The organism is Chryseobacterium ginsenosidimutans, from assembly GCF_039536845.1.
Classification (GTDB): domain Bacteria; phylum Bacteroidota; class Bacteroidia; order Flavobacteriales; family Weeksellaceae; genus Chryseobacterium; species Chryseobacterium ginsenosidimutans_B.
The window spans coordinates 114149-171819 of the sequence record NZ_BAAAZJ010000016.1 but is presented as its reverse complement, the minus strand read 5'-3'; the positions used below and the strand labels follow the sequence as shown (position 1 = coordinate 171819).

At 33.3% G+C, this 57671-nt stretch carries 51 protein-coding genes and 1 other RNA gene (2 of these 52 running past the window's edge); 38 read left to right on the top strand and 14 right to left on the bottom strand.

Going from position 1 to position 57671, the window contains the following annotated elements; genetic code table 11:
* Positions 1-383: the 3' portion of a GNAT family N-acetyltransferase gene (locus tag ABD745_RS20280; protein ID WP_344834498.1), read on the top strand. It extends 112 nt beyond the left edge of the window; the window shows 383 of its 495 coding nt (coding positions 113-495); its start codon lies off the left edge, out of view; its stop codon occupies positions 381-383.
* 109 nt (positions 384-492) lie between these two features.
* A complete protein-coding gene (locus ABD745_RS20275; protein WP_344834497.1) occupies positions 493-777 on the top strand; it encodes a hypothetical protein in 285 nt (94 codons plus the stop codon).
* 56 nt (positions 778-833) lie between these two features.
* On the opposite strand, the gene ABD745_RS20270 is transcribed toward ABD745_RS20275, so the two are convergent.
* Entirely contained in the window at positions 834-1148 is a 315-nt protein-coding gene (locus ABD745_RS20270; RefSeq protein WP_344834494.1) for a DUF4286 family protein, read from the bottom strand.
* A gap of 148 nt (positions 1149-1296) precedes the next feature.
* Here ABD745_RS20270 and gyrA point away from each other — a divergent pair, with 148 nt between their 5' ends.
* From gyrA to ABD745_RS20240, 6 genes are all read left to right on the top strand, one after another.
* Positions 1297-3891 (top strand): DNA gyrase subunit A, encoded by a 2595-nt coding sequence (gyrA, locus tag ABD745_RS20265; protein ID WP_344834490.1) that lies wholly within the window; start codon positions 1297-1299, stop codon positions 3889-3891.
* 29 nt (positions 3892-3920) lie between these two features.
* Positions 3921-4949 (top strand): tetratricopeptide repeat protein, encoded by a 1029-nt coding sequence (locus ABD745_RS20260; RefSeq protein WP_344834487.1) that lies wholly within the window; start codon positions 3921-3923, stop codon positions 4947-4949.
* Between the two features lie 326 nt (positions 4950-5275).
* Positions 5276-6112 carry a 1,4-dihydroxy-2-naphthoyl-CoA synthase gene (locus ABD745_RS20255; RefSeq protein WP_344834484.1) on the top strand — a complete coding sequence of 279 codons (837 nt, stop codon included), beginning with the start codon at positions 5276-5278 and terminating at the stop codon, positions 6110-6112.
* Positions 6113-6187: 75 nt separating this feature from the next.
* The gene (gene menA / locus ABD745_RS20250) at positions 6188-7117 is read left to right on the top strand and encodes a 1,4-dihydroxy-2-naphthoate octaprenyltransferase (protein WP_344834480.1); all 930 of its coding nucleotides are present in this window, start codon (positions 6188-6190) and stop codon (positions 7115-7117) included.
* 10 nt (positions 7118-7127) lie between these two features.
* On the top strand, positions 7128-7574 hold the full coding sequence (locus ABD745_RS20245; protein WP_344834476.1) for an SRPBCC family protein: 447 nt from the start codon (positions 7128-7130) through the stop codon (positions 7572-7574).
* A 131-nt stretch (positions 7575-7705) separates the two neighbouring features.
* A complete protein-coding gene (locus ABD745_RS20240) occupies positions 7706-8392 on the top strand; it encodes a metal-dependent hydrolase (protein ID WP_344834473.1) in 687 nt (228 codons plus the stop codon).
* A 106-nt stretch (positions 8393-8498) separates the two neighbouring features.
* Here the strand turns inward: ABD745_RS20240 and ffs are convergent.
* Positions 8499-8596, bottom strand: an RNA gene (ffs, locus tag ABD745_RS20235) — signal recognition particle sRNA small type.
* Positions 8597-8728: 132 nt separating this feature from the next.
* Here ffs and ABD745_RS20230 point away from each other — a divergent pair.
* The 11 genes from ABD745_RS20230 to ABD745_RS20180 all read left to right on the top strand — a co-directional run bounded on the left by ABD745_RS20230 (position 8729) and on the right by ABD745_RS20180 (position 18239).
* Positions 8729-9328, top strand: coding sequence for a DUF4199 family protein (locus ABD745_RS20230; protein WP_047401914.1), 600 nt, complete (start codon positions 8729-8731; stop codon positions 9326-9328).
* Positions 9329-9344: 16 nt separating this feature from the next.
* Positions 9345-10295 carry a glycosyltransferase family 2 protein gene (locus tag ABD745_RS20225; RefSeq protein WP_344834471.1) on the top strand — a complete coding sequence of 317 codons (951 nt, stop codon included), beginning with the start codon at positions 9345-9347 and terminating at the stop codon, positions 10293-10295.
* Between the two features lie 3 nt (positions 10296-10298).
* A complete protein-coding gene (locus tag ABD745_RS20220; RefSeq protein ID WP_344834469.1) occupies positions 10299-11027 on the top strand; it encodes a DUF3667 domain-containing protein in 729 nt (242 codons plus the stop codon).
* Positions 11028-11034: 7 nt separating this feature from the next.
* Positions 11035-11736 (top strand): GIN domain-containing protein, encoded by a 702-nt coding sequence (locus ABD745_RS20215; RefSeq protein ID WP_344834467.1) that lies wholly within the window; start codon positions 11035-11037, stop codon positions 11734-11736.
* Positions 11737-12348, top strand: coding sequence for a hypothetical protein (locus tag ABD745_RS20210; RefSeq protein ID WP_344834464.1), 612 nt, complete (start codon positions 11737-11739; stop codon positions 12346-12348).
* 16 nt (positions 12349-12364) lie between these two features.
* Complete coding sequence (locus tag ABD745_RS20205; protein WP_344834461.1) at positions 12365-14080, top strand: phospho-sugar mutase; 1716 nt, start codon at positions 12365-12367, stop codon at positions 14078-14080.
* A 98-nt stretch (positions 14081-14178) separates the two neighbouring features.
* Complete coding sequence (locus ABD745_RS20200; protein WP_344834459.1) at positions 14179-15432, top strand: pyridoxal phosphate-dependent aminotransferase; 1254 nt, start codon at positions 14179-14181, stop codon at positions 15430-15432.
* A 121-nt stretch (positions 15433-15553) separates the two neighbouring features.
* Complete coding sequence (locus ABD745_RS20195; RefSeq protein WP_344834456.1) at positions 15554-16144, top strand: hypothetical protein; 591 nt, start codon at positions 15554-15556, stop codon at positions 16142-16144.
* Positions 16145-16178: 34 nt separating this feature from the next.
* Positions 16179-16907, top strand: a complete 729-nt coding sequence (gene kdsB / locus ABD745_RS20190) for a 3-deoxy-manno-octulosonate cytidylyltransferase (protein ID WP_344834453.1) — start codon at positions 16179-16181, stop codon at positions 16905-16907.
* A gap of 69 nt (positions 16908-16976) precedes the next feature.
* Complete coding sequence (locus ABD745_RS20185) at positions 16977-17639, top strand: histidine kinase (protein WP_344834451.1); 663 nt, start codon at positions 16977-16979, stop codon at positions 17637-17639.
* 21 nt (positions 17640-17660) lie between these two features.
* On the top strand, positions 17661-18239 hold the full coding sequence (locus ABD745_RS20180) for a redoxin family protein (RefSeq protein ID WP_047401921.1): 579 nt from the start codon (positions 17661-17663) through the stop codon (positions 18237-18239).
* 138 nt (positions 18240-18377) lie between these two features.
* Here the strand turns inward: ABD745_RS20180 and ABD745_RS20175 are convergent, their stop codons facing one another.
* Positions 18378-19034, bottom strand: coding sequence for an NAD(P)H-binding protein (locus ABD745_RS20175; protein ID WP_344834446.1), 657 nt, complete (start codon positions 19032-19034; stop codon positions 18378-18380).
* Between the two features lie 101 nt (positions 19035-19135).
* On the opposite strand from ABD745_RS20175, the gene ABD745_RS20170 reads away from it, so the two are divergent.
* From ABD745_RS20170 to ABD745_RS20155, 4 genes are all read left to right on the top strand, one after another.
* Positions 19136-19489 carry an MmcQ/YjbR family DNA-binding protein gene (locus ABD745_RS20170; RefSeq protein WP_344834444.1) on the top strand — a complete coding sequence of 118 codons (354 nt, stop codon included), beginning with the start codon at positions 19136-19138 and terminating at the stop codon, positions 19487-19489.
* Between the two features lie 18 nt (positions 19490-19507).
* Positions 19508-23260 (top strand): transglutaminase domain-containing protein, encoded by a 3753-nt coding sequence (locus tag ABD745_RS20165; RefSeq protein WP_344834441.1) that lies wholly within the window; start codon positions 19508-19510, stop codon positions 23258-23260.
* A 344-nt stretch (positions 23261-23604) separates the two neighbouring features.
* Positions 23605-23865: a bacteriocin-like protein gene (locus ABD745_RS20160; RefSeq protein ID WP_344834439.1), complete on the top strand. Its 261-nt coding sequence runs from the start codon at positions 23605-23607 to the stop codon at positions 23863-23865.
* Positions 23866-23927: 62 nt separating this feature from the next.
* Positions 23928-24794, top strand: coding sequence for a GLPGLI family protein (locus tag ABD745_RS20155; RefSeq protein WP_344834437.1), 867 nt, complete (start codon positions 23928-23930; stop codon positions 24792-24794).
* A 32-nt stretch (positions 24795-24826) separates the two neighbouring features.
* Here ABD745_RS20155 and ABD745_RS20150 read toward each other — a convergent pair whose 3' ends face one another.
* Complete coding sequence (locus ABD745_RS20150; protein ID WP_344834435.1) at positions 24827-25747, bottom strand: bifunctional riboflavin kinase/FAD synthetase; 921 nt, start codon at positions 25745-25747, stop codon at positions 24827-24829.
* A gap of 288 nt (positions 25748-26035) precedes the next feature.
* Here ABD745_RS20150 and atpD point away from each other — a divergent pair, with 288 nt between their 5' ends.
* The 3 genes from atpD (at position 26036) to ABD745_RS20135 (ending at position 28817) form a co-directional block, all read left to right on the top strand.
* Positions 26036-27544, top strand: a complete 1509-nt coding sequence (atpD, locus tag ABD745_RS20145) for a F0F1 ATP synthase subunit beta (protein WP_344834433.1) — start codon at positions 26036-26038, stop codon at positions 27542-27544.
* A 90-nt stretch (positions 27545-27634) separates the two neighbouring features.
* A complete protein-coding gene (locus tag ABD745_RS20140; protein WP_344834430.1) occupies positions 27635-27916 on the top strand; it encodes a FoF1 ATP synthase subunit delta/epsilon in 282 nt (93 codons plus the stop codon).
* A gap of 79 nt (positions 27917-27995) precedes the next feature.
* Positions 27996-28817 carry a hypothetical protein gene (locus ABD745_RS20135; RefSeq protein WP_344834428.1) on the top strand — a complete coding sequence of 274 codons (822 nt, stop codon included), beginning with the start codon at positions 27996-27998 and terminating at the stop codon, positions 28815-28817.
* 195 nt (positions 28818-29012) lie between these two features.
* Here the strand turns inward: ABD745_RS20135 and ABD745_RS20130 are convergent, their stop codons facing one another.
* The 3 genes from ABD745_RS20130 to ABD745_RS20120 all read right to left on the bottom strand — a co-directional run bounded on the left by ABD745_RS20130 (position 29013) and on the right by ABD745_RS20120 (position 33688).
* Entirely contained in the window at positions 29013-31202 is a 2190-nt protein-coding gene (locus ABD745_RS20130; RefSeq protein WP_344834425.1) for a B12-binding domain-containing radical SAM protein, read from the bottom strand.
* Positions 31203-31314: 112 nt separating this feature from the next.
* Complete coding sequence (locus tag ABD745_RS20125) at positions 31315-32577, bottom strand: aminotransferase class I/II-fold pyridoxal phosphate-dependent enzyme (protein ID WP_344834423.1); 1263 nt, start codon at positions 32575-32577, stop codon at positions 31315-31317.
* A gap of 73 nt (positions 32578-32650) precedes the next feature.
* A complete protein-coding gene (locus tag ABD745_RS20120; protein ID WP_344834421.1) occupies positions 32651-33688 on the bottom strand; it encodes a PLP-dependent cysteine synthase family protein in 1038 nt (345 codons plus the stop codon).
* A 222-nt stretch (positions 33689-33910) separates the two neighbouring features.
* Between ABD745_RS20120 and ABD745_RS20115 the strand changes: the two genes are divergently transcribed.
* The 8 genes from ABD745_RS20115 to ABD745_RS20080 all read left to right on the top strand — a co-directional run bounded on the left by ABD745_RS20115 (position 33911) and on the right by ABD745_RS20080 (position 47043).
* Positions 33911-37396, top strand: coding sequence for a glycosyltransferase family 117 protein (locus tag ABD745_RS20115; protein ID WP_344834419.1), 3486 nt, complete (start codon positions 33911-33913; stop codon positions 37394-37396).
* Positions 37397-37489: 93 nt separating this feature from the next.
* Positions 37490-38980 (top strand): hypothetical protein, encoded by a 1491-nt coding sequence (locus ABD745_RS20110; RefSeq protein ID WP_344834417.1) that lies wholly within the window; start codon positions 37490-37492, stop codon positions 38978-38980.
* Between the two features lie 71 nt (positions 38981-39051).
* Entirely contained in the window at positions 39052-39576 is a 525-nt protein-coding gene (locus ABD745_RS20105; RefSeq protein ID WP_344834414.1) for a DUF1697 domain-containing protein, read from the top strand.
* A 179-nt stretch (positions 39577-39755) separates the two neighbouring features.
* Positions 39756-40565, top strand: coding sequence for a 3-deoxy-8-phosphooctulonate synthase (gene kdsA / locus ABD745_RS20100; RefSeq protein WP_344834411.1), 810 nt, complete (start codon positions 39756-39758; stop codon positions 40563-40565).
* Positions 40566-40790: 225 nt separating this feature from the next.
* Positions 40791-43037, top strand: coding sequence for a TonB-dependent receptor plug domain-containing protein (locus tag ABD745_RS20095; RefSeq protein WP_344834408.1), 2247 nt, complete (start codon positions 40791-40793; stop codon positions 43035-43037).
* 181 nt (positions 43038-43218) lie between these two features.
* Positions 43219-43596 (top strand): HYC_CC_PP family protein, encoded by a 378-nt coding sequence (locus ABD745_RS20090; RefSeq protein ID WP_344834404.1) that lies wholly within the window; start codon positions 43219-43221, stop codon positions 43594-43596.
* Between the two features lie 112 nt (positions 43597-43708).
* Complete coding sequence (locus tag ABD745_RS20085) at positions 43709-44182, top strand: DUF3347 domain-containing protein (RefSeq protein WP_344834401.1); 474 nt, start codon at positions 43709-43711, stop codon at positions 44180-44182.
* A gap of 101 nt (positions 44183-44283) precedes the next feature.
* A complete protein-coding gene (locus tag ABD745_RS20080) occupies positions 44284-47043 on the top strand; it encodes a multicopper oxidase domain-containing protein (RefSeq protein WP_344834399.1) in 2760 nt (919 codons plus the stop codon).
* Positions 47044-47092: 49 nt separating this feature from the next.
* Here ABD745_RS20080 and ABD745_RS20075 read toward each other — a convergent pair whose 3' ends face one another.
* The 7 genes from ABD745_RS20075 to ABD745_RS20045 all read right to left on the bottom strand — a co-directional run bounded on the left by ABD745_RS20075 (position 47093) and on the right by ABD745_RS20045 (position 54036).
* Positions 47093-47890 (bottom strand): hypothetical protein, encoded by a 798-nt coding sequence (locus ABD745_RS20075; RefSeq protein ID WP_344834396.1) that lies wholly within the window; start codon positions 47888-47890, stop codon positions 47093-47095.
* 11 nt (positions 47891-47901) lie between these two features.
* Positions 47902-48699 (bottom strand): hypothetical protein, encoded by a 798-nt coding sequence (locus ABD745_RS20070; protein WP_344834393.1) that lies wholly within the window; start codon positions 48697-48699, stop codon positions 47902-47904.
* A gap of 8 nt (positions 48700-48707) precedes the next feature.
* Positions 48708-49463, bottom strand: coding sequence for a hypothetical protein (locus tag ABD745_RS20065; protein ID WP_344834391.1), 756 nt, complete (start codon positions 49461-49463; stop codon positions 48708-48710).
* 380 nt (positions 49464-49843) lie between these two features.
* Positions 49844-50962 carry an FAD-dependent monooxygenase gene (locus tag ABD745_RS20060; protein WP_344834388.1) on the bottom strand — a complete coding sequence of 373 codons (1119 nt, stop codon included), beginning with the start codon at positions 50960-50962 and terminating at the stop codon, positions 49844-49846.
* Complete coding sequence (locus tag ABD745_RS20055; protein ID WP_344834386.1) at positions 50962-51552, bottom strand: hypothetical protein; 591 nt, start codon at positions 51550-51552, stop codon at positions 50962-50964. Before ABD745_RS20055 ends, ABD745_RS20060 begins: the two co-directional genes overlap by 1 nt.
* 538 nt (positions 51553-52090) lie before the next feature.
* Positions 52091-52957 carry a sigma-70 family RNA polymerase sigma factor gene (locus ABD745_RS20050; protein WP_027385416.1) on the bottom strand — a complete coding sequence of 289 codons (867 nt, stop codon included), beginning with the start codon at positions 52955-52957 and terminating at the stop codon, positions 52091-52093.
* A 287-nt stretch (positions 52958-53244) separates the two neighbouring features.
* Positions 53245-54036 carry a S1/P1 nuclease gene (locus ABD745_RS20045; protein ID WP_344834384.1) on the bottom strand — a complete coding sequence of 264 codons (792 nt, stop codon included), beginning with the start codon at positions 54034-54036 and terminating at the stop codon, positions 53245-53247.
* Between the two features lie 292 nt (positions 54037-54328).
* Here ABD745_RS20045 and ABD745_RS20040 point away from each other — a divergent pair, with 292 nt between their 5' ends.
* The 4 genes from ABD745_RS20040 to ABD745_RS20025 all read left to right on the top strand — a co-directional run.
* On the top strand, positions 54329-55270 hold the full coding sequence (locus tag ABD745_RS20040; protein ID WP_047401947.1) for a type VI secretion system baseplate subunit TssG: 942 nt from the start codon (positions 54329-54331) through the stop codon (positions 55268-55270).
* Between the two features lie 56 nt (positions 55271-55326).
* Positions 55327-56241 (top strand): TssN family type VI secretion system protein, encoded by a 915-nt coding sequence (locus tag ABD745_RS20035; protein ID WP_344834380.1) that lies wholly within the window; start codon positions 55327-55329, stop codon positions 56239-56241.
* A 12-nt stretch (positions 56242-56253) separates the two neighbouring features.
* Entirely contained in the window at positions 56254-57393 is a 1140-nt protein-coding gene (locus tag ABD745_RS20030; protein ID WP_344834377.1) for a hypothetical protein, read from the top strand.
* A 168-nt stretch (positions 57394-57561) separates the two neighbouring features.
* Positions 57562-57671 carry the 5' portion of an aminotransferase class V-fold PLP-dependent enzyme gene (locus tag ABD745_RS20025; protein WP_344834374.1) on the top strand. It continues 1069 nt past the right edge of the window, so 110 of the gene's 1179 nt are visible here — the first part of the coding sequence; its start codon is at positions 57562-57564; the stop codon falls past the right edge of the window.

The window sequence follows — 57671 nt, the reverse complement described above, 5'->3', positions numbered from 1 at the left end:
CCGAAGCCTGGAATATGGAGTTTTTGAACGATTGCAGATGGGTTTTGGAAAATGAAACCAATGAAGTTGTCGGTTGGTGTGCTTTGAGACCGGTAAGTAAAAAAGAGTGTTTCAAAGGAGTTGCAGAAGTAAGTATTTATTTTGATAATAATTATCAAGGGAAAGGTTTGGGTTCAGTTTTGCTTAAAAAGATGATTTTGGATAGTGAAAGCCACGGATTTTGGACTTTACAGGCAAATATCTTCCCAGAAAATGAAGCTTCAATAAAATTTCATCAGAAAAATGGTTTCCGAATAGTAGGGACAAGAAAAAAAATCGGAAAACTTAATGGAGAATGGAAAGATCTTATCATGTTCGAAAAAAGAAGTGAAATCGTCCTCTAAATCTTAAAAAGTATTAAATTTTCTTAAAAATTATATAGAATCTAATAATAAAGCTTTATTGGCACTGGTATTGTAAGTTTCTGTAATGTAATTTGAAAATAATTTACTTATGAAGATGTTAACTAAAATAATAGGATTTTTCTTAATCGTTTTTTCCTTTGCTTATTACGATGCAGCTCCGCTCCAGAGAGGTCATGGTCACGGCCATGGTCATGGCTCGTCGAAACATTATTATGGCGGTCCGCGCAGACCCTATTACAGAAAGGTTGTGTATCACAGACCTCCGGGACATTATTACAAAAGGCATTATTACAGACCTGTAAGACACAGATACTATTCTCAAAGACCTCACCGTGTTTATTATAGCAGACCGGTAGTGGTTGTAAGATTGTAAATAAAAAGCACTGAAATTATCAGTGCTTTTTTATTTTAACTAATTGCCTTGAATCTTTATAGTCTCGATTTTTTAGGATTCAGGAAAGTATTAAAAATCATTACTTCCTGTCCAAATTTTTTCTCGACTATTTCTGCAATATTTAACATTTCGCTTTTAATAAAATCTTCACGAACATCATCATTGTCAAAAATTAGAAGAAGATTATAGTTTTTTCCGTCTTCAATATAATCACTGTGAACCTCAGAAAGAATATATTTATCTACATCCAGCAGGTTTTCTGTCATTAAAACCAAGGTTTCGTCCATATAATTTTCCCATTCTTCCAGATTATCTTTCGTACAGTGGAAAGTTATACTTAATACGCTCATATTTTATGAATTTTTAAGATTTTTTGGATAAATTCTACAGCAAAAATCGACAAATTTTTCGTAAATTAGCACGTTAATAAAAAAACGAAATACATAATTTTCAGACATACAGCTAAGGGTCTGACAATCATTATAATAAAATTTGTTTATGCAAAAAGAAGGAGAAAGATTGATTCCTATCAACATTGTTGATGAAATGAAATCATCTTATATCGATTATTCGATGTCCGTTATTGTTTCTAGAGCATTACCGGATGTAAGAGATGGCTTGAAACCCGTTCATAGAAGAGTGCTTTACGGTATGTATGGATTAGGGGTTTTTTCTAATAGAAAATATTTAAAATCTGCCAGAATCGTTGGGGATGTTTTGGGTAAGTATCACCCGCATGGAGACTCCTCTGTATATGATGCGATGGTGAGAATGGCTCAAGACTGGAGCTTACGTTATCCTCAGGTAGACGGTCAGGGGAACTTTGGTTCCATGGATGGTGACCCGCCTGCAGCAATGCGTTACACTGAAGCAAGACTGAAAAAAATCTCTGATGAGGTTCTTTCAGACTTAGACAAAGAAACGGTAGATTTCCAGAATAACTTCGATGATAGTTTGACTGAACCGACAGTAATGCCTTCAAAAATTCCAAACCTATTGGTAAACGGAACTTCAGGTATTGCGGTAGGTATGGCAACAAATATGGCTCCTCATAATTTAACGGAGGCTGTAAATGCTATTTGTGCTTATATTGACAACAGAGAGATTACAATTGACGAATTAATGCAGCACATCATTGCTCCGGATTTCCCGACAGGAGGGATTATCTACGGTTATGATGGGGTAAGGGATGCTTTCCATACAGGGAGAGGTAGAGTAGTTCTTAGAGCTAAAGTTGCCTTCGAGGAAATCGGAAACAGAAATGCAATTATCGTCAACGAAATTCCGTATCAGGTTAATAAAGCTGAAATGATTGCAAGGACAGCTGAACTTGTAAAGGATGAGAAAATTCCAGGAATTTATGAGATCAGAGACGAGTCGGATAGAAGAGGTCTTCGTATTGTTTATGAATTAAAAAATGATGCGATTCCTAATGTTGTATTAAACTTATTATATAAATATACTTCACTTCAGACATCTTTTAGTGTTAATAATATTGCTTTGGTACATGGTAGACCGGAACAATTGAATTTAAAGGATATCATTCACCATTTCGTAGAGCACAGACATGAAGTAATTGTAAGAAGAACTCAATATGAGCTTAGAAAAGCGAAGGAAAGAGCTCATATCTTAGAAGGTTTCATGAAAGTGATCGGAACACAGGATTCTCTGGATAGAGCAATCTCAATCATCCGTCACTCTGCAAATCCACAGGCTGCGAAAGAAGGCTTAATTGAAGCGTTCGAACTTTCCGACATTCAGGCTCAGGCGATTCTTGACTTACGTCTTGCTCGTTTAACAGGAATGGAGCTTGATAAAATCCGCGATGAATATGATACAATCATGAAAGAAATTGCTGATTTGGAGGATATTTTGGCTAATGAAGTAAGAAGATTCCAGATCATTAAGGACGAATTAATTGAAGTAAGAGAAAAATACGGTGACGAAAGAAGAACAGAAATCGATTATTCTGGTGGAGAAATGTCTATTGAAGACATCATTCCAAATGAATCGGTAGTTCTTACGATTTCTCACGCAGGATATGTAAAAAGAACTTTGCTTTCGGAATACAAAATCCAAAGTAGAGGCGGTGTAGGAAATAAAGCAGCGACAACAAGAGATTCAGACTTCTTGGAGTATATTGTTTCTGCGACCAATCACCAATATATGTTATTCTTCACAGAAAAAGGAAGATGTTATTGGTTAAGAGTATTTGAAATTCCTGAAGGTTCTAAAACGGCAAAAGGAAGAGCGGTACAGAACTTAATTAACATCGAACCGGACGATAAGATTAAAGCATACATCAGAACCAATAACTTAAAAGATTCTGAATACGTCAATCAAATGAGTGTGGTGATGGTTACTAAAAACGGTACGATCAAGAAAACTTCATTGGAAGCGTATTCAAGACCAAGAGTAAATGGTGTTAATGCTATCGAAATTAGAGATAATGACCAATTGTTAGGTGCTTACTTAACAAACGGAACTTCTCAGATCATGATCGCTACCAAAAACGGTAAATGTATCCGTTTCCCTGAAGAAAAAGTAAGAGAAGTAGGTAGAGGTTCTATCGGAGTTCGTGGTATCAGTATGGAAGATAATGACGAAGCAATTGGTATGATTGTTGTCAATGATCTTGAAAATGAAACCGTTCTTGTGGTATCTGAAAAAGGATATGGGAAGAGAACAGCTGTTTTAGACTACAGAGAAACCAACAGAGGAGGAAAAGGAGTTATCACTTTAAATATTACCGAAAAAACAGGAAATCTTATTGCTATTCAAAACGTGACAGATGAAGATGGATTGATGATTATCAACAAATCCGGTGTTGCAATTCGTATGAATATGGATGAGATGAGAGTGATGGGTAGAAATACTCAAGGGGTAAGAATGATTAACCTTAAGAAAAATGACGAAATTGCAGCCATTGCAAAAGTAGAAATGGATAGAGATGTAGTTGAGGAGGATTCTGAAGAAGATGTAGAAGGAGCAGAAATTGCAGCTGATAACCAGGAAAACAATACAGAAACAACACCTCAGATAGAAGACCAAGATTCTACAGAGGAAACTGAGAATTCTGATTCGGAAGAATAATATTGTACAATTAATATAAAATAGTGATTATGAAAAAGCTAATTTTGGGTATGGCTATCGTTGCTTCGGCTTTTGTTTTCGGGCAGAAGGAAGATGCAAACGCTAAGCTGCAAGAAGCTAACAAAGTTGCAATGGATGCATATAATGCAAAAAATTATGCAGTTGCAGCTCCTAAGTTTATGGAAGTTTACAACTTACTGAAAACAAGCGGACAGGACAATAAAGTATATATGTATTACTCAGGTCTTAATTATGCTTTGGCAAATGACATTCCTCAGGCTACAAAAATATATACAGATTTGATCAATTCTGGTTACACTGGTGTTGAAACAAATTATACAGCAAAAGATAATAAAACAGGTCAGGTTGTAAACTATGACAAAGGAACTTGGGAATTGCTGAAAAAAACAGCATCTAAAGATTATTCAGATTTCAAAACTGAGCAGTCTCCAAGCGTAGAATCGGATTTGTATGAAACTTTGTCGACTTTATTGTTGAATGCTAAGAAAAATGACGAAGCTTTAGCAATTATCGAAAAAGGATTGGCTAAATTCCCAAATAGTGCTAAACTAAAAGAATATCAGGGATCTGCATTGTACGCAACTGGAAATACGGACAAATTCATGACGAATTTGAAAGAGCAGTTAGCTAAAAACCCTAACGATGCTACAAACTGGTATAATTTAGGAGTTCTTCAGTCTAAAAATCCTGCAACTGAAGCTGATGCAATTGTTTCACTTCAGAAAGCGGTCGAATTAAAGCCCGATTTCGCGAATGCTTATCAAAACTTGGTTTATGTAGTAATTGGAGATGATGAAAAAGCTGTTGCTGATATCAATGCATTAAGAAAAACCAAGCCGGATGACGCTACAAAATTAATTGAAGCTAGAAAAGAAAGATTCAACAAGGCTATACCTTATGCGGAAAAATGGTATCAGGCTATGCCGACAGATATCAATGCTATTCAGACGTTGAAGGACATCTACAACACGACTAAAAATACAGCAAAATATAATGAAATGAAAGCTAAAGAAGCTGAACTTAAGCCTAAACAATAATTTCATTTAAAATAATAAAAAAACCGGAGCGCTTTGTTTCGGTTTTTTTATTTCATAATGTCATTCAGAACGAAGTGAAGAATATGTTTTTTATAAATCACTAAAACATAAATTTAGAAATAAGCTTAGTTCATTTTCAGCATACAAACCTACAATTTGGCTTTAGTCAAGGCTTAAGCTAAACTTAACTTCTTAATAACTCTTAATCGTTCAAAGTAAAATAAATCTTAGACTGAAAATATCAGCGGTTTTTCCAACGATTAACATTAAAAATCAACATTAGAATTCTCTGTAATTCCTTATCTTTGGGAAAAATTTTTACAAAAATGATTGAGTGGAAAACCGCCAAAGAATACGAAGATATTACATACAAAAAATGTAATGGTGTAGCGAGAATTGCTTTCAACAGACCGGAAATTCGTAACGCTTTCAGACCCAAAACTACTTCAGAGTTATATGATGCTTTTTACGATGCCTCAGAAGATCCTTCGATAGGTGTTGTTTTACTTTCCGGGGAAGGGCCAAGTCCTAAAGACGGAGGTTGGGCTTTCTGCAGTGGAGGTGATCAGAAAGCGAGAGGACATCAGGGTTATGTAGGTGAAGATGGAAGACACCGTTTGAATATTTTGGAAGTTCAGCGTTTGATTCGTTTTATGCCGAAGGTTGTAATCGCGGTTGTTCCGGGTTGGGCAGTTGGTGGAGGTCACTCTCTTCATGTTGTTTGTGATTTGACTTTAGCAAGTAAAGAGCATGCAATTTTCAAACAAACCGATGCCGATGTTACAAGTTTTGACGGTGGTTACGGTTCTGCATATCTGGCAAAAATGGTCGGACAGAAAAAAGCTCGTGAAATTTTCTTTTTAGGTAGAAATTATTCTGCTCAGGAAGCATTGGATATGGGAATGGTAAATGCCGTTATTCCTCACGCGGAATTAGAAGATACTGCTTACGAATGGGCACAGGAAATTTTAGCAAAATCTCCGATGTCTATCAGAATGCTGAAATTCGCAATGAACTTAACTGACGACGGAATGGTTGGTCAGCAGGTTTTTGCAGGAGAAGCAACACGTCTGGCTTATATGACGGAAGAAGCTCAGGAAGGAAGAAATGCTTTCTTAGAAAAAAGAAAACCGGATTTCGGAAAAGATAAATGGATATCATAATTAGTTGCTAGTTTATGGTTGTTGGTTGATAGAATTTACCAACAACTATAAACCATCAACCATCAACTAAATAATATGAAAGATTGGATAAAAGCCGCAAGGCTACGAACTTTACCGCTTTCTTTAAGCGGAATTATAATGGGAGCTTTCATTGCAAAATGGAGGCTTTATGGTGAAGGTGGAATTTGGGACTGGAAAATCTTTGCATTGGCATTGGTTGTGACTTTGTTGTATCAGGTTCTTTCAAATTATGCGAATGATTACGGAGATGGAATAAAAGGAACAGATGCAAAAAGAGCGACAGAAGCGGAAGCAAGAGCAGTTGCATCCGGAAAAATTACAGCAAAACAAATGAGAAACGCGGTAATTCTTTTCTCGATTTTATCTTTTGCTGCTACGATTGCACTTTTGTACGTTGCTTTCATTCCAAAATATATGAATGAATTTTATATTTTCATCGGGTTGGGAGTGGCAAGTATTTTAGCGGCAATTGGGTATACAGTTGGTAAAAAACCTTACGGATATATGGGATTGGGAGACCTTTTCGTATTTATCTTTTTCGGGTTGGTTTCGGTTTGCGGAAGCTATTTCTTATTTACAAAATCGTTCAGCTGGGATATGCTTTTGCCCGGAACAGCGATTGGAATGATGAGTATGGCTGTTTTGAATCTTAACAATATGAGAGACATAGAAAGCGATAAATTATCAGGTAAAAACAGTTTTGCATTGAGAATCGGCTTCAAAAATGCAATGATTTACGAAATGGTTTTATTACAGCTTCCGTTAATTTTAATCCTAATGTTTTTAGGAGTAAACGGATTCTTTCAGACTCAAAATTATTATGTCTTCATCGTGATGATTTTATTGCTTCCATTAATGAAATTGAGAAGAAAAATTATGGCTGTAAAAAATCCAAAAGAATTAGATCCATTTTTAAAGCAAGTAGGAATCATGACTTTCGTAATGGCAGTTCTTACTGCTTTTGGACTTAACTTTTTTCATTAAAATATAAATTATGAATTCTAATATTTACGTTGAAGCCCAAATGCTTATCCGAAAGCCAATTGAAGATGTTTTTGAAGCATTTATCAACCCGGAGGTGACAACTAATTTCTGGTTTACAAAATCAACCGGAAAATTAGAAGAAAGCAAAATAATAACTTGGGAATGGGAAATGTATGGAGCAAAAACGGATGTTAAAGTTCTGCAAGTTATTCAAAACCAGCTGATAAAAACAGAGTGGGGCGAACCTTCAACGAATGTAGACTACGAATTCAAAGAAATGGAAAAAGGAACTTTGGTTGTCATTAAAAGTTACGGATATTCTCAAACCGGGGAAGATCTTTTGAAAATTATTAATGATAACACAGGAGGTTTCACAACAGTTCTTGATGGCTGTAAAGCATATCTTGAGCATGGAATTAATTTGAGATTAATTGAGGATAAATTTCCACAAAAATAAAAAAAATGCTTCGACTCCGCTCAGCATGGCACTGTTAAAACTTCATGTATAAAACAGTTGGTATTAGCAATGTCATGCTGAGCAGAGTCGAAGCATCTCCATTAAATAAAAATCAAAAAAATAAATTAAAAATGAAAATACAATACTTAGGACAAAACTGTTTTTTGTTCACATATAAAGACAAAACGATTTTATGCGACCCTTTCTACAACTATAAAAAAGCAGAATCAGGGTTTGATATTTCAGCTCAGAAAATCGATTATATTTTATTGACTCACGCACACGGAGATCACATTGCAGACGTAGAAGAAGTGTTACAGTTTCACCCGGAAGCTACAATTATTGCGGTTCCTGAAATTTGTGCATACTTCAAAACGGCAAAAAATAAAGACGATGTGAACTTAGGAGGGTCGGCAAAAATCGACGATCTTAAAATTTCCATGGTTCCGGCTCACCATACAAGTTCTTTTCCTGACGGAAGCTATGGAGGTGTACCTGTAGGATATATTTTCAGACTTCCTGAAGGTAAAAATGTTTATTTGGCAGGTGATACAGGGGTAATGGCAGATATGGAGCTATTTCCAAGATTATACGGGAATTTAAACCTTTCAATCCTTCCGATTGGCAGTCACTACACGATGTGTCCTAGAAAAGCAGCTTTTGCAGCAGCAGAATTGTTGAAAACTCCGAAAGTTATCGGATGTCATTTTGATACTTTCCCTGCGATTGAAATTAATCATGAAAGTGCATTGAAGCATTTTGCAGATAAAAATGTAGAGCTTGTTTTACCGAAATTGGGAGAGGAGTTCGAATTTTAAATAAAATTTAGAAAGGTAATTTGAAAATTAGAATAGAAATATTGGAAAGTTTAGACATAAAAAAAGATAATCTTCAAATTACCTCTCTTCAACTTAAACCAATAAAAAATGGCAAGCTACCTAAATCACACCGCTACGACCAATTACCTTTGCTGCGTTCCCACCCTGGAGGATTCTCAGGAGCTGGTTGTTTAGGACTTGCCGTTGCAAAGGTAGGAATAAATTATAAACTTCAAAATATTATTAAAGAAAATTAGCTGAAAAAATCCAATGATAAAGCTAAACAGCTGAAATTTAACGGAATAATTTTTCAACTTTTTTCAAAAAAAATTAAATATGACTAAAAGTCCATCAACATTAGGAATTATACTTTTTATCGCTACAATGATCATTTTTTTTGTAGTGTACACTTTTTTCTCGGGGATCAATTATTTTGATATTTCACTGAAAGCCAATGCTTTTGTGCTGCCGCTTATTTATGCAGGTGCTGCATTTTGGTCAGTAAAAACATTCTGGAACAACCATAAAGAGGTAAGTTTCAAGCAGGCATTCAAAAGATCTTTCGTTCCCATGTTTATCGGAGGAATTCTTTCAATTTTCAGTATTTATGCATTTTTAAATTTTGCTGATACAGATGCAAAAAAATTGTTGAATTACCAATATGTAACGAGACAAAAAGCCGAAATGGATAAAGAATACGTTTCTGCAAGAAAGATTTTAAAACATCAGAAAGATATTGACGAACTTGATAAAAAATACAGAGAAAGACTTCCAAGTTTTTCTCCGGAGGCTGTAAAAGGAAAAGATATGCTTACGGCAAGTCATTTTTCAGGATATTTTGCGGCAATTCTTATATTTTACGTAATTTTGTCGGTGTTTTTCGGAGCGTTTTTCAGAACGAAAACGATGTATCAGGAAACAGAAAATCAAGAATAATTTTTATTAAAATTAAATGAATTTATCTATAGTTATTCCGTTATTGAACGAAGAAGACTCTCTGGAAGAGCTTTTTTCAAGGATTGATAGTGTTTGTAAATCAAACAGTTTATCATACGAAATCTGGTTTGTAGATGACGGAAGTACAGATTTATCGTGGAGTATTATTGAGAATTTGAAAGTTCAGAATCCTCAGATTCACGGTATTAAATTTTCCAAAAATTACGGAAAATCTCAGGCGCTTCATGCCGCTTTTGAAAGAACAAGCGGAGATGTAATTATCACAATGGATGCTGATTTACAGGATTTTCCGGAAGAAATTCCGGAATTGTACAATATGGTAGTTCAGGATAATTACGACATTGTTTCCGGCTGGAAAAAGAAGCGTTTTGATAATGTTATGACGAAGAATGTTCCGTCAAAATTATTCAATGCTGCGGCAAGAAAAGTTTCGGGAGTTGAGCTTCACGATTTTAATTGTGGATTAAAAGCATACAAAAAACAAGTTGTAAAAACGATCGATGTATATGGAGACATGCACCGTTACATTCCGGTTTTGGCTGCCAATGCAGGTTTCAGAAGAATTACCGAGAAAGAAGTAAAACATCAGGCAAGACCTTACGGAACTTCAAAATTCGGAACAGAAAGATTTATCAGAGGTTTCCTGGATTTGGTAACACTTTGGTTTGTAAGTCGTTTTGGCGGAAGACCAATGCACTTTTTCGGAGCTGTAGGAACGATCATGTTTATTTTAGGTTTTCTTTCTGCACTTTGGCTGGGAGTTTCAAAATTAATTGATGTTGCCAGAGGAATTTACGGACATTTAATTACCAATAATCCTTGGTTTTTCATTGCTTTAACCATGATGATTATGGGAACTTTGCTTTTCGTAGCAGGATTTTTGGGAGAAATGATTATCAGAACGAACAGAGAACATAAGAATTATAATATTGACGAAGTGATTTAATAAATGAATAAAAAAAGTTGTTTGAACTGCGGTCATTCAGTCTCCGACGAGTTTTGTGCTCATTGCGGACAGAAAGCCGACACAGCAAGAATAACTCCACATTCACTTATTAAAAATGATATTTTGGGATCTATTTGGCATGTTGAAGCCAGATTTTTCCAGACTTTAAAAGATATTTTGTTCAGACCCGGAAGAACGGCGATGGATTATATTTCAGGAAAAAGAATCAGATACAACAATTTTATATCGTTGTTACTGATTCTTTTTGGTTTTAATGTGTTGGGATTGCATTTTTACGAAAAATTTGCACCTCCGGAAACATTAGCCGATGATTTTCAGATCAGAGATTTTTTCTCAAAATATTCCAAAACGATATTGTTTGTCATTATTCCGATGCTGGCTGTTAACGCTTATTTTCTTTTTAAAAGAATAAAATTAAATATTGCCGAGCATTTTATCATCGGAACAGTGAGTCTTTTAGGAATTTTAATCATATTTTTGCTAAGTGATATTGCAAGTTTAATAGGTTTATGGAAGCCTGTTTCAAAGATTTTCAATATTTTTGATAAAATTATCTTCGGTCTTTCTATTCTCTTCCCCGCAGTCACTTATTGGAATGCTTTTAAAAATTCATACTCAAAACCAGGTTTACTTTGGAGAGTATTGATTCTTTATGTTTTGATGGGAGTAGAAAGTCTTACGATAATTGTAGCTTTATATACAATATTTTAAATTAAATATGAAAAATATATTTTACACATTCATTTTGTTAGCAGTGGTTTCCTGCGGAAAAGTTTCTCCGGAAGGAGCTATTGAAAGGAAAGATGTAGATGTTTCAGAATTTGTGAATCTTGATCTGGAAGGGAAATTTCGTGTGTTTTATGCGAGAGGAACAAAAAACTTTGTAGAAATAGAAACATACCCGAATATTGCTGATAATCTTGATGTTGATGTGAACGATAAAACACTTTCTATCAAAGAAAAAAGAAGAACAAAAGGAGTAGATTTCTATAATGTAACGATCTATTCTAAATATAATCTTGAGAAAGTTTCAATTTCCGATTCTGTGGAAATGAATATTTCGAGTGAAATTAAGACCGATAATTTTAAGCTTAATTTAAAAAATTACGCTACTTTTATGGGTTCGGTAAACACAAGAAGAGCAGAAGTTGAAATGCTGAACCGAAGCAGGGCCAACTTTTTAGGTCAAACTAAAGATGCAGTGATAAAGATCTCTGATACAGCAAGTTTGATCGCTCCTTACTGGAAAATTGAAAATCTGAATATTGATTCTAAAAACGGAAATTACGCAGAAGTAAATGTAAAAGATTCATTAAAAGGAAATGTGCAGAATACAGCGAAATTTATTTATTATAATGACCCGATAAGAGCATTTAAAATAGATAAAACGACAAAAGTCGAGAACAAAAAACTGGATTAATTGGAAGAGAAAAAATACATAGCTAGTGATATTCAAAGTATTGAAGGAATGGAGCATGTAAGGCTTCGTCCTCAGCTTTATTTTGAAGATTGTTTTAAAGAAAACAATTTAAACTCTCTTGTATTTGGAACTCTTTGTCATGCTATTGACGAATATTTTGATGATAATTGCACTGAAATTATTATTAATGCTGAAAAGAATTCATTACGTGTAAAATATAATGCAGGAATGTCTTTGGAAAAATCTTGGGATTTAACTAAAGCTGAATGCATCATGACAAAAATAGGAGCTTGTAGCAACGAGAAAAAACATTTGGAAGTAGGAGATGAATTCTGCCGTGTTGGAATGACAACAATCAATGCTGTCTCGGAAAAATGTGAATTAAAAACAATTTGGAATAAACAAAAAGGTCATTTTATTTTCGAAAAAGGATATACGGTTTTTAAAGAAATTTCTGAAACTGAAATTTCCGAAAACTCTACAATAATCAGCTTTGAAATTAGCAAAGAACTTTTTGGAGATTCTATTTTTGAATTAAATGATCTGCAGTTAAAATTAAATTCATTAAGAGAAAGACTGCCAAACTTAAAATTAGAACTTTACAAACTATAAAGAACAAAATACAAATATGTCAACATTAGAAAAAGCAAAACTTTGGTTAAGTGATACATTCGATAAAGAAACAAGAGACGCTGTTCAACTTTTAATAGACAGCAATTCACCTGATCTGGAAGACTCTTTTTACCGAGAGCTGGAATTCGGAACAGGAGGGATGCGTGGAATTATGGGTGTAGGAACCAATCGTTTAAATAAATATACGTTAGGTCAAGCAACACAGGGACTTGCGAATTATATGTTAAAGCAATTTCAAGGTGAAGAAATCAGCGTTGCGATTGCTTATGACGTAAGACACAACTCAAGAGAATTTGGAAAATTAGTTGCGGATGTTTTAACGGCAAACGGAATTAAAGTGTTACTTTTCAAAGATCACAGACCAACTCCTGAATTGTCTTTTACAGTTCGTGACAAAAAATGTAACGGAGGAATTGTATTAACGGCTTCTCACAACCCACCGGAATACAACGGTTATAAAGTATATTGGAATGACGGAGCGCAGATTGTTCCGCCACATGATGAAGCGATTATCAATGAAGTATATTCTGTAAAATTTGATGAAATTAAATTCAACGGAAATGATGATCTGATCGAATGGATCGGAGAAGAGCAGGATGAAGTTTACATTGATGCATGTATCGAAAATTCTACCTATCAGAATGATGGAAAAGAAAATTTAAATATTGTTTTCACATCAATCCACGGAACGACATATACAACAGTTCCTCAAGCTTTGAGAAAAGCTGGTTTTAAGAAAATAGATTTAGTTAAGGAGCAAATGATTCCCAGTGGAAATTTCCCGACAGTAGATTCTCCAAACCCTGAAGAACCCGCAGCTTTGGAAATGGCGATGGATCTTGCAAAAATTACCAATGCAGACATCGTTATCGGAACAGATCCGGATGGTGACAGATTAGGAATTGCAGTAAGAAATTTAGATGGTGAAATTCAGTTATTAAATGGAAATCAGTGTAATACAATCTTAACGTATTATATTTTAAATGAATGGAGAAAACAGGGAAAAATCACCGGAAAAGAATTTATCGGTTCTACAATCGTAACTTCTGATATTTTCTTTGATATTGCTCAGAAATTCGGTGTTCAATGCAAAGCTGGATTAACAGGGTTCAAATGGATCGGAAAAATGATTCGTGATGTTGAAGGAAAAGAGAAATTTATTTGCGGCGGTGAAGAAAGTTTCGGATTTATGACGGGAGATTTCGTTCGTGATAAAGATTCTTGCGGAAGTATTGTTTTGGCATGTGAAATTGCAGCTTGGTGTAAAGCTAACGGAAGAACAATGTACCAATACCTTATCGAAATTTATCAGGAAACCGGTATGTATTACGAAGGTTTGGTGAATTTGGTACGAAAAGGTAAAGACGGAGCAGAAGAAATACAAAATATGATGAAGAATTTCCGTGAAAATCCTCCAAAAGAATTGGCTGGTTCATTGGTTGAAGAAGTAAAAGATTTCAAAGAACAGACAAATTTTGTAGTTTCTAAAAATGAAAAATTAGTAATGAACGACATTCCAAAATCGAACGTATTGATTTATTACACTCAGGACGGAACAAAAGTTTGTGTAAGACCTTCAGGAACAGAACCGAAAATTAAATTTTATATTTCAGTAAAAGATTCAATTACTTCTGAAGCAGATTTCAGAGACAAGTTAAAATCCTTGGAAGAGAAAATTAATCAGGTAAAAAACGATTTACAACTAACGTAAATGGGAATTAGGAATTAGAATTTTTCACATGCAGAAACTAAATCCTAAAACCTAATTCCTAGAACCTTAAAATAAATATAATTCTAAATAAAAATAAAGTGAAAGTTTCAAAATTAGCGGCGAACCTGATCGGTTCTGAAATTGTAAAAATTGGTAATGAAGTAAATGATTTAAAGGCAAAAGGAGCGGAGATTGCTAATCTTACGATTGGTGATTTAAATTCTAATATTTATCCGATTCCTGCAAAATTGAAGGAGGAAATTCAGAAAGCTTATCAGAATAATCTGACAAATTATCCGCCTGCAAATGGACTTTTATCTTTAAGAAAAGAAGTTTCTAAAGATTTAAAAACAAGATGGAATCTTGATTATTCGCCTAACGATATTTTGATCACAGCTGGTTCAAGACCATTGATTTATGCGGTTTATAAAACAATCGTTGATGAAGGAGATAAAGTAGTTTATCCGATACCGTCTTGGAACAACAACCACTATGCTTACCTTACTTCGGCTGATGCTGTAGAAGTGAAAACAACTCAGGAAAACAATTTCCTTCCGACTGCAGATGATTTAAGACCTCATTTGTCAGGAGCGGTTTTGGTTGCGCTTTGTTCGCCATTAAATCCGACTGGAACAATGTTTACAAAAGAGCAGCTTTCGGAAATCTGCGAATTGATCTTAGAAGAAAACAAGAAAAGAGGAGAGAGCGAAAAACCGTTATATTTAATGTACGATCAGATCTATTCTAACCTTACTTTTGGTGCAGAACACGTTGATCCTGTATCTCTTTTCCCAGAAATGAGAGAATATACGATTTATATTGATGGTATCTCAAAATGTCTTGCTGCAACAGGGGTTCGTGTAGGTTGGGGATTCGGTCCTTCTCATATTTTAGATAAAATGAAGGCTCTTTTAACGCATGTTGGAGCTTGGGCACCAAAACCTGAGCAGGAAGCGACTGCAAAATATTTTGAAAATCCTGAAGACGTAAATTCTTTCGTAGAAGATTTCAAAGGGAAATTGGAGGATAGCTTAAAAGTTCTTCACAGTGGAATTCAGGATTTAAAAGGAAAAGGTCTTGCTGTTGACAGTATTGAGCCGATGGGAGCGCTTTATTTGACAATCAAATTAGATTATATCGGAAAAACAAAACCAGACGGTACAGTTATCGGAAATTCTTCCGATTTGGTATTCTATTTAATCAATGAAGCCGGAGTTGCTTTGGTTCCTTTCTCTGCTTTCGGAGAAGAAAAATCTGAACCTTGGTTCAGAGCTTCTGTCGGAGGTTTAGCTACTGAAGAAATTTCTGCAATGATGCCGAAATTAGAAACAGCTTTGAATAATTTAAAATAATTTTTAAAATATAGATGCTTCGACTTCGCTCAGCATGACATCTCTATAAGTATACTGTTAAACAGTTAGTATTAGGATTGTCATGCTGAGCTTGTCGAAGCATTTTTAATTAGATTTTAAAATGAAACTTTCCGGAAAGTCTTTTCTCGAAACAAAATTGTTGAGTTATTCAACATTAGGAATTATCATTTTAGTAATCGTAAGTGTTTGGCTTTCAGGAACTGGCTCTCATCGTTCTTTATTTCGGAATTCAATTGTCTCAACTTCAATTTTAGCTGTTATTTTTTTCCTGTTTATAAGTCTGGGATTATATTATGGTTTAAAATTAAAAGATAATGTGGGACATATTTTAACTAAAGAAAGAATCAAAAAATATTCAGATAATCCCCTTCAAATGGAAGGTTTTGACTTTGATGGTCCTGCATTGGGAGATGGAATTGGAGGTATTATCCTTTCCATTATTTTGTGGATATTGGTTTCTATTGTCCTTGTTTTTCTTTTATATTTTCTGGGAATTTTCTTTTGGGCAACAATTTTGTTTTTCACAGCAATGCTATATTGGATTTTTTTCCGAGCTTTACGTTTAGTATTTAAAAATTCGAGACATTGTAAAGGACAATTGCTAAGAAGTTTAGGTTTCGGATTTTTTTATTCATTTCTGTATATCTCTTGGATTTATGGAATCATCTTTTTGGTTACTTATTTAGGTTAAAAAAAATTCATAATTAAAATTTATAATTAATAAAATGAAAATCATCGCAGTCATTCCTGCACGTTACGAAGCAAGCCGTTTTCCGGCAAAATTAATGCAGATGTTGGGAGAAAAAACGGTTATTACAACAACATATCAGAATGTTGTGGAAACAGGTTTATTTGATGAAGTTTTTGTAGCGACAGATTCACAAATTATTTTTGATGAAATTGTAAAAAATGGCGGAAAAGCTGTTATGACCGATCAACATGAAACAGGCAGCGACCGAATTGCAGAAGCTGTGCAAAATATTGATTGCGATATTGTTATCAATGTTCAGGGTGATGAGCCGTTCTTAAAATTAGAGCCTTTAAAACAATTAATTGAAGTTTTTCATAACGATGAAAATCAGGAAATTTCTTTAGCATCATTAAAAATAAAACTCACTGACAAAGAGGAAATTGAAAACCCGAATAATGTAAAAGTTATTACTGATAATAATGGTTTTGCATTATATTTCAGCCGTTCTGTGATTCCTTTTCACAGGGAAATTTCTTACGATGTAAGTTATTTTAAACACATTGGCGTTTATGCTTTCAGAAAACATGCTTTGATTCAGTTTTCAAAATTAGAAATGAAACCTTTGGAAATTTCAGAAAAAATAGAATGTATCCGCTATCTTGAATATGGTATGAAAATCAAGCTGATAGAAACCAATTTCATCGGAGTAGGAATCGATACGCCGGAAGATCTGGAGAAAGCCAGAAAATTACTATCTAATTAATTGGTAAATTGTTAAACTAATACATTGGTAAATTAATAAAGCCTTATATTTGAATTATAAATTGAATTAATGAAGAAATTACTTTTAGTATTCGTCCTGATATTTTCGCAATTGTCTTTTGCTCAGACAGCAAAGGAAATTATAGATAAAAATATTGAATTATCCGGAGGATTAACGAATTGGAAATTATTAAATTCAGTACTGCTTCAAGGGAAAGTAATCTTGGGAATTAAAGATGAATATCCTATTAAAATATACCAGCAGCGCCCGAATCTTACGAAAACAATTATTACAATTAATGGAAAAGATACAGCCATTGAGGGGTACAACGGAACGAAAGGATATGCAATGAACTATGCAACAAATAAAGTTCAGGAATATGCAGAATATGTTCCCGAAAGCTTCGATAACGATTTTATTGATTGGGAAAATAAAGGTTTTGAGGCAAAATATTTAGGTAAAGAAAAAATAGGAGATATTTACTGCCATAAAGTGGAATTAACGAAAAACGTAAATAAGAACATTTATTATTTCGATACAAAAAGCTTTATGCTTTTAAAAGAAGTGAAAAAAGATGAAGCTTTAACTTATTCTGATTATAAAAAAGTAGGGAATTTTTCAATGCCCTTCAGAATTGAATCTTCAAGCCCAAAGAAAGACGGAGATTATGTAATGCTGATTAACAGGATTGATGTGAATAAAGTGTTTCCTGCCAATACTTTTAAATTTTAATTAATAAAATAAAATTTAGTTATGAAAAAATTGTTTTTAGTGCTGCTTTCTTTTGTAGCATTTTTCAATAGCTGCGCTCAGAAAAAGAGCGATGCGTCTAAAGCGAAAACCAAAGAACTTATGGGAAAATCAATATATGATTTCAAAGTTGATGCCTTGGAAGAAGGAAAACAAATCAATTTTGCAGATTTCAAAGGAAAGAAAATCCTTATTGTAAATACAGCTTCAGAATGTGGATTCACTCCGCAATATGCTGATCTTGAGAAAGTTTACGAGCAATACAAAGATAAATTGGTTGTGGTAGGTTTTCCAGCCAACAATTTCGGAGGACAGGAACCTGGAACAAATACTGAAATCGGTGCTTTTTGTCAAAAAAATTATGGTGTAACATTTCCTTTAGCTTCTAAAGTTTCTGTAAAAGGTGATGATACGGCTCCAATCTTTAAATATTTAACTGAAAAAGACTTAAACGGAGTAAAAAATACAACCATCCTTTGGAATTTCACAAAATTCTTAATCGATGAAAACGGAAAATTAATCGATTCTTTTGTAAGTACTACAAAACCTACAGATGAAGCGATTACAAAGTATTTGAAGTAAAATATTTAAATAATATATAATATAATAAAATTCAACTCCGCTCAGCAAGACCGTTTTAGTGTCAAGTTGAGCGGAGTTGAACTTTATAAAAATTTGTAAGATTTAGAAATAATCGACGATTATTTATTCACGTGAAAATCATTCATTTGTTTTCTCCGCAAAACAAAAAATATTCCCCAGTTTTATATTAGAATATCCATTGCTTTTTATTTTCGAAGAATTAATCATTGCTTTGGCTAAAATATCTGTTGGTAAAGGTTTTTGGCTTTCTAATAATCCGATTTTATTGGCGAATTTTATAATTCTGCTTCCTAAAACCTCTCCGGTTCTGTCAGAATCTTTTCTTTCCAGCATTCCGGGGTTGAAAATGGTAATTTTATTGAAATGTAACTGTTTTACAGCTTCTTCCAGCTCTCCTTTCATTTTAGAATAAAAAATTCTCGATTTTGGATCGGCTCCGTAAGCGGAAACCAGAATGTAATCATCAACATTATTTTCTTTGGCGGCTTTTGCAAAGTGGTATTGATAATCGTAGTCAACTTTCCTTTGGGCTTCCTTACTCCCCGCAGTTTTTAAAGTCGTCCCAAGACAGGAAAAAACAACATCTCCTTTCACCAGATTTTTCCACTCTTCAGGATTTTCAAAATCTACAACATGAGTTTTTAACTTATCATTTTGAATATCAACAGGCTTTCTTACAAAAATATCAACTTCTTCAAAATCTTTATCATTGAGTAACTGATTGACCAAATCCTTTCCTGTGGCACCTGTAGCACCGATTATTAGAGCTTTCATATTAAAATTAGGTTTTGGATTAAATAATTTAATGATTTGTCTTTTAAATTTACAAAATTTTAATAATATTGATGTTTTAATTTTCAAACTAATTAATTTACATGGACACAAATGAAATTCTGGATTATTGCCTTGCCAAAAAAGGAGTTACCGAAACTTTCCCTTTTGATAATGAAACCCTTGTTCTGAAAGTTGGCGACAAAATGTTTCTCCTGATTCCATTGGAAAAACAGCCGCTTCAGATCAATGTAAAAACAGATCCGGAATGGAGCGCCGAGCTTCGAGAGCGATATCCACAGATAACAGGAGCTTTTCATATGAACAAAACCCATTGGAATTCCGTTTTGGTAGACGGCTTGAAAAGAGATCTTATCTTACAGCTTATCGATCAGTCTTATGATCTGGTTTTTAAATCTTTGACCAGGAAAATTCAAAATACAATTATTAATCCTTAATAAAACGAAACTAAAAACATGAGGAAAGTATTAATTTCTGCTGTCTATTTTTTGTCAGTCGGTGCATTTGCGCAATCGAAAGAACAGGCTAAAACCTGGGATCTTTTACTGAATAACAAAAGGGTAGAGGCAAGGACATTTTATGATAAAAATTTAAAAGAAAATAAAACAAAAGACTTTGAAAATCTTTTTCTTGATGCAATGATCGATGAAGAAATGGGTGAAATGATCTTTGACGATACATTTGTTAAAAATTTTGCTGATCTCAAGTTAGATGACTCCTATTTGTATCCGATCTTCAAAAAGGCTTTTATTTTAGCAGACTATGAAACTTCAGGATTTGATGATAATTCGTACAAAAAAATAGATTTTTTAGCGCAGGATCCTGCTTACGGTCAGAATATTTCTGTTATTGAGTATAAATCTACAATGGAGAGGATTAGAAATAATCCTAAAAGCGCAGATGAATATTTAGCAAAAATCAATAGAATCGATAAATGGCAGTTTGCAGGAGTCTTTGAAAACCTTAACGGAAGCGGGCTTTACAACGAATACGAACCTGAAAATCATGCTAATAACGACAAGCTTTTCAATGCCAACAGTTTTGGAAATGTAGGTTGGTACAACAGAAAATTCCCTTCAAATGACGGTTTTGAATTTTTCATGAACGAAGCAGAATATGGAAGAGGAATCATGTACGCTCAAAGTTTTGTTGAAAATCCTGCAGAGCGAAAAATTCTACTTGAGGTTGATACCAATACGGAATTCAGATTATTTTTAAATGATACTGAAATTTTATCAAGCACAAGTGATGGTTATTCTAATCTTGGAGCTCATGTAGTGGAAATTAATTTGCCAAAAGGAATGAACAGGCTTCTGGTGAAGATCGATATGAAGGATTCTAAAAATGCCTTCATGGTAGTTCCTTTTGATACGAATTTTCAAAAAATATCTGATTTAAAATATTTTGATACTTATAAAGATTATCAGAAAAGCTCTGTGGCTCAGTTGCAGCCAAAAGAATTACCGCTGAAATTTGAAAAAATATTAAAAGAAAAACTGGTTCAAAATCCTAACAGTTTCTTTTATAAATATTTATTGGCGGCAGGTTATCTCAATAATTATCAGAATGATCAGGCAAAGGAAATTATTGACGATATGCTGAAAAATTATCCTAAAGCTTCTTTGGTTCAGGGGCTTTTGACAGCTTATTACACCAATCTTGACGATAAAGAAAAGATCAACGAAGTTTTTAAAAATATAGAAATCAATGATTCCGAATATTTTCTTGTCCCTCTTCTGAAAATGATGGATGGTGAAAAATTTCAAAGTATGTCTATTCCTGAGCTTGAAAAGTACAGGGATATTTTAAATAAAACGAAAGCTAAAGCGATCGGTGGTTTTTTCGATGTCGTTATTTCCATGAGAAACAGAGACATGGAAAAAGCAAAAGTGCATATCGCGAACCTTAAGAAAAGTTTTGCCAATAACGAAAAGTTTTTCACGATTTTCACAACTTTGGAAGATATAGACAAGAAAGACCAGAGTTCAACGATTAAAAAATTTGAAGAAGTTTTTGCTCAGAAAAGCAGTCCGGATATAATGACGGCTCTTTACAGTTTGTATCAAAAGTCAAACAGAGTAGAAGATCAAAAGAAAATTCTTAAAAAGTATTCGGAATTATATCCTTCTATGAATTCTTTCAGAACTCAATATCTTGATCTTTTGGATGATAATGTTCAGAATCCCGAATACGGAACGGAGCTTGAAAATGCATTGGCAAATTTCCCTTATTCATATTCATTATTAGCTGCGAAAGCTGAATATCTGGCAAAACTGAACAAAAAAAATGAAGCTGTACAGTTTGCAAAACTTTCGCTTTCTCACAACACTGAAAATGAACAGATGCATAAGCTGGTAAGAGATATCGATCAGACACAGGACGAAATCGATCAGGTGAGCATCAAAGACCTTTACAGTCTTGCAAAAGAACGCAGAAATAAGTCAGTAAAAGGTAAAAAAGGCGTGACAACACTTTTGGATGAATATATTGTAAATGTCTATCCTGAAGGCGGTTTCAAAAAGCGAAGTACTTATGCTTACGAAATTACTTCTGAAAACGGAATTGAAGAATTAAAAGAATACGGAATTAATTATTATGATAATGTATTAAAATCTGAAATTGTAAAACCTAACGGAAGCATTATTCCGGGAGAAAAATCTGATGATCAGATTGTTTTTACGAATCTTGCTGTTGGCGACGTTATTTTAATTCAAAAAGAAAGTCTGGAAAGGAATAGCGGAAGATTTTACAAGGATTTTAATTTAAGTTCTTATTTTAATTCGGAATATCCTGTTGTAGAATCTATTTTTACGGTAATTACTCCGGAAAATGTTAATTATCAGGTTAAAAGTAATAATAAAGAAGTAACCTCCACAAAGAAAAAAATTGCAGGAAAATTATATCAAACCTGGAAACTGGATAATCTGGATGAAGTGAATTTTGATGAATATTACGGTCCAAGTTATTATGACGCGACAATTTCTGTAACGGCAAATTCTATTAAAACATGGCAGGAAATTGCCAATTGGTATGCAGATCTTACAAAGAAAAGTCTGGTTTCGGATAAAGTTGTAGAAAAAGCATTTAAAGAAATTTTCCCGAACGGAACTTCAGGAATGAAGGAAACTGAAAAGGCAGAAAAGATTTATAATTATATTGAAAAAAATGTAACGTACAGCTCGGTAGATTTCCGTCAGAGCGGTTATATTCCGCAGAAACCTTCTAAAACGTTAAGTACAAAATTAGGAGATTGTAAGGATCTTTCAACGTTGTTTGTTATTCTTGGAAATCAGGCAGGTCTAAAATCTAATCTTGTTTTGGTACAGACCAATGACAATTCTGTGCAGCGCCTGATCTTGCCGAATTTAAGTTTTAATCACTGTATCGTAAAAGTAAATCTCGACGGAAAAGAAACTTTTCTTGAAATGACAGATAAGTTTTTACCGTTCAATTCTATGGTGTTAGGGAATTACAAAGCAAAAGGACTGGTGATTAATACAGATAAAAATACGGCAGAATCGACTGGCTTAATTGAAATTCCGACTGATAACAATACAAAAACAACTTGTAAAACAGTAAGTGAAGTCAATGTAAACGGTGATAATCAAAACTTTATCACAAAACAATATGTAATGGGAGAATCGAAAAGTCATTATAATGATTTCTTTCAGGATTCCCAGACAGATGATTTCCGTAAAAAAAATGTGGAAGAAGAATTTGGCTCTGTTTTAGATAAAGTGATCAGCGTAAAAACAGTGAAACTTATTGAAGGAAAAGATCTTACATCAAAACCTCTTGCGTATGAAGTTCAGTTTAACATCAATGACAAACCCCAGTCTGTCGGAAGTCTGAAGATCATGAAAATTCCTTTTGTAACAAAACCTTTTACGAAAGAAGTTGTGGCAACGGAAAATAGAAGAACAGATATTCAGTACACGAAATATGAAAGACAAAACAATTATATTGAAGAAGTATATCTGAATATTCCTGACACCATGAAATTCATTGAAATTCCTGAAAATAAAACGTTAGCTTATAATAATTTTAAATATTCTATCAACTACGAATTACAGAAAAATAATAAGCTGAAAATCACAAGGATTGCAGATACGCCTTGGGATAATATTAAAGCACAACAATATCCTGAGTTCAAAAAATTTGTGGAAGAAGCAATTAACGCAGAAAACCAGATTTTGGGTTACAAATAGAACAAAAGAAAATGCTTACAGATTTTGTAAGCATTTTTTATTTTAAAATTGAAATTTCTCCGTCAGTCTATTATCTTCGTGGGGTCATTCGAATTTAATTTCTTAGTGAAGAGAATCTCTGAATTTTATTAATATATTTTTTCAAAAAAAATTAACTGTGTCTAAAAATATTTAGAGTTTAAAAATATGACAACATAATGAGGTTATTTTTGATGAAAAATTAGACGTAAATATTTTTAAGTATTTAATAATTAATTGATTAACATAATAAATTTTCAAAAAATAATGATAATTACTATTGTATATTTCTTTTTTATTTTTTTTCTTTGAATTGTTGAAAACCAATGCGCAAGAAGTTTAAACACAAATTATTAATCAAAAATTTTATTACAATGAAAAATTTAAAAAAATTATCTCGTGAAGAACTTAAAACAGTAAATGGTGGGAAATTACCAACGGTTTGGTATGCAGAAACTTCTTGTGGTGTAACTGCTACAACTACTCAGGATTGGACACCACAACAGGCACAAGAATGGTTCGAAAAAATCGAACAAAATTATTGTCCGCCACCAACTCATAGTGGTTCTTCTACAAATTTAGCGTAAAATTAATGTTAATTTAAGCACTTATAGTTTAGTAAATTTAGACTATAAGTGCAATTTTTACTATGAAAATAGCTTTTATGTATTTCTACAAAAAAATATTTCAACTATTGATTATATTATATAGCATTATATTCTATGCTCAATCATACAAACAGGATACTTTGCGTGGTGAGTTTACTTATCAGTTTAAAGGTAAATTCGACAAACGAACTGATAATAGACACGAAGAGTTTTTTTTATTACAAGTAGCTGATAATCGTTCATTTTTTGCGAGTACAGTATCGCTGAAAGGTGATTCTGTAATGGCGAATTTTGGAACAACGACAAATAATTCCGATGGAAGTATAACCCTTGGTTTCAAAAAAAATGTAGAGATTCCGAAAACAGGTTTATCTTTTACCATCGTACAATCAAATGAAAATACACAATATTTTAGATCAGCCGGAATGATATTACTTACCTATAAAGAGCCGGTGATAAAGAATTGGAAACTTGTGGATGAAACAAAAGTGATCAATACCATCAATTGTAAAAAAGCAGAAGTTACCTCTAAAGGAAGAAACTGGATTGCATGGTATTCCCCGGAAATTCCGTTTCCTTATGGACCTTATAAATTTAGCGGATTACCGGGACTGATTATCAAAATAACCGATGACAAAGGAGATTTTGATTTCGAGTTGGTGAAATCAGTACCTAATTCTCAATTAAAAGGAAAATTAGTTAATATTAAAAAAAGCAGATATACTGAAGCCGTAGAAACAACACAGACGAAACTTAAGCAAGCTGTAAGAAATGCTGAAACCAATGCAGCCGGAGTATTAGCTAGCTATGGAACTACTATTATAAAAGGGCAGGAAATGTTAAGGCAAAAAGAAATACAAAAAGAAGAAAACAGGAAATATGAGAATCCGATAGAATTGGAAAACTAAATAATCAAAAGATTAATTATTATAGTTTTACTCTAAAATAAAAAATTCTCAGTTAGTTTTTTATCTTCATCAAGCCTTTCAATTAATTTTTCCAAACCTTCAAACTTAATTTCGTCATGAAGAAAATCCCTGAACTTCACAGTAATTTTTTCATCATAAATATCTCCTTCAAAATCAAGAATGTAAACTTCAACAGTTAATTTTTCTCCATTGACAGTTGGATTTGTACCAACACTCAACATTCCTTTATATTGTTTTCCTTTTACAAAAACTTCAACGATATATGCGCCTTTTTTTGGCAGCAATTTAATAGATTCAGTATCAATATTCGCTGTCGGATAACCGATCGTTCTTCCGATCTTCTTTCCATGAACCACCGTTCCGGAAACAGAGTAGGAGTAACCCAACATTTCATTGGCTTCCTTAATATTTCCTGCTAAAAGAGCGTTGCGAACTTTGGTAGAACTGATATTATTTTCATGAATGTTGATCGCTTCCATTTGTTCTACTTCAAAATCAAGTTCCTTTGATAATTTTTGAAGCAATTCGAAATTTCCGCTTTTATTTTTTCCGAAAGAATGATCGTAACCTATAATTAAATATTTTACATTTAATTTTTCAATTAATATCTGACGAACAAATTCTTCACCCGTTAAATTTCTAAACTCTTCGTCGAATTCTTTAAGAAATAAATTTTCAATGCTGTATTTTTCCATTAAAAATTTTTTTTCTTCCAATGTATTCAGAAGTTTTAAATTTTCATTTGGATTAAAAACAAATCTCGGATGCGGCCAAAAAGTAAGGACAGCAGTTTCCAAATTGTTTTCTGAGCCAATTTTATTTAACTCATTTATAATACTTTTATGACCAAGATGCACCCCGTCGAACATTCCTAAAGACAATGCTAAAGGCTTTTGAGAAGTATAATCTTTAAAATTCTTGAAAACTTTCAAAACAGAAAAAAATTTGACTGCAAATATAAAGCCTTTAAAATGATCTATTATTATATCAGAAGAGTTATTTTCAACTTATGATTTTTTACAGTATCTATTATATAGATGATTTATTTTATTCTTTTTATCTTTAAAACGCATTATTATATTAAAAACAGAGCAGAATTCAAAAAAATAAACAGTAAAATTTGAAATTAAAAATCTTCAAAAAGCATGATAAAAATCTTTTTTTTACCAATTGTAGGTTTATGAAGAATCATTATATTTGCACCAAGAAAAAATTTAGCAATGGCAAACCAAATTAAAGGAAAAATTTCTCAAATTATTGGTCCTGTAATCGACGTAGTCTTCTCAAATGTGGAAGCAATTCCAAGTATTTATGATGCGTTGGAAATTACAAAAGGAAACGGTGAAAAAGTAGTCTTAGAAGTAGAACAACATATTGGTGAAGATACAGTAAGATGTATCGCAATGGATGCTACAGATGGTCTTCAAAGAGGGCAGGAAGTAATCGGATACGGAAATCCTATTACTATGCCAATCGGTGAAGCTGTAAACGGAAGACTTTTCAACGTTGTTGGGGATGCTATCGATGGGCTTCAAAATATTTCTAAGGAAGGTGGTCTTCCAATTCACAGACCAGCTCCGAAATTTGATCAACTTTCAACTTCTGCAGAAGTTTTATTTACAGGTATTAAAGTAATCGACTTAGTTGAGCCTTACGCAAAAGGGGGTAAGATTGGTTTGTTCGGTGGTGCCGGTGTAGGTAAAACAGTATTGATTCAGGAGTTGATTAACAATATTGCAAAAGGACACGGAGGTCTTTCAGTTTTTGCCGGAGTAGGTGAAAGAACGAGAGAAGGAAATGACCTTTTGAGAGAGATGCTAGAATCAGGTATTATTAAATACGGTGATGATTTCATGCACTCTATGGAAAACGGAGGTTGGGATCTTTCTAAAGTAGACTTAGAAGCTATGAAAGAATCTAAAGCTGCATTCGTTTTCGGACAGATGAACGAGCCACCTGGAGCAAGAGCTAGAGTAGCACTTTCTGGTCTTACATTAGCCGAGTATTACAGAGACGGTGGAGAAAGCGGGCAAGGTAGAGACGTACTTTTCTTCGTAGACAACATCTTCCGTTTTACACAGGCTGGTTCTGAGGTATCTGCACTTCTTGGTCGTATGCCTTCTGCGGTAGGTTACCAACCAACATTGGCCTCTGAAATGGGTGCGATGCAGGAAAGAATTACTTCAACTAAAAATGGTTCAATTACTTCAGTACAGGCGGTTTATGTACCTGCGGATGACTTAACTGACCCGGCTCCTGCAACGACGTTTGCTCACTTGGATGCAACTACGGTACTAGATAGAAAAATCGCTTCATTAGGTATTTATCCAGCGGTAGATCCATTGGCTTCTACGTCAAGAATCCTGGCTCCGGAAATTATCGGTGAAGAGCATTATAACTGTGCTCAGAGAGTAAAAGAAATTCTTCAGAGATACAAAGCACTTCAGGATATTATCGCGATCCTTGGTATGGAAGAGCTTTCTGAAGAAGATAAATCAGTGGTTTACAGAGCTAGAAAAGTTCAGAGATTCCTTTCTCAGCCTTTCCACGTAGCTGAACAGTTTACAGGTATTCCGGGATCATTGGTAGATATCAAAGATACGATCAAAGGATTTACAATGATTATGGATGGTGAATTAGATCACTTACCGGAAGCTGCTTTCAACCTGAAAGGAACTATCGAGGAAGCTATCGCAGCCGGACAAAAAATGTTAGCTGATAACGCTTAATAAAATTAATTAGACACAAGATGTCAGATTCTAGACATGAGACTTTTATGTCTGAAATCTGAATTCTGAAATCTTCAAATCTAAATTAAAATGAATATAAAAATTTTAACACCAGAATACGTGGTTTTTGAAGGAGAAGTAGACTCAGTATTGTTGCCTGGAAAAAATGGTGAATTTCACATTATGACAAACCATGCAGGAATCGTTTCTTCTTTGATCGGTGGTAAAGTGAAGCTTTTTGCTAAATCTATTGATGAAGCTTATACTAAAAACTTTACTAAAGAAAATGAGAAAGACTCTGTTTTTTCTTATCCTATCAAAAGCGGTGTTGTAGAATTTAATCATAATAAAGGAATTATCCTTTGTGAATAATTAAATGAAAAGCTAAATATATTTTCAAGAAAGTGTAACTTTGGTTACACTTTTTTATTTTATGTAAGAATCTGATTTTATGAACAAAAGTTTAATCATTTTATTTACAATTTTAGGAGTTGTATTCAATGCTCAAGATATTAAAACCAAAAGAGGTATTGTAAGTCTTGACGGTATTCATGTAGCAAAAATTTCAGATAGGGGAAATGTCTATACTTTTATGGATCTAAAAGAAACTCCAATCTATACGATCGAATTTGTCGACAAAAGTATAGTTGATTCTGTAAGAGACAGCTATATTAAGTTAAACAGAATTTATAATCAGGAGAAAGTTCTTGAGCTTGATTATATTTCTCCATCTGCATTTTCGGGTGAAGAAAAATCAGCAGTTTACACTTCGATAAAGGGACTTAAAATCATTGATGAAAGAGGTATTAATATCAAAAATCTGGATGAACTTTTTAAAAACAATCCGAAAAGAAAATTAGATACCAAAACAAAAGAAGCTTATACAACAAAAGCAAAAATTGATAAATTAAATATCACAGTTAATAACGTTGGAGAGATTTTGAGTAACGGAAAACCTGTGGGATATTTCACTAATTTGCCTGTAAGTTTCGGTGCAGAAGATACAATTACCGACAAAACTTTTGTTGATATTGAAATTTACGATGCTAACAGTAAATTTATAGGCAAGTATATTACAACAACAAAACAATTAAAAAGTTCTGGCGGAAAGACTTTTACCATTTATAGGGAAATGTCTGGTAGAGCATCGATTTTAAAATTTCCGACTTATAAAGCAATTGCAGAACGAATGGCAATTATGGATCCGAATTTTATAAAAATTCAGGAAAAAGTAATTGTAGGAGAGGTTGTAAAAGATGGTGTTCAGAAGTAGAATTAATTTATTTAAAATTTATAAAAACTCCCGAAAATTGATTTTCGGGAGTTTTATTTTTCCATTTAGTTTGTCATTCCATAGGAATCTAAACCCTCAATTTTAGCAAAACTATATTGAGATTCCTATGGAATGACAAACTTGATGTTGTATCTTTTATGTATGAAAGTTATTAAAGAAAATAGTTTTCAAAGTTTACAAGCTCAAAATTACCCCATTTTCTTTCAATTGCTGTATCGGTTTTGAAAACCAGAATAATTCAAAATCTTCAAGATTTTCCTCGAAATTTGTTTTAAGCTGCTGAAGTGTAACCTTTTTCGATTGATCTGTAGAATTTTCTTCAAACATTTTCAAGAGCCATTCTGCCTGTTCCTGCTCCAAATCTATGCTTATGACATTCGTTTTTAAGTGAATTGTAATTTTTGTATACGGATAATTATGTTGCTTTTTTGTTTTTATGCGATTCTCAGCGATTACGTTTTTCGTTAAAAAAATCACTTTAGAATTTCCTTTAAACTTAAAATCTTCTTCCTCCAGCAAACAGTCATGAATATAATCAGGATGAATTGTCGTTCTTGGAATTTTAAAATCAAACCATTCCTGAAGAGAAAGTTCAAAATTAATTCCGTGCATATAATTGAAAAGAGATTTTTTTAATCCCAAACTAAATTTACTGTGATCGATTCCTGTTTTGTCTGTAAAATCAATATCATTATTAGCAAACAGGATTTCCTGTTTCAATGGAGTCACACCAAATTCTTCGGGATTCAAACCAACAGGTGAATGAGCGGTCATCGCAAACTGATGCCAAAATCCACTTTGTAAAATTCCCATTTCAAACAACTGACGAACCATTTCCAATGAATCGATCGTTTCCTGGATCGTCTGAGTCGGATAACCATACATTAAATAAGCATGAATCATGATTCCGGCTTCTGTAAAATTTCTGGTCACTTTTGCAACCTGTTCCACAGAAATTCCTTTGTCAATTAGTTTCAATAATCGGTCACTTGCAACTTCCAGTCCTCCTGAAACAGCAACGCAGCCGGAAAGTTTTAATAAGAAACATAAATCTCGGGTGAAACTTTTTTCAAATCTGATATTCGTCCACCAAGTGACGACTAAATTTCTCCGTAAAATTTCCAGAGCAACTTCCCGCATCAGAGCGGGTGGAGCAGCTTCATCCACAAAATGGAATCCTGTTTCTCCGGTTGTCTGAATCAATTCTTCCATTCTGTCAACCAAAATTTTGGCAGAAATGGGTTCGTAAATTTTAATGTAATCTAAAGAAATATCACAAAAAGTGCATTTTCCCCAATAGCAACCGTGCGCCATCGTCAATTTATTCCATCTTCCGTCGCTCCATAAACTGTGCATCGGATTGGCAATTTCTATTACCGAAATATATCTATCTAATTGCAAATCAAGATAATCGGGAGTTCCAATGTCAACTTGCTTATAATCGTGTCTTTTTGAATTATTTTTATAAACAACTTCTTGATTTTCAATTAAAAAAGTTCTTTTGAACTCTGGATTTTCTTGATTTTTATCTAAATTTTCATAAAGTAATTCAATCGGAAGCTCACCGTCATCTAGAGTAATAAAATCAAAAAACTCAAAAACTCGCTGATCTTTTACTTCCCTTAATTCTGTATTCGGAAAACCTCCACCCATCGCAATTTTAATATGAGGGTAGTTTTCTTTTATAAACTTTGCACATCGAAAAGCCGAATATAAATTTCCAGGAAAAGGAATAGAAAAACAAACCAGTTTCGGTTGAACAAAATCCAATTTTTCCTGAATAAGCTTCAACGTAAAACCATCAATAAATGTCTGATTTTCTGCTAGTTTTGAATATAATTCATCAAAAGAATTAGCACTTTTTCCTAATCTTTCCGCGTATCTGCTGAAACCGAAATCTGCATCAACATTTTCAACAATATAATCGGATAAATCTTCTAAATATAAGGTAGCCAAATGTTTAGCTTTATCCTGTAAACCCATGTTTCCGAAAGCAAATTCCATATCATCCAATTGATTAAACCGGGAAGCTTCCGGTAGAAAATTCATTGAACAGATTTGTCTTGCTAACGTCGGAGTTTTACCTTGCAGAAAAGAAATAACCTGATCGATTGTCTTTATATATTCATCTCTCAATGTAAAAATTCTCTGAGAGTTTTCTGAAATATTCTGAAGATTAATTTCTGTATTAAAAATTTTCTGAATTCCATCTTTGGAAAATAATGCCAAAATTACTTCAATCCCCAAATCCATCTGATAGCTTGAAATATTTTTGGTGTTCAAAAAACCTTTAATATAAGCCGTTGCAGGATAAGGAGTGTTGAGTTGGGTAAAAGGCGGAGTGATAAGAAGGAGATCTTTCAACAGTAAAATTTTTGCAAAGTTATTTTAAATCTTTAGATTTCTCTAATGATTTGTTTTAAAAAAACCGTTAGATTTTTCTAACGGTTTTCATTTATTTTAAATTGAAAATCAATTACATTTGTTTGTATTCGATATTCATTTGTTTTTCCATTTCTGCATATACGCCAGAAGTTAATTTTTCTTTGATACCTTCAAAAGCAGCCAATGTTTCATTAATTTCAGAATCTGTATGTGAAGCCGTAGGAATTAGTCTTAATAAGATCATTCCTTTTGGAATTACAGGATATACAACAACTGATGTGAAAACTCCGTAATTTTCTCTTAAGTCTTTTGCCAAAAGAGTAGCTTCAATCGTAGTTCCTTCAATGAAAACAGGTGTTACACAAGTATTAGTGTTTCCGAGGTTGAAACCTCTTTCTTTTAATCCGTTTTGAAGTTTATTTACGTTTTCCCACAATTTATTTTTAATTTCGGGACGTGTTCTTAGCAATTCTAGTCTTTTCAAACCTCCGATTACCATTGGCATTGTTAAAGATTTCGCAAAAATCTGAGAACGAAGATTGTATTTTAAAAATCTAATGATCGCTTCATCTCCTGAAAGAAATGCTCCGAAACCTGCCATAGATTTAGCAAAAGTCGAAAAATAAACATCAATCTGATCTTGACATCCTTGTTCTTCACCTGCTCCGGCTCCGGTTTTACCTAAAGTTCCGAAACCATGTGCATCATCAACTAAAAGTCTGAAATTGAATTTAGATTTCAAATCACAGATTTCTTTCAGTTTCCCCTGCATTCCTCTCATTCCGAAAACTCCTTCTGTAATCACCAAAATTCCGCCTCCGTTTTCTTCGGCTACTTTAGTCGCTCTTGCCAAGTTCTTTTCTAAACTTGCAATATCGTTATGTTTGAACGTAAAACTTTTACCCATGTGAAGACGAACTCCGTCAACAATACAAGCATGAGAATCTGCATCATAAACAATTACATCATGTCTTGTAACCAATGCGTCAATTGCAGAAACCATTCCCTGGTAACCGAAATTCAAAAGATAAGCAGCTTCTTTCTGAGTAAATTCTGCCAATTCTTTTTCCAATTGCTGGTGTTGTTGGGTTTCTCCTGACATTGCTCTTGCGCCCATCGGATAAAACATTCCGAATTCTGCAGCAGCTTTTGCATCAGCTTCTAAAACTTCCGGGTGGTTGCAAAGACCTAAATAGTCGTTCGCGCTCCAGAAAATCACATCTTTACCCTGAAATTTCATTCTTGGACCAATCGGACCTTCCAGTTTTGGGAAAACAAAATATCCTTCAGCATAATCAGCAAATTGTCCTAATGGACCGGGATTTTGTTTAATACGATCAAAAATATCTAACATTTTATTAATATTTAAGTAAAAAAGCCTTTTGTGGTCTACAAAAAAGGCTTGATTTGTATAGATTTATTTATTCTTATTTGATGAATTCCGTTTTAAAAACTTCATCGTAATTATGAACACAATTGTTAACGAAACCTTGTTCAGCCATCCATTTGTCGCTGTACACTTTTGTGATGTATCTTGAACCGTGATCGGGATAGATTAACACAACGATATCGTTTTCAGAAAATTCGTAAGATTGAGCATACTGAATCAATGCCTGGGTAACAGCACCAGTTGTATAACCTCCCATGATGGCTTCTTTCAATGCAATTTCACGGGTTCTGTATGCTGACATTTCATCATTTACTCTTACAAATTCATCTACTTTGTCAAAAAGAAGGGCAGAAGGGATCAAATTTTTCCCCATTCCTTCTATTTGATAAGGATGAACGTCTTCTTTATGAATTTCTCCTGTTTCGTGATAGCTTTTTAAAATAGAACCATCTGCATCAACACCAATAATCTTAATGTCAGGATTTTTTTCTTTTAAAAATTTCGCCGAACCGGATAAAGTTCCACCTGTTCCAGTACAGGCAAAAAGGTGGGTGATCTTACCTTCTGTCTGTTCCCAAATTTCAGGACCTGTAGTTTGATAGTGCGCATCAATATTCAATTCGTTAAAATATTGATTGATGTAAACTGAATTTGGTGTTTCTGAAGCAATTCTTTTTGCTACCTCATAATAAGATCTTGGATCATCTGCAGGAACATTTGCAGGACAAATATAAACGATAGCCCCAAGTGCTTTAAGATAGGCAATTTTCTCAGGTTTGGTTTTATCACTTACCGCAAGAATACATTTATATCCTTTAATAATGCAAACCATTGCAATTGAAAATCCTGTGTTTCCTGATGTAGTTTCTACAACTACGGAATCTTCTTTTAATAAACCTTTTTTCTCAGCGTTGTCTATAATATGAAGTGCGATTCTGTCTTTAGTGGAATGTCCAGGATTATATGATTCTAACTTGGCATACACGGTTGCAGGAATATCTTTCGTCACAGTGTTAAGCTTCACCATAGGAGTATTTCCTATAAGGCCAAGTATATTATCGTAAACATTACTCATTATTTGTTATTTTTCAATAAAAATCTGTCGGCAAAAATACAAAAAAATAAATTTATTTCTAAACTTTTGTTTGATTTCTAACCTCTAAAATATATAAAATTTTATTTTCTGTTACTATGTAAACCCGAAAGTTTTCAAAAAGTGAGCCAAAATCTTTAAATTTTGTTAAAAACCACCTAAAATCATATAAAAGCCTTATTTTCGCGTAATTGATTTAATACTATGAAAAATTGGGCTTTTAGGCAATGGAACACTGTCCTCGGATGGGCTGTTTTCGTCATTGCATTTTTCACGTACTTGTCCACCATAGAACCCAATTTCAGTTTTTGGGATTGTGGCGAGTATATTTCCTCGGCTGTAAAGCTTGAAGTAACGCACGCTCCGGGAGCTGCATTATTCCAGATTGTGGGTGCTGTGGCAGCCATTTTTGCTTTAGGAAAAGGAGAAAATTATTCTATCGTGATCAACGCGATGTCTGCATTGTTTAGTGCATTTACGATTTTGTTTTTGTTCTGGACCATTACACATTTCGTAAGAAGACTTTTAAACAAAGATTTTGAAGAGATTACAAAACGCCAGGAAATTTCTATTCTTTTTGCAGGAATGGTTGGAGCTTTGTGCTTCACATTTTCAGATACGTTCTGGTTTTCTGCGGTAGAAGGTGAAGTTTATTCGATGGCATCAATGTTCATCGCACTTTTAGTTTGGTTAATCACAAAATGGGAAAATGAATATTTGTCTGCAGACAACGAAAGATGGATTATTCTTATTTTCTTTATTTTAGGACTTTCTGTTGGGGTTCACATGATGTGTATGTTGGCAATTCCGGCGGTTTGTTTTGTGTATTATGCCAGAAAATACAAATTCACATGGAAAAATTTCATTTGGGCGAATCTTATTACATTACTTATTTTAGCTATTGTATTTAAAGGAATCTTCCCGCTAATTATGACAATGTTCGGAAAGCTTGAAATTTTCTTTGTAAATGGATTAGGACTGCCTTTCCATTCAGGTACAATTGCAGCATTTATATTAATGATTGCGATTTGTTATTTCCTGATTTCTTATGCAAAAAAGATGAAGAAAAATCTTTATCAGACCATTGCTTTATCGGTAGTTTTCATGATGATCGGTTTCTCTTGCTGGATGGTAATTCCTATCAGAGCTAATGCAAATCCTCCAATGAACCTTAATGATCCGGACAACGCGATCGGTATGCTGGATTATTATAACAGAGAGCAATATGGTGACTGGCCTACAATTTATGGTCAAAATTATACAGCTTTCTTAGATGCAAACGGAATTGAGAAAAATGAAGACGGAAGTTTCAAAACTCAGAAAACGGGAGAAATCTACGAAAAAGACGAGAAAACAGGAACTTACAGAAAAACAGGAGACAGATTTAATTATGTCTTTAATAAAGCTCATGTAGGTTTCATGCCAAGAATGTTTAATGAGGATAAAGATGTAATGGCAAATTACATTTCTATGTACGGAGCACCGGATTTTACATTTAATTATTCAAATGAAGATGTTGCAGACAGTCCTGAAGCTAAACAGATCTTTGAAGAATTAAGACAGAAATATGAAAACAAGTCGATCACGGCTTCTGATTATTTAAAAGTAAAACCTTATAACTTAATCAATGTTCAAAAGCCTTCTTTAGCTCAGAATTTAGATTATTTTATTACTTTCCAAAACGGATATTATTTTGTAAGGTATTTAATGTGGAACTTCGTAGGACGCCAAAATGACCTTGAAGGGAACATGGAAAGCACAAGAGGAAACTGGGTTTCAGGGATTTCTTTTATTGATGACGCTTTGTGGGGAAATCAGGAGAAAATGCCTGCAAAATTCAAAAATGAGAGTACTGTAAAATTCTTCTTCTTACCTTTATTATTAGGATTAATTGGGTTCTTCTTCCAATTAAACAAAGATTTCGGAAGATTCTACGCAATCTTGTCTTTATTTGTAATTACAAGTGTCGGAATTGTTTTCTATACAGGTGTAAAACCTTTTGAGCCGAGAGAGAGAGATTACGCAATGGTTGGTTCCTTCTACGCCTTTGCTATTTGGATCGGACTTGGAGCCGGAGGAATTCTTTGGTTACTGCAATCAAAAATCAAATCGAATGTAGCCAACATTGCAGCAGGTGTCATTCTATTAGGAGTTCCTTTTATGATGGGCTTCCAGAATTATAATGTACACAACAGACACAACAGATATACTTCTTATGATTACGGATATTCGGTATTAAAATCTTTACCGAAAAACGATATTATGTTTGTTTATGGTGATAATGACACGTATCCGGTTTGGGCAATTCAGGAAACTGAACAATTGAGAGATGATGTAAAAGTCGTTAATTTTACATTGGCTTCAACACCTTGGAACATCGATCAGATTAAAAGAAGAACTTACAATGCAGCGGCTGTTCCGGGAGTATTGACTCATGATGATTACAGAGATGGTGTTAACGACCAGATCTACATGATGAAAAAAGATGACTGGCAAGGAGTTTTCTCCATGCTGAAAGAACAGGGAGCTCCGGCAACAGAATTTGCTGAATTCAGAAAATATCTTACTCAGGATTCTATGACAATGAAGGAAGCTATTAATTTCCTTAAACATTCGTCTCCTGCGAAAAATGAACTTCTTAAAATGTATTTTGGAGAAGAAAAGTATGAGAAATACAATATTTTACCAGTAAATAAATTCATTTTACCAGTAAATAAAGTCAATGCTTTACAAGCCGGAATTATCAATCAGGCAGATCTTCCAAATACAGTAAATCAAATCATGATTACTTATAAAGGAAATACACTTTACAAAAATAATCTGATCTTGCTTGATGTTTTAGCAAACTTCGACTGGAAAAGACCAATCAATTTCTCGTCAGGCGGTATTTACGACAGCGAAAATATTTTCTACTTAGACGAATATCTTCAGTTTGACGGATTCAGTTATAGATTGATCCCGATTCATACGCCTCAAACTCCGGATGGTGAAATGGGAAGAGTAGATGCTAATTCTTTATATAATGTTGTTAAAAATTTCAGATGGGGTAATTTCAAAGATCTGAATAGTCACTTTGATGAAACTGCAACTTCGAACATTATGAGCTACAGAGCGTCTGCAAGTAGAGCAGCAGCAGCTTTAGCGACAATGGGTCAAAAAGGAAAAGCACTTGAATTGCTGGATTTAGCTTCAAAAGAAATTCCTGCACAAAAATATAATGACCCACGTTCTTTAAGTTCAATGGTTTACGGATACATCGTTGCAGGACAGGAGAAAAAAGGATTACAATTGGCAGAAGTACTGAAAAAAGGAATTTTTGAAGAGTATGATTATTACATGAGTTTAAGCAAATCTGATCAAAGTTATCTGAGAAAACAGATCAGAACAAAACCGATGGAATATTCATTAGTAATTTCTGCTGTCACAGACGGTTACACAAGAATCGGACAAAAAGATAAAGCTTACGATTACCTTGTAAAATCGATAGAGCCTATCGATAAGAAATTCAATACATTCATTGAAAACCTTAAAGAAATGGGCAAGGAAAAAGCAATGACCGAGTCTGAACAGGTGCAAAAGATCACCCCATTCTACCAATATTTATTTGATATAATGGAACCTTTTGATTCTACTTATTCGAAAGAAAAGGAAAATCAGATCACCAATTCGATTATTAAAGCAACGCAATAATAACAAAATTTAAAACGGGACTTCGGTTCCGTTTTTTTTATGTGTTTGGATTCAAAAATTTTAAGATTATATTTGCCTATTCAAAGAAGCACAATGGCAGAAACGAAAAACAACAAAATCCCAATTTATGCTGTAGCTGTTACAGTCGTTTTTAAATTTTTATTTTTATTAACACATTACATTCAGGAAGATGCCTTCATTACCTGGAGAGTCGCTCAAAACCTTTTGGATTATGGAGTAATAGGGTTCAATGGAACTACGAAAATCTCTGCATCTACAACGCATTTATACGTTTTTGTTTCCTGGTTTTTTAATTTGATTTTCGGAAAAGAAAACTTTATTGAACCGATTCTTATCTTTAATTCAATACTTTTTACGATAGGAAGTTTGCTGCTTTCACATTTGGTTTTGAAAAATGTCTGGCACAAAGCAATTTTTATATTTTTAGTCGGAATTTTACCTCCAGCAATAAAAATTTCGATTCTCGGAATGGAATACGGAATTCTTTTCTTTTTGGAAATGGCTTTACTGTATTATGGCTTTAATAAAGGTAAAAAATGGGCTTTGATCATTCTCCCGATCTTAATTTTATTCACTAGAATTGATACTGTTATTTTCTTGGGAATTGTATTTTTGGTTGATTTATTCTGGACTAAAAAAATAAAATGGAGCTATATTTTAGGTGGTGTTTTAGGCGTTTCAACGGCTTTGGCTTTCAACTGGTTTTACTTTGGAGAAATCGTCAATAATACGATTGTTGCTAAAAAACTGGCTTACGATAAACATTTTACATTTGCTCAGGATCTAGAATATTTCCGACTGAATTTCGGAAATATGTGGGGGATGCTAAAACTTCCGGGAGATTATAATCCATTGACTGTTTTATTATTGATTTTTGAGATACTATGTTTCATTTATTTAATAAGACAAAGAGAAAAAAGAAACTATTTTCTTTGGATGATCTTTATTTTCGGATGGGTAAAACAAATGATTTTTCTTTCTCAGAAAAGCCTTTTCGATTGGTATTACTGGGTACCTCAGATATTGCTTTTTATTCCTGTTTTAATTTTTATTTTGGAGCAGAAGGCTAAAAGAAATTTGTGGCTTTCGTTATTAATTGTCATTTATATTATACCGATGCTCGCTTTCCAAACCATTCATTCCATCGCAACCGGAAATGGAGAATGGAATTACAGAAGAACCATCGGTGTTTTTCTGGGACAATATGAAAAAGATAAAAACCAATGGATTTTGCTTGAACCTGCAGGTTATGTTCCTTATTTTTCAGGATTAAAAACGATTGATGAAGTTGGTTTGGTAGATAAAGAAGTTCAGGACGAAATCAAAAAAGATAAACCGAATTTCTGGATCAATACCGTAAAAAAAAGAAAACCGAAATATCTGCTTTCTTACGATGATTTGTACACAACAAAAGATGCAGAATACTTCAAAATTCATTATAAATTATTAAAAGAATTCAGGGTAAAAGATCACCTAAAAAGTGACAATAAAATCTTAGAGAAAATCTATATTTTAAAACCTTCCGGAACAGATTATAATTTATACGAAAGGATTGGAAATTAAAAACATATTTTAATTAAAAACTCTCCGAGTCTCAAACTCTAAAACACTAAATAATCTTCAACACAACAAAAATGAAATACTGTGCTTTTCTCCGAGGCGTCAACGTAAAAGGAACCAACATGAAAATGGCGGAAGTCTGTCAGGTCTTCAAAGATGCGGGAATGGAAAATGTGGTTTCAATTCTGGCTTCGGGAAATATTGTTTTTTCGTCTGATAAAAATGCTGATGAATTAAAGAAAATCCTTGAAAAAGCCATGTCTGAACATTTTTCTTATGAAGCATTTTTATTCATAAAATCTCAGGAAGAAATAGAGAATTTCTGGAATAGAAATCCTTTTGAAAAAAATGATGACCTTCATTCCTATACTTTCGTCGGAAACTACGGAATAGAGAATATTTTGATGAAAGAATTCGAGAATTCCTTAAAAACCGAAAATGAAGATGCAAAGATCGTGACTAATATTTTCTATTGGCAAGTTCCAAAAGGAAATACATTAGATTCTACTTTCGGAAAAATTTTAGGTAAGAAAAGTTTAAAAGATCAGTTTACGAGTAGAAATATTAATACTTTTGAGAAAATTTTAAAGAAGTTTTGATTTAATATTCTCGTACAGATTAATATAATCTTTCAAATCTGCTAAGAAATATCAATACTTAATCAAATAAAATCTAAAAGACCAAAACTATTGCAGCCATAGTCTGTTAAAGCCTTCAAATAATTTCGGATTTCCGAACTTTCTCAGTATTTTTACTGAACTTTATAATTAAAATAAAAATGATTCAGTATTTAGATAATATTCATCACAAAGATTCAAAAAACTTTTTCTTAATTGCGGGACCTTGTATTATTGAAGGCGAAGATATGGCACTTAGAATTGCTGAAAAGGTGGTAGAATTAACAAATAAATATAATATTCCTTACATTTTCAAAGGAAGTTTCAAAAAAGCTAACAGAAGTAGAGTAGATTCTTTTACGACAATTGGTGAAGAAAAATCTTTGGAAATTCTTAAAAAAGTTGGTGAAACTTTTAATATTCCGACAACAACAGATATTCATGAGAATGAACATGCTGCTTTGGCTGCTCAATATGTCGATGTTCTGCAGATTCCGGCATTTTTGGTACGTCAGACAGATCTTTTGATTGCTGCTGCAAAAACTGGAAAATGTGTTTCTTTAAAAAAAGGACAATTTCTTTCTCCTGAATCGATGAAATTTGCCGTGCAAAAAGTTACAGATTCAGATAATCCGAGAGTTGCCATTATCGAAAGAGGAAATTCTTTTGGTTATACAGATTTAATTGTTGATTACAGAGGAATTCCTACTATGAGACAATATGCGCCTGTAATTCTGGACGTTACACATTCTTTACAACAGCCGAATCAAAGCTCAGGTGTTACAGGAGGTAGACCGGATCTTATTGAAACGGTTGCAAAAGCAGGAATTGCAGTAGGTGCAGACGGAATTTTCATCGAAACGCATCCAACTCCGGAAACCGCTTTATCTGATGGCGCAAATATGCTGAGATTAGATTTATTAGAAGATTTGTTGCAAAAATTAACAAGAGTCAGAGAAGCAATTTTATAATTCTTTTAAGTAAAAATTTATTTAGATTTTGAAATAACTATTTAACGTTAAAAAATCATTTTTAGAAAATTTTAAATTGTTTTCTAAACTTTTAATAATAGACGTAAAGTCTGAAAGTAGAGTATATTCATTATTAAAATTTTCTGTTTTTTTAATGTTAAATAAAGTTTAAATAAGTTAAAATAAAATTTATATATTCACGTTTGAAATTTTAAAACATTTCTTTTGAAAAAACTAGTTTTACCATTGAGCCTTATGGTTCCCATGTTAGTATTCTCTCAGGTAAGAAAGAAGAAGGATACTCTGAAAACCACCGATATTGAGGAAGTCGTTTTCCAGAAAAAAGTTACCGGAAAAACGAATGACATGACCGCTGTGAAAATTTCAGCAAAAGATGCTCAGAATGTGGCGAGTATTTCCGGGGGTATTGAAGGAATTCTTAAAACTTTACCTTCTGTAAACTCAAATACGGAACTTTCTTCACAATATATGGTTCGTGGTGGAAACTATGACGAAAACCTTATCTACATTAATGATATTGAGATTTACAGACCTTTTCTGATTAGAAATTCTCAACAGGAAGGTTTAAGTATCATTAATCCGGACATGGTTTCAACAGTGAATTTCTCTGCAGGAGGTTTTGAACCGAGATATGGTGATAAAATGTCTTCAGCTTTAAATATTTACTATCGAGAACCTGAAAAATTCGAAGTTTCGGGAGAGGGTAGCTTAATCGGAGGAAGATTAACAACCGGTTTTGCTGCAGGAAAGGATAGTGAAGGTAATAAAAAGTTTACTGCTTTATTTTCAGGACGATACAGAAATACAAACCTTGTTCTTAATACTTTAAAAGAAGATACGGACTTTAATCCTAAATATATGGATTTTCAAACGTATCTGAATTATCATTTTAGCCCTAAATTTACGGTTTCCTTCATCGGATACTATTCTCAGAATGATTATGAAATGATTCCGAAAGAGAGAAGTATAGATTTTGGTTCTTTACAAAGGCCAATTAATCTTACTGTAAATTATGCCGGTCGTGAAGATGATAAGTATAAAAACATGATGGGAACGTTTTCCATGAACTATAAACCATCAGATAAATGGAGATTTACTTTGGATGCTTTTGCTTACCAAAACCGCGAAAGAGAATATTATTCCATTGCTTCAGCTTACGTTTTACAGACTTTTGATCCTATTACAGGAGATCCTGTTACTTCTTATGATACTGGCGGGCAAATAGAGCACGCCCGAAATGATTTGTTTGTAAGAACTTACGGAACTCAGTTCAGAACCCGTTTTTCACCGAATGTGAATACGGATATTGAAGTAGGATTTAAGTACGAAAAAGAAAACCTTAAGGATCTTACCAATGAGTGGAAATTAGTCGATTCTGCAGGGTATAGCACGCCAATTTCAGCTCTTATTGATCCTAGAAATCCGCCTGATCTTAACTTGTATTACAATATTTCAGGAAATAATCATATCGAGCCAACGAGAATGTCGGCTTACGCACAATATTCTCAGAAGTTTTTCTGGGGAAGCAATAAAGTATTTGTAAATGCAGGGGCGAGAGTTGCACACTGGAGTTTTAATAATGAAACTATTTTTTCTCCAAGAGCACAGTTTGCAATTAAGCCGGATTGGGATACGGATATGTTATTCAGACTTTCCGGAGGTATTTATTATCAGGCGCCGTTCTATAAGGAAATCAAGGATTTAGATGGCAATTTTAACCCGAATATAAAATCTCAGAGATCAATTCAGGCGATTTTGGCAAACGATTATGAATTTGAATTTGAGGATCGTCCGTTTAAGCTTACGACAGAATTGTATTACAAAAAAATGAATGATCTGATTCCATATTTTATGGATAATGTGAGGATCAGATATTCAGGGAAAAATAACGCTTCAGGCTATGCTTACGGAATTGATACGAGATTATTCGGAGAATTTGTTCCGGGTGTTGATTCTTGGCTGTCTGCAAGTTATGCCAGAGTTTATGAAAATATCGATGGAAGAGGAGATATTCCGAGACCTACGGATCAGAGGCTAAGATTTGCGATGTTCTATCAGGATTATATGCCGAGATTCCCTTCAATGCGTGTCAATCTTACCTTGGTGTATGCAATGGGATTACCAACAGGATCACCAATTGTTTTGGATGAAAACAGACAGATCGATTATTTGGCAGGTTATACTTATCAGAAAACGTTACCTTCATACAAAAGGGTTGATATAGGACTTTCAAAAGTATTTATAGACAGAAAAGAAAACAAAAAAACTTACGGTTTCTGGGGTAATTTTGATGAATTAACTTTAGGAGTACAGGTTTTCAATGCCTTTAATATTAGAAATACCGTTGCAAACCAGTGGATTACAGATGCGAATACCAACTTAATGTATCCGGTTCCGGTACGTTTGACGGGTCGTTTCTTTAATGTGAAGCTTGAATTTAAAATTAAATAGATTTTTGATTTTAATTAAAAATATCCTCAAAAATCTGTGTAAATCCGCGAAATCTGCGGGAAACAATAATAAAAAAATAAAAACTCCTGAAAATCTCAGGAGTTTTTTATTTCCCAAATTTTATAACAACATTACAAAATTCTATAACATTCGTATCAAAGATATTTCTACCTTTGTCTCAATGAAAAAGATTCTTGCCATACTTTTCTCTATTTTCTACTTCGGGTTTTCTTCCGGAGCAGTTTTTAGTGTTCATTATTGTATGGAAGAATTTGCTTCGGTGAGCCAAAAAGTTGATGATATCTGCAGTAAATGCGGTGTTAAAAGCAAAAAAGACTGTTGCAAAACAGAAATTAGAGTTGTAAAAGTTGATGATTCTCAGAAATCAGATTTTCTTAAAATTGACTTTCTAAAACGGATTTCAGAAGTTAAAATTCATGAATTTTTCTTTGTAGATCAATCTTTTTCAGCTACAAAATTTACTCAGGTCCAGATCAATGCGCCGCCGGAAATTCGGTCGGTTCCGATTTTTATTAATCATTGTAATTTTAGAATTTAGAATTCGTCAGTCGTTTGATTTACTTATCATTACGAACGACATGTCTTGTCGCATAATGCGATTTCTTAAACAATTCTTTATTAAAATCTATTCATTCTAAAATTTAAAAACAATGAAAAAATATATCATTACAGTAGTATTTTCTATATTCTCAATTATTTCAATTTCAGCTCAATCTAAGAAAGATGCTCAGGTTTCTAAGCTTTATCAGAATTATATTATGATAAAATCAGCATTAGCTTCCGACGATGCAGATAAAACTTCAAAAGCAGCAACAGAATTTATTAAAACTGCTTCTGCAATTGATTATAAACAAGTTTCAGAAGGTAATTTAAATATTCTTAGAAAAGATGCAACAGCAATTTCCGAGGCAAGGAATATAAGTACTCAAAGAGAAACTTTTATGAATCTTTCGGACAATATGATTGCTTTGACAAAAGAATTTAAACTTTCTGAAAATCCAATCTATGTTCAGTATTGTCCAATGGCTGATGGAAGTTGGCTGAGCGACGAATCAAAAATCGTAAATCCTTATTACGGAAAGTCTATGCTTTCATGCGGAAATGTAAAGTTGACAATTAAATAGTCTTCTTATTTGTCTTTAAAATAACAAGTTGTATAGTTTAAGTTAGAATTAACTTTAATTATTAATTTGAACTGTACAACTTAATAAAAGTTCGAAATATTATGAAAAAGTTGATACTATTTCTGATGCTTTTGTTCTCTTTTTTCAGTTTTTCACAAACCACAAAAACATATTTCACATGTCCGATGGATCCTGAAGTTGTATCTTCAAAACCTGGAGACTGTCCAAAATGCGGAATGACGCTTGTGAAAAAAACTGTTGTAATAAAACCTAAAGCTGTTGCAAAATCGCAGGCAAAACTTTCACCAAAAATAGAAACAAAACCAGCAGAAGTAAAAAATAAGGTCAAAGCTAAACCTGAAATTAAAACAAATAAAGCTAAAAAGGCTAATAAAGTTACCCCTTTTGTAAATGTTAAAGACCAAACCAAAATTTTACCTAAACCTGAATCTAAAAGAATTTATACCTGTCTGATGCACCCGGAAATTTCTTCAGAAAAACCTGGAAAATGCCCAAAATGCGGAATGGATCTGGTTGAAAAAGAAGATCATAATCAACAAATCATTGAAGATCAAAAAGAAGAAAATTCTGTTTTAAAAAGAAACTTTGAAAATGGAAAAGTAAGTTTTGGTGGAAAAACGGTTCGCTATGATTTATATGTAAAAGATACGATTGTAAATTTTACGGGGAAAAACCGAAGAGCAATTGCTGTAAACGGAAAATTACAGGCGCCGACTTTGTATTTTACAGAAGGTGATACGGCTGAAATCTATCTTCACAATATGCTGAAAGAAAACACAGGTTTTCACTGGCATGGCGTGATTCTACCAAACGAACATGACGGAGTGCCATATCTGACAACAAAGCCTGTAAAACCGGGAGAAACGCATTTATATAAATTCAAAATTTCTCAGAACGGAACCTATTGGTATCACTCTCATGAAGGGTTGCAGGAACAAATCGGGATGAATGGGATTTTAGTTTTCAATAAAAGAGAAGGCGAGCCAAAAGTCAATTATACCAAAGAAATCCCTGTATTATTGGGAGATTGGAGTGATGATGATCCGATGCAGATTGCAAGACGGCTTCATATGGCAAATACGGATTGGTATGCAATTAAAAAAAATGCAGTTCAAAGTTATTGGGAAGCAATAAAATCCGGAAATTTCGGAACAAAAGCTCTGAATGAGTGGAAAAGAATGGAAGCTATGGACGTAAGCGATGTTTTTTACGACAAATTTCTTATCAATGGGCAGCCAAGTTCTGAATATTCCAATTTAAAAGCAGGTGATAAAGTTCGGTTAAGAGTTGCTAATGGAGGTTCTTCCACTTATTTCTGGTTGAATTTCGGAGGCGGAAAGATAAAAGTTGTCGGGAATGACGGAAATGATGTTGTTCCGGTAGAAGTTGACCGTCTGATTGTTGGAGTTTCTGAAACCTATGATATTGAAGTCACCATTCCTGAAAATAAAAGTTTTGAATTTCGTGCGACTTCGGAGGACAGAATCGGTCATGCATCGCTTTGGCTAGGTTCAGGTGAAAAAATTGAAGCTCCTAATTTACCAAGATTACAGCTTTTTGAAGGCATGAAAATGATGAACAGCATGATGGAAATGAGCGGAAATATGAAGCCTATGAATATGACGATGGGAAATCAAATGATGGATATGAATGAAGTAATGTACCCCGAACTTCCTGAAAGTCAACGAAAAATGACGATGAAGCACATCAACGAAATGATGGGAATCAAAACAAAAGATTCTGCAAAAGAAGATCATTCAAATCATTCTAAGATGGATATGAAGGAAGAAAAGTCTATTAAAAGATTGGCTTACAACATCTTGAAATCTCCGGAAAAAACAATTCTCCCAACAGAAAATGTGCGTGAAATGAAATTTACACTGCAAGGAAACATGAATCATTATCTGTGGACTTTAGACAATAAAACAGTTACTGAAACGGACAAAATTTTAGTAAAAAAAGGGGAAATTCTAAGAATTACCATGTACAATAATTCTATGATGCGCCATCCGATGCACCTTCACGGTCATGATTTCAGACTTATTAATTCAAAAGGAGAATATTCGCCATTGAAAAATGTAGTAGATATTATGCCGATGGAAACCAATACGATTGAATTTGCAGCCAATCAAGATGGTGACTGGTTTTTCCACTGTCATATTTTGTATCACATGATGGCGGGCATGGGAAGGATTTTTAGTTATGAAAATTCAGCACCGAATCCGCAGCTTCCGGACAGAAAATTAGCATGGAAAGATTTTATGAAAGATAACAGAATGATAAGTTCGATGGCGATGCTTGATATTCAGAGTAATAAAATTCATGCAGAAACAATGACGATGTTCGGACCGAGATGGGCAAATTTAAATGAATTTCATTCAAACTGGGATTTTAATCATTTTGACGGAAATTTTAAAGTTGGAAGATTTTTAGGGAAATTTCAATGGGCTTTACCTTATGCAGGTTTCAGGATCCAAAAAAATCATGAAATCATGGAAAGACAAATGGCGGAAGAAATGGGTGAGGATTTTCATGGAAAGAAAACGTGGTTTGGACAGCAAAAGGCTTCTAAAAATAAAGCAACTGCAATTGTTGGTATGCAATATCTTTTGCCAATGTTGGTGACAGCGGATGCAAGTGTAGATCAAAACGGAAAAGTTTTGTTGGAATTTAGCCGTGAAGATATTCCGCTTTCGCGAAGATTGAGAGGAAATTTCAGTGTGAATTCTGATGGGGAATTTAATACAGGATTACGTTATATTTTACAAAAATATATATCTGTTTCAGGAAATTATGACAATGAAATGGGATGGGGAGCCGGAATTACTTTAACGTATTAAAATTAAAAGGAACTCAATTTGAGTTCCTTTTTTCAGCAAAATTTAATTATTATTTTAGTTTAATAATTGTTACACTTGAAAGACTGTTCGTGTCAAAATTTACCGTTCCGTTGTAGGTGCTTCCATCTTTCCATCTTTTGGAATGTAATGTAAGAATTTGTCCTGCAGTAGCATAAACATAGGAATTTGAGCTAAAAGCAAATCTTCCGTTTATATTGATCCTGCCTGGATTATACTGTGGTGGTAGAGTAGCAATGCTTGAAGATGCTAAAGTTCCATCCAGATTAAAATAAATATAATTGTAAACTTCTGAATCCTGTACGGCGGGATTTTGTTTTAAAGCAAGATTTACGGAAACAAGGTAAAGCCCGGCTTGTTTTATTCTTAGCTGATAATCATTAATTTTCTCAAAAATATTGGTATCATCGTTAAAACTTAAAGTAGTAAAAATGTCGATATTAGTAGGAGATGCGATTGTCGCAGAATTAAAATTCGTTGTGCTTGAAGCCGAATTTGTAAATTTTACAGCTTTTCCTTTTGGTTCACCTAAAGCTGACGGATAAATCCATTCGGTATTATTCCATTGATAAACTCCGGGAAATACGGCTGTAGCATCAGTTCCGTTGCTTGCCGTGTTGAAAACCAGTGTTCCGTTCGGAATATTTCCTGATAAAGGCGCTTTATTATTCGTTGCAATCAAAGCTACTCTTGGAAATAGAGTACCTTTATTTGTGCTTGTAATATCAAGAACAGCCGATGTTGCAGGACTGGGTGTACCTATACCGACTTGTGATTTTAAGTATAATGTTGAAAATATTGAAAAGCCTATTATAAGTAATTTTTTCATGTCTCTATTTTTTATCTTATGCGTATTAATGCGATACTGGAATCTCCATTTTGATGAAATCTCACGGGTGAATCACCATATCCGCCGGAATAGGTTCCGTCTGTTTTCTTTATTCTGATGCTTATCACATCATTAGTACTCAATTGCAGGTATTCTGTGAAAGAATGAGAGAATAATCCTCTGTTGCTATTTACGGAAGCTGTTTCTTCAGGTGAGAAGACCTGTTCGGTTCCTGCAGGATTTTCATTGATGAAAATTCTTGCTGTTAAAGAAACCATAGAACCATTTCCACCAGTGAATCTGTCAAAAGATAGTATTGAAGAAATAGAGTAAAGCCCCTGTCTTTTTACAGTCAGCGTTTGAGCTGTTGTATTTACAGAATAAATACTGCTGCTTTCATTGTAAACCATATTTCCGAACAGCTTTACATTTTGCAAGGTTGTTGTATTGTAATTGGTTGCTGTTTCGGAGCTTGTATATTTTACAGCTGCAGTTTCAAGATTGGTGCTTAAGCTTGTCCATTGTGTATCTTCAGCGCTCCACCAATAGATTCCGGGAGTGATAAGATTGGGGAAACTCCCGGTTGTTGCCGTATTGAATACCATCGTTCCTGTTGGAATTGATGTTGGTAAAGGGGAAGTGGAAGTTCTCGATGTTAAAGGTATTCTGGATAAAAGTAAACCTTTATTATTAGTGCCTAATTGCAGTATCACACCATCTGATACCGTGCCGGTTGCTATTCCGGTTTGAGCCAAAAGAGGTACTGATAATCCTAAAAATAGGATTACTGATAAAATATTTTTTCTCATGTTTTTTATTATCTTATTTTTTCTATAGAAATAGTGGAGCTGTTTGCATTTCTGAAATATACATCGGTATTGGGATCAATTTCATATGACCTGACTCTTAAAGTATATCCTGCAACATTAATGGGAACATACATTACATAAGCCCTGCTGTTTGGCTGCGAACTTATGGCTCTTCCCGGAACATATAGATTTTCAGAAACAATATTTTCCTGATTGTTGACAAGGATCTCAATACCGAAGTTATCCCTGTTTCCTTGTGAAAATAAGTCCAGATTCAACATTACTTTATAATAGCCCGTTTCATTTATTTTTAAAGTTGTATTATCTACTTTTTCATAAAGGCTGTTATTATTATTAAATCTTACGTTAGCAAAAAGATCTGTATAAACACCTGCACCCGAATTGATGTTGGTAGAGGTATTTTGATTGGAAAACAAGGCTGTTTCATTTGCATTTTTCTGCTGCACTTTTGTCCATACCGAATTTGATCCGTCCCAGTAATAGAATCCAGGTGTTACAGCAGTGTTTCCTGATCCTGCAGTATTGGTATTATAGACTATCAAACCATTAGTTTGTGTTCCGGTTACAGGAGAAAAGACTGTTGTGGAGGTTAAATTTACGTTGGGTAATAAGACTCCTTTGTTTGTGCTTTCAACCTGAAGCATTATACCTGGTTGAATGGTTGTAGTTCCTATTCCTACTTGAGCGATTAATTTAGATGATAAAATTAAAAATAGTGGAAGTATAAAATAATTTGCTTTCATGAGTTTAAAGTCAGGTTATCGTTTGTTTTTTACAAAAGTATTATATTTTTTGTATTAAACAATTACTTTATAGGTAGTTATGTAAAATATTTTAAATCAATATATTGGGATAATTTTAAAAATAATTTTAAATCCCTTTTGGTTGATTTTTTTTAGATATTAAAAAGTAGAGTTATTTTGTTTGTACCACAAAGAAAAACAATGTTTCATATAAGAGAAAAGCAGGACTGTTTTAATCATTGAAATTCACATAAATGTGGTATATCATTTTAATAAAAATTCAAAAAAAATAATATTCTGTAATTAATTTCACGTTTTTTGATGAAAAATATTAATGTATTTCTATTTATGCAATAAAAAAAGAACTCAAAAAGAGTTCTTTATCTTTCCAATTTGATAATTTTTTCAGCTAATTGCAGATTGAAACTTTCCGGAATTAATCGCATAAAAAAGTTTCGCAAAGAATTTCCGTTTTCCCATTGAGAAATTTGTCCAATTTTCCAGCTGGTATTGACAACGTAATTAACTTTTTTCCTACGGATCTTCTGAAACTTTTCGAAAATAGAATTAAAATCTTTATTTTTTTCTAATAATTTCCCAATAATATAAGCGTCTTCAATTGCCTGACAAGCACCTTGTCCCATATTCGGAGTTGTTGCATGAGCTGCATCGCCGATTAAGCAAAGGTTTTCAGAATACCACTTTGGAATAGGCGAGAGGTCTATAATGTCGTTGAGGATAATATTTTCTTCTAAAGTTGATTCAAGAATATTTAAAACTAAAGGATCAAAATCATAAAAATAATCAACCAGCCTTGAATAGCTTTTATACTTACTTTCATTAATCAGTGCATACCAGTATACTTTTTTGTCTGAAAGCTTTACAAAACCGAAGCGTTTACCTTTTCCCCAAACTTCAAAAGCTTCATGATGATATTTTTCGGGTAATTCGAAGTCTACCAATCCACGCCAACACATTTGTCTGGCATTCCGAATTTTTCCTGTTTCAAAAATCTGATTTCTTATTTTAGAATGAATTCCGTCTGCTCCAAAGACTATTTTGCTTTCTATTTCAATTTTGTTTTCAAAGTTTAAAATATAATTTTCTTTTTTCTGAATGGAGCTTAAAAAGTGATTTAGTTTGATGTTTTCAAGGCTTATATTTACAGCTAAAATCTTTTGTAATTCTGCTCTATGAATAGCTATATTGCCGGAATTGTAATTTTGTTCCAGCTCAAGAATATTGGTTTTTGAAATAGGTTTTAATTTTTCATCCGTAATCGAAATTCCATGAATTTTATTCCCTGCATTTTCAATTTTTTCTTTTAAACCAAGTTGATCAAAGATCTGCATTGCATTTACAGCCATCATAATTCCGGCTCCGACAGGTTTTATTTCCGGGGCAGATTCGTAAATAGTAAAATCTAAATTATGTTGGTTCAGGATATTTCCAAGCGTCAAACCACCGATTCCTGCTCCGACTATTGAGATTGAATTCATTATTTAAAATTTTTCAATTCATTCAATAATTGGTTTTGCTTATTGATAAAGTTTTCTAAACTATCTGTTTCCAAAGGATGTATTTCCTGATAATTTTCGATTTCAGGGAGCGTTTTTTTAATTTTATAAACATCATAAAAAGAATTAAGTTTTATAAAATTGAGATTTATTTGAATCTTTAATGCATTTAGTTTATTAATTTTTATATCATATTTTTCTGAACTGTTTTTTAAAAGATTTAAAACTTCTTTTTGTAAAGCAGAATCCATGATGTTTTTTGCCCTTCTTTCTGCATCAGAATAATAATTTTCAGATGATTTTATAATGTCATCATAAAGATCCTTCATGATTTCACTATCATTCTGCAAACTTAAAAATCTCTTGTCAAAGTCTTTAAGCTTTTCGTTAGTCTTAATTTTTTCATCATATATTCCGTCAATTATTGCTTCAGATCTGCTCATTCGTTTTATAGGAAAACTTGATTCCGTATTTTTTGCAGCTTGTTCAACAATATCTGTATCAGTAGGTTTATTTTCCTGACAAGAAAATAGTAATAAAAATAGAGTGGAAGTGAGAAATAATTTTTTCATGGTTATTAAATGTTATGATAGTTTTTATATTTAAAAATTTATTCGATTCATTTAAATATTGTTCTAAATCAAAATTTTTATTCTTTAAGTTTAAATTCACTTGTAGGTTCCGATTGAAAGTTTTTATTTCAAGCCTGTTATTTACTTTTAATTTTGAATCATATATAAATTGATGAATAATGCTTGGAAAAACTTCCTGATTCTTTGTAAGATGAATTATGGATTTATTAAATGAGAGGATGAAAATATGATCATCCAAAAACACAATATCAGCTTTCCTATAACTTATTTTTGATCCAAGTTGCGAATGTCCTTCGATCTCAGTTTCGACATTTGGGATTAAGGTATATTTTCTATCTTTTATATAATCAAAAAAGAGTTTTCATTTATATTTTAAGTAAAAATAAATTAATGTATTAGCAACAATAAGAAAAAGGATAAATCCTCCAATAAAAAAATATGATTCATTCATTTCAACAAAAATAAAAAAGCGGAACCTGAAAATCAAGCTCCGCCTAGTAAATTTTACGTTAAAATTTTATTTACCTAAATAAGATTTCAAAATCTTACTTCTGGTATTGTGTTTCAATCTCTTGATCGCTTTTTCTTTGATCTGGCGCACTCTTTCTCTTGTAAGGTCGAAAGTTTCACCGATTTCCTCTAAAGTCATTGGATGTTTTCCGTTCAATCCGAAGTATAATCTTACCAAATCAGCCTCTCTTGGAGTCAAAGTATTCAATGCTCTTTCGATCTCGATTTGTAGAGATTCAAGCATTAGATCTTTATCCGGACTTGGAGATTCTCCAGAACGTAATACATCATAAAGATTAGAATCTTCACCTTCTACCAAAGGCGCATCCATAGACAAGTGTCTACCGGAATTCTTCATAGATTCTTTGATATCTTCCTCGCTCATGTCAAGAACTTCAGCCAATTCTTCCGGAGAAGGTGGTCTTTCATTTTCCTGCTCAAGGTGCGCGTAAGCTTTGTTGATTTTATTGATGGAACCGATTTTGTTCAACGGCAATCTTACAATTCTTGACTGTTCTGCCAAAGCCTGTAAAATCGACTGACGAATCCACCAAACTGCGTAAGAGATAAATTTGAAACCTCTTGTTTCATCATACCTTTTTGCCGCTTTCATAAGTCCTAAGTTACCTTCATTAATCAAATCAGGTAAAGAAAGACCTTGATTTTGGTACTGTTTAGATACTGATACTACGAAACGAAGGTTGGCTTTAATTAATTTCTCTAATGCTGCTCTGTCGCCTGCACGAATTCTTTGTGCCAAATCTACCTCTTCGTCCGCAGTAATTAGTTCCACTTTACCAATTTCCTGCAAATACTTGTCTAATGAAGCAGTTTCCCTGTTGGTAACCTGCTTAGTGATTTTTAATTGTCTCATCTATTATATCCTCAAAAAGAGTTTCTATTATATTATACGTTTGAAAAGGTAAAAAGGTTACACTTGTTTCAATAATTTTTTATTTAATTAATTTTGAATTGAAAAAATAGTCGTAAATTATCGATCTCATGTTACAGGATGGCGATTTTGGATTTTCTTATTTTCCTGAAATTTTAATTTAGAAAGTGAAAATTAGTGCCAATTTATAGTTTAAAACAAAAAAGCGAAACAAAAAGTTCCGCTTATATAAATTTTAAGTTTGACAATCAACTAAAAACGATCAACCATTAAAACAGATCATTCAACAATTTTGAAAGTCTCAAACCTCCGTAAAGAAGCTGTCTTTCAACTGTATCATTAAATTTATATTGATAATCGTAAGCTAATTTTGAGTCGTTTGGAGTCTGTGCGTAGATTTTATTGGCAATTTTATGAGAATCATACAACCAGTCTTCCAATGTTCCTGTTTGGATTTGTTTAACTTCATCATTAGATTTAATATCTAAAAGTTTAGCATATTCCGTATAGCTATATTTTTGCGAATCTATTAATTTACCGTCCCAAACGGAGTGTAAATTTGTTTTTTCTCCAAAATAAGTCACATTAATTTTATTTCCACCCAAATCTTCCGCTCTTCCAACATGCAAAGGCTGAGCTAGATCTCCCATAATATGGATCAGGAAAATTAATGCTATTTTTCTGTCTTTTTCAGAAGTTTTTTCATCTTTGATCTGGCTCGACAAAGTTTTAATCTGAGTGTATAAACTAGGACCAGCCTGTGCTTGCAATTTTTCTTCAAAAACTTTAAAATCAGTTTGCGGATCAATATTTACATAATGCCAAGCCGAAGCTTCTTTCCAGGCACCTGTTGTATCAGATTTAATGAAATCCGGCCAGTTTGCCCAATAAGCAAGACGCTCTTTGCCCATGATTTTTTTGATTTCTCTTCTTGCCCTTCCGGAAAGATGATTTTCTGCAATTTCTGCAATAATTCTGTGCCCCGTCAATCCCCATGCATAAGAATAAAGCGAAGATGTAATGAATGCTAAAATCAGAATTTTAGAATAAATACTTTTCATTGTAAATAACATTTTCAGGGTGCAAAGATAAGGTTAAATTTAAGGTTGAGAACTAAGATTAATACAAGAGCTTTATAAATTTAACTGAAAATTAAAATATGATGTAAAATATTTATTTTCTTATCCTTAGCTTTAATTCGAATCTCAATTTTCCGTATTTTTACTATTTATGCTTTATATTATTGGTTTTACTATCAATAATTTAGTATTTTTAGAATAAAATTAATAGGAAAATATTTTTTCAATAATTTGAGATATATTACTTTTACAAGCCAAAATCGCAGGAAAAACCATGTATGAAAATAATATTGTAGATATGAATTACAATAAGCTGCAGACAGATTTCAAGGCTGAAGCTGTGGCAGTTAATCTTTTGAAATATCAAAGGACGGTAAGCAATATTTTTATTGAGAGAATCGGAATCAATGACAGGGCTTATTTGAAAGATATTAAAAGTATCTCGAGTAATTATTTAGGTTTTGATGAAGAAGTTTTCACGATAGAAACCTATCGAGAAGGTATTTACGATTATCTTCCGGAAGGCTTATTTCATCCGCCTTCATTGGGAACTTCCAGAAAAAATGTTGAAACTGTTGTCCGCGAAATCCGTAAACAGAAAAAAGTAGAAGAGGACGCAAGAAAATTTTTCCGACCATTCGAGCTGGAAATATTTTTCACCGAAATCAGTGCTTTGCTTAAAGAATTTGATTTTGAAATTTCAAGCGATACCGATTCGTTATTGGATACAGTCAGCGAACTTTGGCCTTTGATCAATATGCTGGATAAACAAAATGCCTATATTTTCATTTATATTTTACCTTTTTTTCACCAGATCAGAGGAGATAAAAAATGGTTTGAAAGATGTATGAGCGCATTTTTGCAGGTTCCGGTTGAGATTACTTTTTCTTCCAATGTTATCGACGGAATGGAGGAAGAAGACGATTCAATGCTGTTGGGAAATTCCAGATTAGGCGTGACATACATTCCAAGTGGAAGACATATGGATGGACAGAGAAATTGGGTAGTAAACATCGGGCCTATTCCTTATTCGGATATGAAAAAGTATATCGACGGCAATCCGTTCAGGAAAGTTCTTCAGGCTTTGTATGATTATTTTTTACCTGTAAGCGTAGATGTAGAGGAGAATTTTATCACAGAAAAAAAGGAATATTCTTTTGCTCTGGAAGATGATGAAAGAAATGCAAACAGGCTCGGTTACTCTACATTCCTGTGAAAATTTTTAAGTATATTTACATTCACCAAGAAAAATATTAATTCGAAAAAAGACAAATGGAAATTTCTTCAGTAAAAGGGATCTTTTTAAGGTATATTTTAATGCCTTTATTTGCGGTAATCATGATGGTAGTTTTAGGAATTATCAGAAGAAATAAGCCTGCAATTAAAATCAAAACCATCATTATATATGTTCTGCTTTGCAGTTTGTGTCTTGCAATTCCAGGAATTTTCGGTTTTGCCGGGAATCTTTTTAATCCTTATTGGTATCTTATTGCGCAGATCGTTTACCTTATTTTAGGTATTATCCATGTTAATTTATCGGATAGATATTTTAAAAAACACTTTAATTCTCTTACAAAAAGTATTTTGTTTGAATCTGTACTTTCAATAACCTGTATTGGAGCGGGAGGTTATCTTTTTTATCTGATTTTCAATTGGATGAGCAAAGGAACAGGATATCCCATCATGTCGGCAACGAGTATGCTTATCTTTCTGGTTCCGCTGGTTTTTCATTATTGTTATATCCAATTAATCAGTATTCCTGTTGATATTTATAAAACCTGGAGATATTCGCCGGATCAGAGGCTTCCGGATTTTGAAGGGGCAGATTTTGACAGATTGATGGTATTAAATGTAGAATTAAGCAAGAATCTTGAAGATACAAACCGATTCAGAATTAAGGCAAAAACGCTTCCTACAGGTGTAACTTTCGGAGACTGGTTTTATAGAGTAGTTGACGATTACAACCATAAAAATCCGAACTCTATTATTCACCTTTCAGATGAAGCAAAAGAGCCTTATTACTGGATTTTTTACACAAAGAAATCATTTTTCAGTTTTAGAAAATATATTGATTTTGATCAGGATATTACACAAAATAGTGTCGCAGAAAACGATGTTGTCATTTGTAAAAGAGTGATTCAGCACGAAGAAGAAGGACTAAGAAAACCACAATCACACACAGTTTAAAAAATATAGAATATGATACAGCCTATTAAGCATTTTGCCATCAATTGGGTTGACGGGATGAAGGTTTCCCAGAGACATCTTAATGATCAGGATAACTTTTTAATTGATACCATCAGAGATGCCAATTCATTGGCAATCACAACATATAATTATGGACTTTTACCGATTTCAAACGAATTTACAGATCGAACGATTTTTGATGTTCATAATACGGCAACAAATGATGTTCAGTTAGTAATAAAACGGTGTAGCGCAGTTACTTTGGCTGGTTATAGAATCGAGCTAAATGATAGGAGAGTAAGCGTAAAATCATTAGCAAAATCGATGAATGAAGAGCAGGCTGATGGAGAATATTTTATCTTAATTTCTGTAAATCCGTTTGATAAAGTACCTTTCGGGGATATTGACCCGGAAGAAATTCCGCCGAGACATCCGAATACACAATCCAATCATCATATTGAATTACTTCCCGTAACTTCTTTGAACAGTAGTTATTCCGGAGGAAATTATCTGATCATCGGAAAAGTAGATTTAAAAGGAAATATTGCTCAGGTTGATTCTAATTTTATTCCGCCGTGTACATCGATTCAGAGCCATCCGGCATTGTTGGATTATTACAATAATTTTGCAAAATCTATCGGGAATTTACAGCAGTATGCTTTTAAGATCATTCAGAAAACTTCTCATAAAAACCAAAATACAGCGTTAGCACAGAATGTTAAGTATTTGTGTAATACGATGATTAATACTTTTGGTGATATGTATTTCCAGTTCAGAAATATTACACCTTATCAACCACCTGTGTTTTTGATCGAATCTTTCGCAAAACTGGCACTTCGTATGTACAATGCGACTCAGGTTATCGTTCCTGCAGAATTGGAAGAAATGTTGAATTACAGTTTAGAATGGAGTGAAATTGCACCTCATACTTTATTAAATCAGCTTTCTATCGTTGCAGAAACCAATTATGATCATCACAATTGCGGAGAACCTTTCGTTTATATCCAGCAAATGTTGAGGAGTTTGGAAACTATTTTCTCTAAACTGAGCGAACTTGATTACATAGGTCAGAGAAAAGAAAATATCATTGTTAATGAACAGGAAGTTTCAAACAATAGCAATCCGAAAAGAGGTTGGAGCGTTTTAGATTAATATAATATCAACTTAAAATATAAATCCCGTTATCAAAATTTCGGGATTTTTTGTGTAAAATTGTTTGAATTAAAATTGTCATTCCGTGGGAATTAAAGCATCGAAAATTAAAAATAGATTTTCCTTACTCAGAATGACAGAACGTTACGTAAAAAAATAATTAAAAAAATGAACATAGATAAAATAAGACAAGACATAAGAGGACTTTCAGATGGAAAAATTTTTCTAAATAATGCGGGTTCTTCATTAATGCCTAAAATAGTTATCGATTCCATGAT

Bases quoted from the DNA above. Each gene is read 5' to 3' on its own strand.
- ABD745_RS20155 (WP_344834437.1), top strand. From the start codon at position 23,928: ATGAAAATAGCTTTTATGTATTTCTACAAAAAAATATTTCAACTATTG.
- gyrA (WP_344834490.1), top strand. From the start codon at position 1,297: ATGCAAAAAGAAGGAGAAAGATTGATTCCTATCAACATTGTTGATGAA.
- ABD745_RS20110 (WP_344834417.1), top strand. From the start codon at position 37,490: ATGGCAGAAACGAAAAACAACAAAATCCCAATTTATGCTGTAGCTGTT.
- ABD745_RS20120 (WP_344834421.1), bottom strand. From the start codon at position 33,688: ATGAGTAATGTTTACGATAATATACTTGGCCTTATAGGAAATACTCCT.
- menA (WP_344834480.1), top strand. From the start codon at position 6,188: ATGAAAGATTGGATAAAAGCCGCAAGGCTACGAACTTTACCGCTTTCT.
- atpD (WP_344834433.1), top strand. From the start codon at position 26,036: ATGGCAAACCAAATTAAAGGAAAAATTTCTCAAATTATTGGTCCTGTA.
- ABD745_RS20260 (WP_344834487.1), top strand. From the start codon at position 3,921: ATGAAAAAGCTAATTTTGGGTATGGCTATCGTTGCTTCGGCTTTTGTT.
- ABD745_RS20065 (WP_344834391.1), bottom strand. From the start codon at position 49,463: ATGAAAGCAAATTATTTTATACTTCCACTATTTTTAATTTTATCATCT.
- ABD745_RS20080 (WP_344834399.1), top strand. From the start codon at position 44,284: ATGAAAAAGTTGATACTATTTCTGATGCTTTTGTTCTCTTTTTTCAGT.
- ABD745_RS20140 (WP_344834430.1), top strand. From the start codon at position 27,635: ATGAATATAAAAATTTTAACACCAGAATACGTGGTTTTTGAAGGAGAA.
- ABD745_RS20180 (WP_047401921.1), top strand. From the start codon at position 17,661: ATGAAAAAATTGTTTTTAGTGCTGCTTTCTTTTGTAGCATTTTTCAAT.
- ABD745_RS20240 (WP_344834473.1), top strand. From the start codon at position 7,706: ATGAAAATACAATACTTAGGACAAAACTGTTTTTTGTTCACATATAAA.
- ABD745_RS20090 (WP_344834404.1), top strand. From the start codon at position 43,219: ATGAAAAAGATTCTTGCCATACTTTTCTCTATTTTCTACTTCGGGTTT.
- ABD745_RS20175 (WP_344834446.1), bottom strand. From the start codon at position 19,034: ATGAAAGCTCTAATAATCGGTGCTACAGGTGCCACAGGAAAGGATTTG.
- ABD745_RS20215 (WP_344834467.1), top strand. From the start codon at position 11,035: ATGAAAAATATATTTTACACATTCATTTTGTTAGCAGTGGTTTCCTGC.
- ABD745_RS20270 (WP_344834494.1), bottom strand. From the start codon at position 1,148: ATGAGCGTATTAAGTATAACTTTCCACTGTACGAAAGATAATCTGGAA.
- ABD745_RS20105 (WP_344834414.1), top strand. From the start codon at position 39,052: ATGAAATACTGTGCTTTTCTCCGAGGCGTCAACGTAAAAGGAACCAAC.
- ABD745_RS20185 (WP_344834451.1), top strand. From the start codon at position 16,977: ATGAAGAAATTACTTTTAGTATTCGTCCTGATATTTTCGCAATTGTCT.
- ABD745_RS20030 (WP_344834377.1), top strand. From the start codon at position 56,254: ATGATACAGCCTATTAAGCATTTTGCCATCAATTGGGTTGACGGGATG.
- ABD745_RS20070 (WP_344834393.1), bottom strand. From the start codon at position 48,699: ATGAGAAAAAATATTTTATCAGTAATCCTATTTTTAGGATTATCAGTA.
- ABD745_RS20035 (WP_344834380.1), top strand. From the start codon at position 55,327: ATGGAAATTTCTTCAGTAAAAGGGATCTTTTTAAGGTATATTTTAATG.
- ABD745_RS20115 (WP_344834419.1), top strand. From the start codon at position 33,911: ATGAAAAATTGGGCTTTTAGGCAATGGAACACTGTCCTCGGATGGGCT.
- ABD745_RS20255 (WP_344834484.1), top strand. From the start codon at position 5,276: ATGATTGAGTGGAAAACCGCCAAAGAATACGAAGATATTACATACAAA.
- ABD745_RS20055 (WP_344834386.1), bottom strand. From the start codon at position 51,552: ATGAAAAAATTATTTCTCACTTCCACTCTATTTTTATTACTATTTTCT.
- ABD745_RS20075 (WP_344834396.1), bottom strand. From the start codon at position 47,890: ATGAAAAAATTACTTATAATAGGCTTTTCAATATTTTCAACATTATAC.
- ABD745_RS20085 (WP_344834401.1), top strand. From the start codon at position 43,709: ATGAAAAAATATATCATTACAGTAGTATTTTCTATATTCTCAATTATT.
- ABD745_RS20275 (WP_344834497.1), top strand. From the start codon at position 493: ATGAAGATGTTAACTAAAATAATAGGATTTTTCTTAATCGTTTTTTCC.
- ABD745_RS20225 (WP_344834471.1), top strand. From the start codon at position 9,345: ATGAATTTATCTATAGTTATTCCGTTATTGAACGAAGAAGACTCTCTG.
- ABD745_RS20195 (WP_344834456.1), top strand. From the start codon at position 15,554: ATGAAACTTTCCGGAAAGTCTTTTCTCGAAACAAAATTGTTGAGTTAT.
- ABD745_RS20170 (WP_344834444.1), top strand. From the start codon at position 19,136: ATGGACACAAATGAAATTCTGGATTATTGCCTTGCCAAAAAAGGAGTT.
- ABD745_RS20050 (WP_027385416.1), bottom strand. From the start codon at position 52,957: ATGAGACAATTAAAAATCACTAAGCAGGTTACCAACAGGGAAACTGCT.
- ABD745_RS20135 (WP_344834428.1), top strand. From the start codon at position 27,996: ATGAACAAAAGTTTAATCATTTTATTTACAATTTTAGGAGTTGTATTC.
- ABD745_RS20040 (WP_047401947.1), top strand. From the start codon at position 54,329: ATGTATGAAAATAATATTGTAGATATGAATTACAATAAGCTGCAGACA.
- ABD745_RS20220 (WP_344834469.1), top strand. From the start codon at position 10,299: ATGAATAAAAAAAGTTGTTTGAACTGCGGTCATTCAGTCTCCGACGAG.
- kdsA (WP_344834411.1), top strand. From the start codon at position 39,756: ATGATTCAGTATTTAGATAATATTCATCACAAAGATTCAAAAAACTTT.
- ABD745_RS20060 (WP_344834388.1), bottom strand. From the start codon at position 50,962: ATGAATTCAATCTCAATAGTCGGAGCAGGAATCGGTGGTTTGACGCTT.
- ABD745_RS20045 (WP_344834384.1), bottom strand. From the start codon at position 54,036: ATGAAAAGTATTTATTCTAAAATTCTGATTTTAGCATTCATTACATCT.
- ABD745_RS20245 (WP_344834476.1), top strand. From the start codon at position 7,128: ATGAATTCTAATATTTACGTTGAAGCCCAAATGCTTATCCGAAAGCCA.
- ABD745_RS20160 (WP_344834439.1), top strand. From the start codon at position 23,605: ATGCGCAAGAAGTTTAAACACAAATTATTAATCAAAAATTTTATTACA.
- ABD745_RS20230 (WP_047401914.1), top strand. From the start codon at position 8,729: ATGACTAAAAGTCCATCAACATTAGGAATTATACTTTTTATCGCTACA.
- ABD745_RS20205 (WP_344834461.1), top strand. From the start codon at position 12,365: ATGTCAACATTAGAAAAAGCAAAACTTTGGTTAAGTGATACATTCGAT.
- ABD745_RS20165 (WP_344834441.1), top strand. From the start codon at position 19,508: ATGAGGAAAGTATTAATTTCTGCTGTCTATTTTTTGTCAGTCGGTGCA.
- kdsB (WP_344834453.1), top strand. From the start codon at position 16,179: ATGAAAATCATCGCAGTCATTCCTGCACGTTACGAAGCAAGCCGTTTT.
- ABD745_RS20125 (WP_344834423.1), bottom strand. From the start codon at position 32,577: ATGTTAGATATTTTTGATCGTATTAAACAAAATCCCGGTCCATTAGGA.